Below are 55354 nucleotides of genomic sequence, written 5' to 3' on the forward strand. Positions count from 1 at the left end.
CCTCCGGCACCAACGACAAGGCCGGCTCCGCCCAGAACCTCCTGCGCTGGACCTCCACCCGCGCCATCAAGGAAACCTTCACCCCCCACACCGACCACCGCTACCCCCACATGGACTGACCGGCCATCCTGCTGCCCACTCCCCGCACTTGTAGGGAGTGGGCAGCGCAGTGCGGGGGCGGCGTGGGCGATTCGCCGTCGGTGCCGGGCATCGAACCGAGGGCTCCCGTCACCCCACACCCGTCGCCGCACACCCGTCGCCGCACACCCGTCGCCGCACACCCGTCGCCGCACACCGGGCGGTGCGCGGCCGACCGGACGAGGCCGCTGCCGACAGAGCACCGGCCTGGGCACCGAGGACGACGGCGATCAGGAGCGGGGCGACGCCGACGAGGACTTATTTTCCCTACGCTGCGTGACGGCGCTGCGTACGGTGGTGCGCATGGCTGACGAGCTGTTCGAGCACCCGCGGCTGGCCGCGCTCTACGACGCGCTCGACCCCGACCGGGGCGACCTCGCCGTCTACGCCGCCATTGCCGGGGAGCTCGGTGCGCGTCGGGTGCTGGATGTCGGCTGTGGGACAGGCACGTTCGCGCTGCTGCTGGCCGATCGCGGCGTCGAGGTCACCGGTGTCGATCCGGCCGGCGGCTCGCTTGAGGTCGCACGGGCCAAGCCCGGCGCCGAGCGGGTGCGGTGGATCCGCGGTGCTGCGACAGCGCTGCCCCCGATGCAGGTCGACCTCGCCACGATGACCGCCAATGTCGCTCAGGCGATCCTCCGCCCGGCGGATTGGGCGGCCACGCTGCGCGGGGTCCATGACGCGCTGCGGCCGGGCGGGCATCTGGTCTTCGAGACCCGCGATCCGGCGCAGCGTGCCTGGCAGGAGTGGAACCGCGCCGCGTCGTACCAGGTCACGCGGGTTCCGGGTGTCGGCGCGGTCGAGAGCTGGGTGTCGGTGACCGATGTCGCCGGGCCGCTGGTGACGTTCCGTTGGACGTATGTCTTCGCCTCGGACGGGAAGGTGCTGACGTCGGATTCGACGCTGCGTTTCCGGGAGCGGGACGAGGTCGAGGCGGCGCTGGCCGCGCAGGGCTTCGCCGTGCGCGAGGTCCGTGGCGCGCCCGATCGGCCCGGTCGGGAGTTCGTGTTCTTCGCGCTGCGCCCGGAGTGAGCGGGGGACGCCGCGCCGGGTCTGCTGGGGGCGGCGGATCGGTGACCGAGCGTAGCAATCTTCGTGAGCAGGCGGGCCGGGGCCTGCCGTGCGCCGGGCGGTACCGGCACCGGGGGCGCGCCGTGTCGAAGGCCGCCGCAGAGGTCTCGTCCGGGTAACGAAGTTTCACTCCAGCTTTACCTATTGACTATGGACATCGCTGTACATACGCTCCCAGTTGTTCATAGTTGTCCCCATACAAAGTGCGGTGCATCGGTGAAGATCGCTGTTGTCGGAAGTTACGGGGCTGGCCTCACCATGCGAGTGCCCAAGTCACCTGCGGCAGGAGAGACCGTCTCGGGCGGCGTGTTCGACCCCGGCCCCGGCGGCAAGGGAAGCAACCAGGCCATCGGCGCGGCCAGGCTGGGCGCGGAAGTCTCGCTGCTGACCGCCGTGGGCGACGATGACTTCGGCCGCTCCGCCCGCGCGCTGTGGCGGGAGGAGGGGGTGGGCGCCGAACATGTGCTGACGACCCGGAGCCCCACCATGGTCGGCTTCATCCTGGTCGAGCCGTCCGGCGAGAACCGCATCGCCATCGCCCCGGGTGCCCTGGACGAGCTGGACGCCGCCGCCGTCGAGCTGTTCCACGCGGAGATCGCCTCGGCCGACGTCCTGGTGGTCTCGATGGAGATCCCGGAGGAGGCCGTGGCCGCCGCACTGCGCGCGGGCCGCCAGGCCGGGACCAGGACCCTGCTCAACCCCGCGCCCGCCCGCCCGCTCCCCGCCGACCTCTGGCCACTCATCGATGTGATCACGCCGAACCAGACCGAGGCCCCCGTCCTGCTCGGCCTCGGCAGCGGACACGGGCTCGGGGACGAGGAGCTGGTCCAGGCGCTGCGGGAGCGCACCGGGGGCGCCGCCGTCCTCACCCGGGGCGGCGAGGGAGCGCTGGTCGCCCAGGCGACCGGGGTGACGACGGTACCGCCGTACCCGGCCGGGACCGTCGTCGACACCACCGGCGCCGGCGACTCGTTCACCGCCGCGCTCGCCGTCGCCCTCGCCGAAGGGCGCGACCTGGACCAGGCGGTGCGGTTCGCCGCCGCAGCGGGCGCCCACACCGTGACCATCGCCGGGGTCGTCCCCGCCCTGCCCACCAGAGACCAGCTGAACGCCTGGATTGGAACCGCCCCATGACCTCGACCACCGCACCGGCGAAGGAGTTCTCCCTCCCGTTCCGCAGGCTGCTCCACGCCCGCGAGTCCGGTGTCTTCGCCGCCCTCGTGCTGCTCTTCCTGCTGGGTGTCTTCCTCTCGCCGAGCTTCGCCCAGTCCGACAACCTGCTCTCGGTCGGCCAGCAGGTCGCCCAGATCGGCATCATGGCCGTCGGCGTGACGTTCGTGATCCTCAACGGTGAGATCGACCTGTCGGTGGGCTCCACCTACGCGCTGTCCGCGATCTCGACCGGGATGCTGATCTCGCACGGCTGGAGCTGGCCGCTGGCGATGCTGATCGGCCTCGCCGTGGGAGCGGTGGCCGGGCTGCTCAACGGGTTGGCCGTCGTCGTCCTCGGAGTGCCGTCGTTCATCGTCACCCTGGGTACGCTCAGCGTCTTCCGAGGTATCGCGCTGCTCATCTCCGACGGCGCCCCCATCTCCCTCAGCTCCTCCCAGGCCGGCGTGGCGGACTTCAACCTGCTGGGCCAGGGCAGGCTGTTCGGGCTGATCCCGATGCAGTTCGTCATCTTCGCCGTCGTCGCCGTGATCGGCGTGGTGCTGCTGTCCCGCTCCCGCTTCGGCTTCAACACCTACGCCGTCGGCGGCAACCAGGAGGCCGCCCGCCTGGTCGGCGTCAACGTCAAGCGGGTCAAGCTGGCCGCGTTCGTGCTCTCCGGCTTCACCGCGGCCCTCGCGGGCGTCCTCGGTCTCTCCTTCCTCTCCTACGTCCAGGGCGTCACCGGGCAGGGCATGGAGCTCACGGTGATCTCCGCCGTGATCATCGGCGGCGCGGCCCTGTTCGGCGGCTCCGGGACCATGTGGGGCACCGTGATCGGTGTCGCCTTCATCGGCCTGCTGCAGAACATCCTCAACATCAAGGGGATCTCGTCCTTCTGGCAGACCGTCGTCACCGGCCTGGTGATCGTCGCCGCCGTCGCGGCCGACACCTGGCAGCGCCGACGCAAGACCCGGGCCTGACACCGCCGGCCGGCCCTCCCGGCCGCAGCCGGGCCCCGGACGGCCCCCCGCACCGGACACCACCGCACCGGACGGCCACCGCACCGGACACCACCGCACCGGGCCCCGACGCACCCTCGCTGCCCGCCCCCTTCCGGGCGACCTCCACGACAAGGGAGTCACGATGTCCCCCCGCACCATCCTCAGAAGCCTCATCGCCGCCACCAGCGCCGTCGCCGTCCTCGGACTGAGCGCGTGCGGCGCCATCACCCCCGCGAACGGCGGCGGCTCCTCCGACGACTCCTTCAAGCTCGCCTCGTACATCCAGCAGCGGATCGACGACGGCAAGCCGATGCGCATCAAGCTCAGCTACCACGACCCGTCCCTGGCCTTCGCCACGCCGATCAGCGCGGGCATGAAGCAGGCCGGGAAGGAACTCGGGGCCGAGACCGCCCTGATCGGGCCGACCGGCGGTGACGCCGCCAAGCAGGTCTCGGAGATCCAGACGCTCATCCAGCAGAAGGCCGTGGACGGCCTCGCCGTCTCCTCCGCGTCCAGCGACGCGCTGAAGCCGGTCATCGCCCAGGCCTACGACGCGGGCATCCCCATCATCTCCTTCAACACCGACAACCCCGACTCCAAGCAGATGGGCTTCGTCGGCCAGGACCTCAAGAGCTCGGGTGAGGCGCAGGCCAAGGAGCTGCTGAAGGGGCTGGACGGTGCCAAGCAGGGCAAGGTCGTCGTCTTCTCGGTGGACACCGGCGCCGGCTGGTCCCACGACCGGTTCAGCGGCTTCAAGGAGGGCCTGGCCGGCAGCGGCCTGCAGATCGTCGGCCCGGTGAACGTCGGCAACGAGCCCAGCGCCGCCTACAACACGGTCGAGTCCACGATGTCCGGGCAGTCCGGTGTCGTGGCCGTCGCCGGGCTCGACTGCTGCTCCACGACCGCCGCCGCCAAGTGGGTGTCGCGGTCCGGTGACAAGAAGGCCATCGCCGTGGGCGGCTTCGACCTGCTGCCGCAGACCGCCGACTACCTCCGCAGCGGAGTCATCGACTTCACGATCAGCCAGAACCCCTCCCAGCAGGGCTACCAGGCGGTCAAGGTGCTGTACGACTTCCTCACCAAGGGCACCGAGATCACCGGCGTGAACACCGGCGCCCAGTTCGTCACCCGCGACAACCTCGACGAAGCAACGGTGGAGAAGTGACAGCCACCGCACCCCGCGACAGCGCGGCCTCCCCCGACACCGCCGCACCCGCCATCAGCGTCCGTGGCCTGTCCCGCAACTTCGGCCCGGTGCGCGCCCTGACCGATGTCTCCTTCGACGTCACCGCCGGAGAGGTCACCGCGCTGCTCGGCGAGAACGGCGCCGGCAAGTCGACCCTGCTGAAGATCCTGGCCGGCCTCCAGCCACCCAGCGCGGGCAGCGTCAGCGTCTTCGGCGAGCAGGTCACCTCCTTCGACCCCAGCACCATGCTCGACCGGCACGGCGTGGCGATCGTCCCGCAGGAGCTGTCGCTGCTGCCGGACCGCAGCGTGGCGGAGAACGTCCTCAGCGGCGTGGAACCCGGGCACCGCTGGTTCCCCTCCCGGCGGCTGATGCTGGAGCGGACCGGCGAACTCCTCGCCCGGCTGGACCTCCGGCTCGACCCGGCGGCCCCCGTACGGTCGCTGGACCTCGCCACCCAGCAGCTCGTCGTGGTGGCCAGGTCCGTCGCCCGGGGCTGCCGGGTGCTGATCCTGGACGAGCCGACGGCGATGCTCACCCCGGCCGAGGCCGAGCGCCTGTTCACCCTGATGGACGGCCTCAAGGCCGCCGGGACGACCATGCTCTACGTCTCGCACCGCATGCCGGAGGTCTTCCGGCTGGCCGACCGGCTGGAGATCCTGCGCGACGGCGCCCATGTCGCCTCCTGGCGGAACACCGAGACGACCCCCGACCAGGCGGTCGCCGCCATGGTCGGCCGCGAGCTGGGGCAGTTCAGCCGCCGCGCGGAGCGCCACGCCGACCCGGCGGCCCGGCCGGCCCTACGGGTCAGCGAGCTGAGCGGGCGGCGGCACCGCGACGTCTCCTTCGAGGTGCGGCCCGGGGAGATCCTCGGGGTGGCCGGGCTGCCGGACTCCGGGCGCGTCGAGATGCTGCACAACATCTTCGGCGGCGACCGGGGCACCGGCGGCACGGTGGAGCTGGCGGGCGAGCCGTACGAGCGGCGCGACCCCATCGCCAGCGTCGAGCGCCGCCTCGCCTTCGTCCCCGGCGAGCGCCGCGCCCAGGGGCTGCTGACGACCATGAGCGTCGGTGAGAACGTCGGCGTGCTGACCACCAAGGCGCTCAGCCGGTTCGGCCTGGTCCGCCGGGGCGCCTTCGACCGGCAGGCCGCCGAGCAGGCGCAGCGGATGCGGGTCAAGACCGCCACCATGAGCCAGCCCATCACCAGCCTGTCCGGCGGCAACCAGCAGAAGGCCGTACTGGGCCGCTGGCTGGCGATCAACCCCGAGGTGCTGATCCTCGACGAGCCCACCCGGGGCGTGGACGTCGGCGCGAAGGCGGAGATCTACGAGCAGCTGTTCGCGCTGGCGGAGAAGGGCCTGGCGATCCTCTGCTCCTCCTCCGACCTGCCCGAACTCCTCACCCTGACCGACCGGATCGCGGTGATGAGCGAAGGCCGCCTGGTCAGCGTCGTCGAGACCGCGGGGGCGACCGAGGAATCCATCATGACCCTGGCCACCGGGGCGGCACCGGCCGCCTGACCCGGCCGCACCCGCCCCCGCCCCACCTCTCCGAAAGGACCCACCATGAAGCGAACCGGCATCCTCAACGCCGAACTGAGCGGAGCCCTGGCCACGCTCGGCCACACCGACCTGCTGCTGGTCGTGGACGCCGGCTTCCCCGTCCCCCGTGACGCGCACCGCATCGACCTGGCCCTCGCCGAGAACCTCCCCGACCTGCGCACCGTGCTCGGCCTGATCGCCGACGAACTGGTGGTCGAGGGAGTGGTCCGGGCCGAGGAGGTCCCGTCCCACCACCCCCGGCTGGACGCCTGGCTGCACGGCCGCTTCCCCGACGCCGAGTTCACCACCCGCCCGCACAGCGAGGTGCTCGGTGAGCTGGCCCGCCAGGCCAAGGTCGTCGTCCGCACCGGCGCCTTCGAGCCCTGGGGCAACATCGGGCTGTTCTGCGGAGTGGACGCCCCCCGGTGGTTCGGCGGGGAGGGCGTCATCGTCCCCGAGTCGTACGCGTCCAAGCTCTGACCCCTACCGGCGGCGGGCCCCCGCCGCGCCAACCCACCGCTTCCCGTACAGGAGAGACCCCCGTGTCGGACACCATTGCCACCACCGGCGGACCCACGCTCAGCCCGGCCGAACTGGCCCCGTACATCCAGCACACCAGGATCGACCCGGACGCGACCCTCGACGACATGGTCGCCCACGCCCGGGAGGCGATCAGCTACGGCTTCAACGCCGCCATGGTCCCCGCCTCCTGGCTGCCCGTCGTGGTCTCCGAGCTCAGCGGGACCGGCATCGGCGTGGCGTCGGCGCTGGACTTCCCCACCGTCGGCGTCATGACCAGCGCCGGCAAGGCGGCCGAGGCCGCCGAGATCGCCCGGCTCGGCGCGACCCAGCTCGACATCGGGGTGCAGGTCGGCTGGCTCAAGAGCGGCCGGTACGACGACTTCCGGGAGGACATCGCGGGCGTGGTCCGCGCCTCGGGCCTGCCCGTCAAGGTCATGCTGGAGCTGCCGCTGCTCACCGAGGCGGAGAAGGAGGCGGCCGTCGAACTGGCGATGGAGGCCGGTGCCGCTTATCTGAAGAACGCCAGCAGTGGGCAGATTGAGACGGCGAACCCGACGAGTGTTCGCTACCTTGTTGACCGGGCCCGGGACGGCGTCCAGGTCAAGGCGTCCGGGTCCATCAAGAGCTACCGGCAGTCCCTGGAGCTCCTGGCCGCCGGTGCCGCACTGCTCGGTACCAGCGCCGGGATAGCGATCGTCACCGACACCGGTGACGCTTCCACCGTCAGCTACTGACCACCGGACCGCGCCGTGCCCCGGGCGACCCCGCCCGGGGCACGGCACATCCACTGCGGGAGAGGAGACGCGTGACCGTGACGGCCGGCGAAGGAGGCCTCCCGGACATCAGGCGTGACGTCCCCACGGCGATCCACGTCCAGATCTCGGAGCACATCCGGCTGCGCATCGCGGGCGGTGAGTGGCCGGCGCACTACCGGCTCAAGAGCGAACCCGAACTCGCCCACGAGTTCGGCGTCAGCCGCGGCACCGTACGGCGGGCCCTGGCGACCCTCATCGAGGAGGGGCTGCTGCGCCAGGTGCGGGGGCGCGGTACGTTCGTCACCTCGACGGTGATCGAGCCGGCCATCGCCCAGAAGCTGAGCACCCTGTCCGAGGACTTCGCCAGCCAGGGCGTCGTCACCTCCACCACGGTGCGGGAATGCGCCCTGATCACCCCGCCCCGACCGGTGGCCGCCCTGCTCGACCTGGACCCCGGGGCCACCCGGGTACTGCGCCTGGTGCGGGTGCGCAGCACCCAGGACGGGCCGGTCGCCCTGCTGTTCAACTTCGTGCGGGCGGATCTCGCGCCCGGCATCGAGCGGGCGGACTTCAGCAGTTCCAGCCTGTTCGGGATGCTGGAGGGCTCCTACGGCCTGAAGATCGCCACGGCGCGCCGTACCTTCAGCGCGGAGGCCGCCTCCCCGGAGGTCGCGGAGGCCCTGGCCCTGCCGACGGGCAGCCCCGTGCAGTACCTCCAGCAGGTCACCTATCTTGCCGACGGCCGGCCGGTGGAGTACTCCGACGTGTGGATCCACAGCGGCCGACTGCGCGTCACCTCGCTGCTGCTGCGTCGCTAGCCCGCAGGCCGGGGCGCCCGGCCGGGGCGGCCGGCTCGGGCGCCGGGCCCTGGTCCGGCGGGGCGGGGTGGGTCGCGGTCTCGGTGCGGTAGCGGCCGGGGGTGCGGCCGAAGGTGCGCTTGAAGGCGTGCGAGAAGGCGAACGCGGAGCTGTAGCCGACCTCGCGGGCCACCCGGTCCAGCGAGCTGCCGGGGTCGCGCAGCAGCACGGCCGCCCGGGTCATCCGCCACCACGTCAGATACGCCATCGGCGGGCGGCCGAGCAGCGCGGTGAACCGGCGGGCCAGGGTGGCGCGCGAGACGCCCGCCGCGGCGCTGAGCGAGCTGGTGGTCCACGGCCGGGACGGGTCGTCGTGCAGGGCGCGCAGGGCCACGGCCACCACCGGATCGGAGAGCGCGACCGACCAGCCGGCCGTCCGGCCGGTGCGGTCCTCCTCCAGCCAGGCCCGCACCAGGTAGACCAGCAGCAGGTCCAGCAGGCCCGGCAGCGCGATGCCGGCGCCGAGCCGGGCGGGGTCGGTCTCGCGGCCGAGCAGGTCGATCGCCGCCCGGATCTCCGGGTGGCGGCCGACCCGGGCCGGGAAGTGCACGACATCGGGCAGGTCGGCCAGCAGCGGGTGCGTACGGGTCCGGTCGAGCCGGTACTTGCCGCAGAGCAGCTCCGCCACCTCCGGCGCACCCGCCGCCGGCGCGGCGGCGCCGACCGGGCCCGCCGGGCCGCCCCCGCCGTCCCGCCGGGGCTCGAACAGCACCGCCCGCTGGGCCGCGCGGCGGTCCAGCGGGGCGTCGGCCAGCACATGGGCGCTGCCGCGCGGCAGCAGCACCACATCCCCCGCGACCATGGTGATCGGGGGGCCGCTGTCGGGCAGCAACCAGCAGCCGCCTTCGAGTACGACATGGAATCCGGCCCCGCCGTAGGCGGCGAACCGCCGGGACCACGCGCCGTGCACCCGGACCCGGGACGCCAGGGGCCGCCCCACCCGCAGCGCCGTGATCGCGTCACTCACCACATCCATTGCGCCAGCGTAGTGAGACACACGCGCATCATCCAGAGCGGATCAGGCATGGAGACGCTCACCGGCTGCTTCCTAGGCTGCTGTCAAAGCCCCGGCAGCAAGGGAGAGACCGCCATGCAGCACATCAGGTTCGGAGACGTCGAGGTCATCAGGGTGCTGGAGGGGCAGTCGCCCTTCGCCCCGGCCGGCCGGGTCTTCCCGGACATCGCGCCGGAGACCTGGCGGGACCAGGAGTCCTGGCTGACCCCCGACTTCTGGGACCCGGCCGAGGAGATGTTCGTCGCCGCGCTCCAGACCTGGGTACTGCGCAGCGAGGGCAGGACCATCCTGGTCGACACCGGCATCGGCCGGTACCGCCCGGCGGGGACGCCCTTCGGCCGGCTGCGCAGCCCGCTGGTCGACCGCCTGGCGGCCGTCGGCGTCGAGCCGGGCGAGGTGGACATCGTGGTCAACACCCATCTGCACTCCGACCACGTCGGGTGGAACACCTCCGAGCGTGACGGCGCCCTGGTGCCGACGTTCCCCCATGCCCGCTATCTCATCCCGGCCCCGGACAACGCCGCCGTCGACCCGAGCGGCCCGCACCGCGACCGGCACACCGGCGACCAGGCCCGGCAGCAGGTCTTCACCGAGAGCGTCCTCCCGCTGCACGAGGCGGGGCAGGCCGTGCTCTGGGAGGGCAGCCACCGCCTGGACGCCAACCTCACCCTGGAGGCGGCGCCCGGCCACACGCCCGGCTCCTCGCTGCTGCGCCTGCACTCCGCCGGGGACAGGGCCGTGTTCGTCGGCGACATCCTGCACAGCCCCGTGCAGATCCCCGACCCGGACTGCAACAGCTGCTTCTGCGAGGACCCCGCCCAGGCCCGAGCCACCCGCCGCCGCGTCCTCGAACACGCCGCCGACAACCGGGAACTGCTCATCCCGGCCCACTTCGGCGGCCACGGCGCCCTGGAGGTCGCCCGCGAGGGCTCCCGTTTCGCCGTCACCCGCTGGGCGGCCTTCTCCTGAGGGCCCGGTCCGCCGGCCCTCGGCCGCCCGGTGCGGCCCGTGGCAGGCGTGCCGGGAGGCGTCGAGGTGGTCCGGGCGCCACCGCCGGGCGCCGGTCCCGACGGTGTCCGACTCGATCCGCCGGGTGAGGGTGTCGCGCTCGGCGTGCGGCGCGAAGTGGACGAGTTCCCGCGCGGTGGTCCCCATGCCCGCGCCGGAGGTCCCGTGCAACCGGATCGCCATGGGCCGGGCCTGGTCAGCCCGGGGAGCGCGGGCCCGGCGGGCCTTCCTGACGGGCCGTCAGCCCGGTGCGGACGGTGGCGGCGCAGGCGAGGAGGGAGAGGAGGGTTGCGGCCAGCAGCCAGCCGCCGAGGACGTCCGAGGGCCAGTGCACGCCCAGGTAGATCCGGCTGAGGGCGACTCCGGCGGCCCAGAGCGCCAGCAGGGAGCCGGTGGCGCGAGTGGCCCGGCGGCCGCCGGTGCCGATGTGCAGGGCCAGGGTCGCGAGGCCGGCGGCCAGCGCGCTGGTGGTGGTGTGACCGGAGGGGAAGGAGGAGCCGGTGGCGGGCACCGCCCAGTCCGCGAGCGGTGGGCGCGGCCGGGCCATGGCCGCCATCACCGCCGTACGTACCAGCTGCCCGAGGAGCAGCAGGCCCGCCGCCCCCAGCGCCCCGGCCGTCCGCCGCCTCACACCGTCGAAGGCGTACGCGCCGGCGGCCGACACCACCAGGTAGGGGACGGCGCCGTTCCCGGTCGCCGTCCACACCCTGGCCACCGCGACGCCGGGGGCGGGCCGGTGGGTGGCGCACCAGGCGTGGGCGAGGGCGTCGCCGGGCAGCGGGGCACCCCGGTGGACCGCGACCAGTACGGCCAGCGCGGTGAACGCCGCCGCGCAGAGCGCGCCGGCCACCGCGGGGCGCAGCGCCGGGCTCACCGCAGCCCACCCGCCGCCGACGTCCGGCCGGCTCCCGCCGCCCGTGCGCCGACCACCGGTGCCGTCCCCCGAGCACTCCACGGGTGCCGAGCGCTCAACGGGTGCCGAGCAGCGGGGCCAGCGCGCCCCGCCGGCCACGCTCGACCAGCGGGGCGGCCCGCCCGGCGGCCAGGGTGAGCAGGACTCCCACCAGCGCGCCGACCACCGCGCCCGCCAGCACATCGTGTGGGTAGTGGGCGCCGACCCAGACCCGGGAGGCGCCCATGGCGAGGGCTGCGACGGCGGCGACCGCACCGATCCGGCGGTCCACCAGCAGCAGGGCGCCGGCGGCGGCGAAGGCCACGACGGTGTGGTTGCTGGGGAAGGACCAGTCGTCGGCCGCCGGGCAGGCCTCCAGCGGCAGCGCGTGCAGCACCGAGCGGCAGGGCCGGACCTCGGAGACCAGCGACTTGAGCACCAGGTTCACCGCGTACGCGACGACCACCACGGCGGGCAGCGCCAGCACCCGGGCCGTCGGGACGGCGCCGCTGCGGCGGGCCGTCCACCAGGCGGCGACGGCGAGGACGGCGAAGACCGCGATGCCGTACGCGGACCAGTCGAGCACCGCCCGGTCGAGCCAGTGCGGGGCGCGGGCGGCGGCGTCGGTGGCGTCGCTGTAGAGGCCGCCGTCGATGCGGCTGCCGTCGAAGGCGAGCGGGGTGCCGGTCATGAAGCTTCACCTCGGGCGGTACGGCGGCGGGAGCGGATCAGTTCGAGGGCGAGCGGGGAGAGCGGGACCGCGACGACCGGCGGCAGCGGGTAGCGGTCGCCGTCCGGCACCGAGGAGGCGTCGAGGAGGTCGACTGCCGGGGCAGCCGGGGGTGCGGGCACGGTGGGCGGGTCTCCGATACTGGTCGGGGGCGGCACTCCACGCCGCCTGCGTCTACAATAATGTAGACGGTCAAGGCGGACGACCACCGCCGGGAGGGAACGCCGAGATGCCCGAGCCGCCCGAGCTGCCCGCCCAGCGCCGTCCGCACGGCGAGCTGGAGGCCGAGGTGCTGGCCGCGCTGTGGGCCGCCGGCACGCCGCTGACCCCGCAGGACGTACAGCAGGCGCTCGGCGGCACCCTGGCCCGCACCACGGTCGCCACGATCCTCGCCCGCCTGTACGACAAGCGCACGGTGCTGCGTAGCCGGGCGGGCCGCTCCTACGCATACATCCCGGCGGTCCAGGACACCGCAGCGCTCACCGCGCGGCGGATGCGTTCCGAGCTGGAGCGCGGGCCGGACCGCTCCACCGTGCTGGCCCGCTTCGTCTCCGACCTCTCCGCGCAGGACGAGCAGCTGCTGCGCGACCTGCTCGGCGCAGCCGGTCCGCAGTCGGCGGCCGCCGACCCCGACCGCCCGGCCGGGGCGGGACGGGGTGACGGGGCGTGAGGTTCGCGATCTGGCTCCCGCTGCTGCTGCCGCTGCTCGCCGCGCCGGCCGCCCGCCGCCTCGCGGACCGGCTGCCGCCGCGCGCCGCCGCCTGGACGCTCACCGGCACCGCCGCCCTGCTGGGCTGCACCAGCACCGCCGCGCCGGCCCTGCTCGCGCTGGCCGGACTGCTGCGCCTCCCGCCGGTGGCCGCGCTCGGCCGTCTGTCGCTGCCCTGGCTGGACCGGGTCTCCCCCGCCGCCGTCCCGATGGCCGTGGTCGCGGCGGCGGCCCTGCTGCTCTCCGGCGGGCTGCTGCTGCGGGCCGCCCTGCGGCACCGCCGGGACCTCGCCACGGCCCGCGCCCTGGTCGGCGCCGCCGGGTCCCGGGACGCGGCGGCGCCGGAGCTGTCCGTACTGCCCGATGAGCGGGCCACCGCGTACGCGCTGCCCGGCCGCCCCGGGCGGATCGTGGTCACCACCGGGATGCTGCGCACGCTGACCGCGCAGGAGCGCTCTGCGCTGCTGGCCCATGAGCGGGCCCATCTGACCGGCCGTCACCACCGCCATCTGGCGGCCGCCGAGTACGCCGCCGTGCTGCACCCGGCGCTGTGGCTGCTCCGCGCCCCGCTGGCCTACCACCTCGAACGGTGGGCCGACGAGTCCGCAGCCGCCGTGGTCGGCAGCCGGGCCGTGACCGCTCGGGCCATCGGCCGGGCCGCCCTGGCGGCCGCCGCCCACCCGGCGGCACCCCGCCCCGGCCTGGCGCCCGCCGCCGGTGCCGGGCCGGTCCCCCGCCGGGTCTCCGCGCTGCTCGCCCCACCCGCGCCGCAGCCCCCGGCCCGGTATCGCACGGCCGCCGCCGCGCTGCTCGCCGCCTGTCTGCTGGCCTCGGCGGGCGCGGCCCTCGACGCCGGCCAGGACCTGCACCGCACCGTCGAGGACGCCCAGGCCGCGCCCGCGCGCTGACCTTGAGCCAGATCCGGCGGACGGCCCCGGCGACCCGGTGTCGCCGGGGCCGTCCGCGTTGCGCGCTGCCCTCCGGCCGGACGCGGTGGGTCGACCTTTTTACGGGGCGGGGCTCTGCGCACCCGTCACATCGTGCAGGAAATGAACTGAGGGCCACGGCCGAGATCGATTGTCGAAGGGTACGGGTCGGGACAGCTCCCCACCAACAGGCCATTCCGAAACAATGGCGAAAGGCAATCGGATCGCCCCCGTTCGCCTTTCGAATGTTTCGAGCATGACACCGCTGACCTCCGCAGTTTGCCGAACGAGACCAGCTGCGTAACCTGTCCATGCGACGTCAGCTCCACGTCGGAGCCGGATGGTTGCGATTCCATGACGGTCGCCTCAGGACTTGACCTCTTCATGGCCGCGCCCTACGGTACCCGGCAACATTCGCCGAGCTGGCGAAACTTTCGAAAGGCGCAACCATGGGGTCGGGCATTGTCGGCGGCAGCAGTTCGCGCGGTGGCAGAACGCGCGGTGGCAGAGCCATCGCGGCGGCCGCCGCACTCGCGATGACAGCGGCCCTGGCCGGCTGCGGATCGGGAGGCAGCAGCGCCGCCGAGAGCGGCACCATCGTCATCTGGATGTACAACGACGACTCCGTGAAGATCCAGCAGGCGGCGGTCGACCGGTTCAACGAGACCTCGACGGTCAAGGCCGAGCTGGTCTCCATACCCGCCGCGGACTACAGCAACAAGCTGCCCACCGTCATGAAGTCCGCCAACGCCCCGGACGTCTTCTTCAACTGGGGCGGCGGCTCCATCAGGCCGTACGTCGACAAGAAGCAGCTGGTCGACCTCACCGATGTGATCGCCGGCGACTTCGACCTGCGCAACGCCTTCCTGCCGTCGGTGCTGGCCGCCGGCGGCGTGAACGGCAAGATCTACGGCATTCCGATGCGCGGTATGCAGCCGGTGGTCCTCTTCTACAACAAGGCCGTCTTCGCCGCGAACGGCCTGCAGCCGCCCAAGAGCTGGTCGGACCTCCAGACGGTGATGACCGCCCTGCGGGGGAAGGGCATCGCCCCGTTCGCGCTCGGCGGCAAGGACGTCTGGCCCGAGCTGATGTGGCTGGAGTACCTGGTGGACCGGGTCGGCGGCGCCAAGGTCTTCCAGAAGATCCAGAACGGCGACTCCTCCGGCTGGGAGGACCCGGCCGTCCTCAAGGCCGCGCAGACCGTCCAGCAGCTGGCCAACGAGGGTGACTTCGGCACCAAGTTCACCACGCTCTCCTACACCAACGGCGACGCGCCCGCGCTCTTCGCCGAGGGCAAGGCCGCGATGCACCTGATGGGCTCCTGGGAGTACTCCACCCAGCTCGGCAAGCACCCCAACTTCGCCAAGAAGGACCTGGGCTGGACCACCTTCCCGACCGTGGCCGGCGGCACCGGCAATGTGGCGGACATGGTCGGCAACCCCAGCAACTTCTGGTCGATCAGCGCCAAGACCAAGCACAAGGACGCCGCCATCGCCTTCGTCAAGACCATGGCGTCCGAGGAGTACGCCCAGTCCCTGGCCGACAACGGCGACGTGCCCACCACCACCAACGCCGGTCTGATGCTCACCTCGGCGCCGAACCGCGACTTCTCCACCTTCCAGTACGTGAAGGTGCAGACGGCGCCCAACTTCACGCTCTCCTGGGACCAGGCGCTGCCCTCCGAGCAGGCCACGCCGATGCTGAACCAGGTCGGCAAGCTGTTCGCCGGGAAGATCACGCCCAAGCAGTTCGTCGCCGCCATGCGGGCGCTCGGCGACGAATAGCCCCGAATAGCCCCGAATAGCCCCGAACCGCCGCGCCGCCGACCAGGGCGCGGCCGTGAACGGCCTCCAAGCAGTCACCGGCGCCGCCTTCGAGCGGGGCGGCGCCGGTGAGCCGTGGGCGCCGCCTCCCCGACCTGAACCGGGGAGGCGGCGCCCACTGGCGTTCGCGGTTCCTCAGGCGGCGCCGCGCCGGGAGAACGCGCAGTTCCCCGCGCCGGTGGAGCCGGGGCGCGGGGAACTGCGGGTGGGGCGGTCAGCCGAGGGAGGCGATGGCGTCGTTGAAGGTCTTCGACGGACGCATCACGGCCGATGCCTTGGCGGCGTCGGGCTGGTAGTAGCCGCCGATGTCGGCCGGCGAGCCCTGGACCGCGATCAGCTCCTCGACGATGGTCTGCTCCTGGTCGGCCAGCGTCTTGGCCAGACCCGCGAACGCCTCGGCCAGCTGCGCGTCGGCGGTCTGGTTGGCCAGCTCCTGCGCCCAGTACAGCGCCAGGTAGAAGTGGCTGCCCCGGTTGTCGATCCCGCCCAGCCGGCGGCTCGGCGACTTGTCCTCGTTGAGGAAGCTGCCGGTCGCCCGGTCGAGGGTGTCGGCCAGGACCTGGGCCCGCGCGTTGCCCGTGCTCTGCGCCAGGTGCTCGAAGCTCACCGCGAGCGCCAGGAACTCGCCCAGGCTGTCCCAGCGCAGGTAGTTCTCCTTGAGCAGCTGCTGGACGTGCTTGGGCGCCGAGCCGCCGGCGCCGGTCTCGAACAGACCGCCGCCGCTGATCAGCGGGACGACGGAGAGCATCTTGGCACTCGTACCGAGCTCCAGGATCGGGAACAGGTCGGTCAGGTAGTCGCGCAGCACATTGCCGGTGACCGAGATGGTGTCCTCGCCACGGCGGATGCGCTCCAGGGAGAACGCGGTCGCCTGCTCCGGCGACAGGATCTCGATCTGGAGCCCCTCGGTGTCGTGCTCGGGCAGGTACGCCTTGACCTTGGCGATCAGGTTGGCGTCGTGGGCGCGGCCCTCGTCCAGCCAGAACACCGCCGGGACGCCGGTCGCCCGCGCGCGGTTGACCGCGAGCTTGACCCAGTCGCGGATCGGCAGGTCCTTGGTCTGGCACATGCGGAACACGTCGCCGGCGCTCACCGGCTGCTCCAGGACGACGTTGCCGGCGTTGTCGACGACCTTGACCGTGCCGTCGGCGGGCAGCTCGAAGGTCTTGTCGTGGCTGCCGTACTCCTCGGCCGCCTGCGCCATCAGGCCGACGTTGGACACCGAGCCCATGGTCGCCGGGTCGAAGGCGCCGTGCGCGCGGCAGTCGTCGATGACGACCTGGTAGACACCGGCGTAGCTGCTGTCCGGGATGACGGCGAGGGTGTCGGCCTCCTTGCCGTCCGGGCCCCACATGTGGCCGGAGGTGCGGATCATGGCCGGCATGGAGGCGTCCACGATGACGTCGCTGGGGACGTGCAGATTGGTGATGCCCCGGTCGGAGTCGACCATCGCCAGGGCCGGTCCTTCGGCCAGCTCGGCGTCGAAGGACGCCTTGATCTCGGCGCCCTCGGGCAGCGACTCCAGGCCCCCCAGGATGGCGCCGAGTCCGTCGTTGGGGCTCAGGCCGGCCGCGGCGAGCACCGCGCCGTACGCGGCGAAGGTCTTCGGGAAGAAGGCCCGCACCACATGGCCGAAGATGATCGGGTCGGAGACCTTCATCATGGTGGCCTTGAGGTGCACCGAGAACAGCACACCCTCGGCCTTGGCCCGGACGACCTGGGCCGCGAAGAACTCGCGCAGCGCCGCCACATGCATGACGGACGCGTCCACGACCTCACCGGCGAGCACCGGGACCGACTCGCGCAGGACCGTGGTGCTGCCGTCGGCGCCCGCCAGCTCGATACGCAGCGAGCCGTCCGCCGCGATGACGGCGGACCGCTCGGTGGAGCGGAAGTCGTCGGCGTCCATGTGGGCGACATTGGTCTTGGAGTCCGCCGTCCAGGCGCCCATCCGGTGCGGGTGCGTCCTGGCGTAGTTCTTCACCGAGGCGGGGGCGCGCCGGTCGGAGTTGCCCTCGCGCAGCACCGGGTTGACGGCGCTGCCCTTGACCTTGTCGTAGCGCGCCCGGACGTCCCGCTCCTCGTCGGTCTTGGGGTCGTCGGGGTAGTCCGGCAGCGCGTAGCCCTGCTGCTGGAGCTCCGCGATCGCCGCCTTGAGCTGCGGAATGGAGGCCGAGACGTTCGGCAGCTTGATGATGTTGGCCTCGGGCGTCTTGGCGAGCTTGCCGAGCTCGGCCAGGGCGTCGTCGATCCGCCGGCTCTCCTCCAGACGCTCCGGGAAGCTGGCGATGATCCGCCCGGCCAGCGAGATGTCGCGCGTCTCCACCCTGACGCCCGCCGTCGAGGCGTACGCCTGGACCACGGGCAGGAACGAATACGTCGCCAGGGCCGGGGCCTCGTCGGTGTGCGTATAGATGATGGTCGAGTCAGTCACCGGTACTCCGCTTCACGTCTACAACGTCTTGATATCAAGGTATCTCGTGACCGCCCCCCGCCGACACCCAACCCCGCCGGGGAGCGGCGGCGCCGTCCTCGGCCGCACCGCCGCCGCGCCCGCGCCGCAGCCCGGCGAGCAGGCCGTGCCGGGGTGCGCACAGCCAGCAGACCAGGAAGACGGCCGTCACCACCAGGACGATCAGCCCTCCGGCGGCCAGGTTCCAGCGGTACGAGAGGTAGAGCCCGGCCAGGGAGGACACCCCGCCGATCACCGGGGCCAGCACCATCATCGTCCCGATCCGGTCGGTGAGCAGCCGGGCGCAGGAGGCGGGGGTGATCAGCAGGGCCAGCACCAGGATGTTGCCGACCGCCTGGAGCGAGATGACCACGGTGACGGTGACCAGGGCATACAGCGCGATGTCGAGCGCGAAGACGGGCAGGCCGACCGCGCGGGCCGTCTCGCGGTCCAGGCTGACGGTGACCAGTTCCTTGTGCAGGGCGAGCGCGACCAGCACCAGGACGGCCCCGGTGACGGCCACCGTGGCCACGTCCCGGTCGCTGATGCCCAGGATCTGCCCGAAGAGGAAGGACTCCAGCGATCCGCTGTAGCCGGGGGCGGTGCTGAGCACCACGATGCCCAGTCCGAAGGCGGCGGCGAAGAAGACGCCGATGACGCTGTCCTCCTTGAGCCTGCGGTTCTGCGAGAAGACGGCTGCGGCCAGGGCGGTGGCCAGTCCGGCCACCGCGCCGCCCAGCACCAGGCTGGTGTGCAGGACGAAGGCGATGGCGACGCCGGGGAAGACGGCGTGCGAGACCGCGTCGCCGATGAAGGCCATGCCGCGCAGCACCACATGGGTGCCGATCACCCCGGAGACGACACCGGACATGGCGGCGACCAGGAAGGCCCGCTGCATGAAGACGTGCTGCCAGGGGTCGGTCAGGAAGTCCAGGAAGGCGCTCATCGGGTGACTCCCAGGGAGTGGAGCAGCTGGTCGGAACGGGTGACGCCGAAGGCGCGCAGCCAGACGGCCGGGTCGCGCAGCTCCCCCGGCGGGCCGTCCGCGACCACCGTGCGGTTGAGCAGGCAGAGCCGGGTGCAGAGCGCGGCGGCGGCGGGCAGGTCGTGGGTGGTCATCAGCAGGGCGTTGCCCTCCTCGCGCAGCTGTCCGAAGAGGGCGGTGAGCAGTTCCTGGGTCGGTACGTCGAGGCCGGTGAACGGCTCGTCCAGCAGCAGCAGCCGGGGCCGCAGGGCCAGCGCACGGGCGACCAGGACCCGCTGCCGCTGGCCGCCGGAGAGTTCGCCGACCGGGCGGCGGCGCAGGTCGGCCATGCCGACCCGCTCCAGCGCCTGGTGGACGGCCTCCCGGTCGGTGCGGCCGGGCGGGCGCAGCCAGCCGATGCGGTGCACCCGCCCGGTCATGACCGCCTGCTCCACCGAGGTCGGGAAGTCCCAGGCGAACTCGTGCCGCTGCGGGACGTAGCCGACCGTGCCGCGCCGCTGCGCGGGGCGGCCACCCTCCAGGGTGACGTCGCCGCTGTGCGGCGGGACCAGGGCCAGTACCGACCGGAGCACGGTGGTCTTGCCGGCGCCGTTGGGGCCGATCAGGCCGACGAGTTCGCCGGTGCGCACCGTCAGGTCCACGTCGTGCAGCACGGGGCGGCCGCCGAGCCGGACCGCCAGGGAGCGTACGGACAGGATGGGCTCGCCGGGGTCGTCACTCACTGTGCTGCTCCGCTGCTTCGGGGGTGGTCCGCCGGGTGCGGGCCAGGATCGTCCAGGCCGCCGCGGCCAGGGCGGCGGCGGCCGCTGCGGCGCCCGCGACCAGTACCGGGCCGGGGCCGCCGTGGCCCCCGGCGGTGTGGCTCCCGGCGGCTTGGCTTTCGGGGGCTTGGCTTTCGGGGGCTTGGCTCCCGGCGGCTTGGCTTTCGGGGGCTTGGCTCCCGGCGGCTTGGCTTTCGGGGGCGGCCGGGGCCGGTGGTGCCTGCGCTGCGGGTGTGGCGGCGGGGGCGAAGGCCCGCTGCGGGTCCTGGGAGCCGACGGAGAGGCGCAGCACGGCGCGGCCGTCGTAGTGGGCGCCGGCGGTGGAGCGGGCGGTCATCCGGATGCCGAGCTGGTAGCTGCCGGGCCGGGTGAAGGCCCAGTTGCCGTGGACGTGGCTGTCGACCTCGATGCCGGTCTCCTGCGGCAGCGGCTCGGCGCTGTCGAAGAGGATCTGCGGAGTGCCGAAGCTCCCGTTGAGGAAGAGCACGAACCGGCCGGGCCCGCGCACGCTCTCCAGCTGCCAGGTGACCTCCCGGTCGACCAGGTGCAGGATGCTGGGGTCCTGGCTGTTCCAGCCGGGCCACAGCACGCCGTCCTGCTGCACCTGGGGCAGCAGCCAGACCCGGGCGCCGGGGCGGCCCAGGAAGGAGAAGCGCTGGTCGGCGGGCACGGTGACGGCGGCCGCCTGCACCGCTTGCAGGACGACGTCGGCCGGGTCGCGCCACACCGGCGCCGCCCCGCTGTCGTCCCGGATGCCGATGGTCCAGTGGCCGTGGTCCAGCCTCGGTCCGAGGTCGAGGTGGCCTTCGGCGAGCACGGTGCGGCCGGTGGCCGGCGGCGGGGTCGGCTCGGCGGCCGACGCGGCGGTGGGGCCGACGGTCAGGACGCAGCCGGTCAGCAGCAGGACGGCGGTGAGCGCACGGGCGCGGCGGAGGGTCACGGCTTCACCCCGCCGAGGCAGGAGAGCAGTTCGTCGGCGTTGTGCCGCATCATGTCGACGTAGTGGCGGACCCGGGAGTCGAAGGCGTCCCCGTACAGGGTGCAGACCCTGACGTGCTGGTCGTGGGCGACCTGGGTGAGGACGGTGGCCCGCTGGGCGAGGTTGGGTTCCATGAAGACGGCGGGGACCTTGAGGTTGCGGATGGTCTCGGTGAGCTTCTGCACGTCGTCGGCGCTGGGCTCCTGGGCGGGGTTGGGGACGACGAAGCCGGCCACGGTCATGCCGTAGGCGTCCGCCAGGTAGCCGAAGGCGTCATGGGTGGTGATCAGCTGCCTGCGGTCGGCGGGGATGCGGCCGATCTGGCGGGTGAGGTAGCCGTCCAGGTCGTCCAGGGTCGCTTCGTAGCGCCGGGCGTTGCGGTCGTAGTCGGCGGCGCCCGCCGGGTCCTGCTTCTTCAGGGTGTCCCGGATCAGCTGGACGTAGGACTTGGCGTTCTCGGCGTCCTGCCACAGGTGGGGGTCGATCTCGCCGTGGACGTGCTTGCCGAGGACGGCCTGCGGCAGTTGGTGGATGGTGGCGCCCGGGGCGCCGAGGAAGCGGTACGCCCGGTCGCCGGGGACCTTCTCCAGCGCTCGGTTGGGGACGTCCACCACGACCTGGCCGGGGGGGATCTCCTCCTGGCGGGCGCCCTTGGTGCGCAGATCGGTGAAGGCGGAGAGGGCGCCGGTGTCGAGGTTCACCGTCAGGTCGGTGTGGCCGTTGTCGACGACGGTGACGCCCTGGCCGGCCACGGTGTGCGGGTCGACGCCGACGGTGAAGGTGAAGGTGCCCTTGCCGAGGGGCTTGAGGTCGGCGCTGCCCGGGTTGCGCAGCCTGGCCTCCAGGGTGAGCCGGTACACGCCGGGCTTGGTGAACGCCCAGTTGAGGTGGGTGTGGGCGGCCGGGGGCAGGGTGGTGGTGTCCTTGGCGTCCAGGCCGTCGGCGGAGTCGAAGTAGACGACGGGCTGCCCGAGGGATTCGGTGAGGTAGGCGATCAGGTCGCCGGGTCCCCGGACGTCGGTGGCGGAGAGCAGCACGTCCGAGGAGCGGGTGGCGCCCCGGGCCGCGCCCTCACCGCGTACCCGCAGTCCCAGCCAGGGCACGTCCAGGCCGATGTTCTCCACCAGCGGGATGACATGGGCGCCGTAGGTCTCGGACGCCTCGGCGAGCGAGACATTGGGGGTGCCCGGTCGGGCGTTGGCGTCGATGGTCTTGATCAGGGCGTGCTCCTCCAGGAGCAGGTGGTTGGTGAAGGTCACGTCGGCCTCCGCCACCTTGGCCGCGTCCCGGGGCGTCGGCTCGTAGGAGTGCGGGTCGCCGCCCGGCGGGACGATCGAGGCCACCGAGACCCGGTCCCCGCCCACCTGGCTGACCAGGTCGGCCAGGATCTCGGTGGTGGTGACCACCTTGAGGGCGGTGCCGTCGGTACGGCCGCCGGGTGCGGTGGCGGCCGAGCAGCCGGACAGGGTGAGGGCGGCGGCAGCGGTCAGGGCGGCGGCGGCCCGGATCACCGGGCGGGGCGGGCGCATGGGGGTCTCCAGCGGGTGCGGCTTCATGGGGGCTCGGGGTGGGCGGCGTCAGCCGGTGGCGCGGCGGCCGCGCCGGGCGAGGGCCGCTACCGCCGTACCGCCCGCGACCAGCGCCGCGGCGGCCGCGCCCAGCGGGAGGACGCCGCTGCCGGTCTGCGCCAGGGTGCCGCCGGGCGGGGTCGCGGAGCCGCCATCGGTGCCGGTGGCGCCGGTGGTGGCGGCGGCCGGGGGTGTGCTGCCGGTCGGCCCGCTGCCCGGGATCGGTGCGGCGGTGGTCGGTGCGGCGGTGGTCGGCGTGCCGGTGGTCGACGTGCCGGGGGCGGGGGGTACGGCGCCGGGGGTGCCCGACGGCGCGGCGGTGGGCCGGGTCGGGCCGCCGGTGTCCCCGTCACCCACCGTGAAGGTGTAGGTCCGGGTGTCCGAGGCGTCCTGACCGGACGCCAGGGTGCCGGACAGCCGGAAGGTGAGCCGGTAGGTGCCCGGGGCGCTGAAGCCCCAGTTGGCGTGCGCGTGCACCCCGAGGTTGACCCGCTGGCTGTCCGGCAGCCCGTCCCGGCTGTTGTAGACGATCTGGGCGCCGCCCAGTCCCGCGGTCTCCCAGACCGCCACCGAACCGGGCCCGGCGACGCCGGTGAGCTTGACGTCCACCGGCCCCTTGAGGTCGCTGTCGCGCAGCGCCTCGGTGTTCCAGCCGGCCCAGACCACGCCTGCCTGCTGCACCTGCGGGATCAGCCAGAAGGTACTGCCCGCCGGGCCGAGGAAGGCATAGGTGCTGTTGGACGGCACCCGCTGCCGGGCCTTGTCGTTGACGTGGACGACGACCGAGGACGGCTCGCGCCAGACGACGGCGTCCGGGCGGCGGCTGTCCTTGAACAGCAGCCTGAGCCTGCCGTCGACCAGACGCCCCGCCAGGGCGTCCACATGGCCGTCGTCGATGGTCACCGGGCTGGTCGCGGGGGCGTCGTCGGCCGCCTTGAGCAGCCGGGGGGCGAGGGCCGGCCGTGCGCCGGCCGAGGTGGCCGACGGCGTGGGGGCGGGCTGCGGGTCGGCGACGCGGGCGGTCCAGTGCACGGTGGTGGCGGTCCGCTCGCCGGAGGCCAGTACGGCGGTGGCGGTCGCGGTGATGGCGTAGTCGCCGGGCCGGGTGAAGGCCCAGACGAGCCGTCCGGCGGCGGTCGGCGGCAGGGCGCTGCGGTCGGGCAGCCCGTCCCGGCTGTCGAAGACGGGCTGCGGGACGGGCGCCGCCAGGGCGTCCCCGGCGTCGGCGGCATCGGCATCGGCATCGGCATCGGCGTCGGCGGGCTCGTACACCACCAGCGCGCCCGGCCCCTGGACCGCGTCCAGCGACCACTGGAGGCCGTCCGGCCCCAGGGCGTCGGCGCCGACGGCGGCGGTGTCCCAGCGCGGATCGCTCTCCCCCACCCCGTCGCCCCACTGCCAGACGGTGTCACCGGGCCGTCCGAGGAACGCATGGGCGGCGTCGTCCGGGACGGTGGTGCGGTTGCGCTCGTCCAGCAGCAGCTCCGGGCCGCCGAGGGTCAGGTCGAGCGTGCCGTCGTGCAGGGCCAGCGCCACGTCCGCGCCGGTCGGCACGCCGGTCGTCGCGCCGGGCTGCGGATCGGGCTGCGAGTCGGCGGCGGTGCTCGGACCGGCCGCCGCCGTCCAGATCAGCACCGCCACGGACCCGGTGGCGGCCAGGCGGGCGGCCGTTGAACTGTTCACGGTGGTCGGTTCTCCTCATACAGGCGATGTCGTACGGGTGCGGGGGCGGCCGGAGCCGGGCGCGGCGCCCCCGGGAGGCGCCGCGCCCGGTGCGGTGGTCAGCTGTCGAGCACGGTGAAGGTGTACTGCTGCGGGCCGGTGCCGACGGTCTGCCCGGTGGCGCTGAGCACCCCGCTGACCTGGAAGGTCACCCGGTAGGTGCCGGCGGCGTCGAAGCCCCAGTTGGCGTGGGTGTGCGCGCCGGCGGCGACGGAGATGCTGTCGGGCAGCCCGTCCCCGCTGTCGAACAGCTTGGTCGGGGTGCTGCCGGCGGCGGTGTAGACGCTGAAGCCGGCGGGCCCGCTGACGTCGGTCAGGGTGAAGGTGAGCGTGTTGTCCCGGAAGACCCCGGTGGGCACGTCGGTGGCGTTCCAGCCCGCCCAGAGCAGTCCGGCGGTCTGGCTCTGCGGCAGGATCCAGGCCGTCCCCCCCGTGCCGAGGAAGGACCAGGCGCTGCTGGTGGGCACATCGGTGTGCTTGGCGGCGACCGGGACGCTGAGCACCACGTCCGCCGGGTCGCGGTCGACGCTGGTCCCGCCGGTGGCGTCGAGCAGGTCGAGGGTGAGCGCCCCGCCCGCGTAGTCGACGTCGAGGACGTCCACATGGCCGCTGGAGAGGGTCACCGGGGCGGCCTGGGCCGGGGCGGAGACGCCCGCGACCAGCGCGGCGGCGAGGGCGAGCGGTGCGATGAACCTGGTACGGCTGCGCATGGCGGCCCCCTTCACTTCTTGACCCGGACGGTGTAAGTGACGGTCCGCGAGTTCACGGTGTGGCCGTCGGCGGCCAGCTTGGCGGCGGCCCGGACGCGCAGCTTGTACGTACCGGCCTTGGAGAAGGCCCAGTTGGCGTGGGTGTGGTCGCCGGCGTGCAGGGCGACCCGGTCCGGCAGGCCGTCAGCGCTGTTCACCAGGACGGTCTCCGGCTCGCCGAAGACGTCGTCGGTGTAGACGGCCACCGTGCCGGGGCCCTGGACGGAGAGGAAGGACACCGTGACGGCGTCGTCCTGGAAGACCCCGGAGTCCAGCTCCTCGGCGCCGAAGCCCGCCCACAGCAGGTCGGGGTTCTGCACCTCGGGCAGCACCCACAGCGGGCTGCCCGCGGTCCCGAGGAAGGCGTAGCGGGCGCCGGCGGGGACGGTGGTCCTGGCGGCGGGCAGGGCCGTCAGCCGGACGTCCTCCGGTGCGTACTCGACCTCCTCGGCGCCGCTCTCGTCATGGACGGCGATCTCCAACTCACCGTCTTCGTAGGCCAGTCCGACCACGTCGACATGGCCGTGGTCGAGCACGGTCACGCAGGACGCCTGGGCTGGTCCGGCGGCTATCAGGGTGGCGGTCATGACGCCTGCCACGGTGAGCAGGCGCAGGGGACGGCGCATGGATGGCTCCCTTCCGAGGCCCCGAGCGGGCCTCGATGGCGAGACGATAACCATTTTCATCTGACTGTCGCAAGGTCCTACTGAAGATGCATCAGATCCACAGCCCTCCAGGCGCAGGTCAGACCCCATAAACTTGATAATCATTTTCATCATGGCTAGGTTGGCCTCCTCCCCCTGCCACACCTCCGGAAGGAACGCCCCGATGAGGGTTGTCACAAGGCGCCTGGCGGCGACCGGTTCGATCGGCCTCCTGGTCGTCACCGGCGCGCTCGGCGGCGCCGCCACCGCCACGGCCGGCCCGGTCGCCCCCGCCATGAGCCAGGCCGTCCCGTACCTGCACGACGTGGGCGACCCGGTGCTGAGCGAACGGACCGTCATCGACGTCGGCCATGTCGACGCGATATCGCCGCGCCTGGTCGGGACCGACTTCCGCAGCCTGCTGCTGGACGACCGCGACCCGCTGGCGCCGGTCTGGCGTACGCCGGAGTCGGTGATCCTGCACGTACGGCCGGCCGCCGCCCTGGATGTCGCCGACGACCCCGACGGCTTCGCCTTCCTGGGGCAGCCGGGCGATGTCCTCTATGTCATCCCGCAGACCCAGGACCCCGGGCTGATCTGGGCCGGGTGGAGCACCCAGTCCTTCGGCCCCGAGGACGTCAGGGGCGATCTGACGCTCACGCTCGACCGGGTCGACGGGCCGGGTCAGGTGGTGCTCTGGGAGTGGTCGCCCTTCGGCGCGCCGGAGCCGGTCATCGACGGCCGGGCCGGGCTCCCCGCCTCGTACCCCGTCCCGGCCAACACCCACCAGCACGCCAACTGGGCCTTCACCCGACCCGGCGTCTACCGGCTGACGTTCACCTGGTCCGCCGACCTGGTCGACGGCGGCCGGGTCAGCGACAGCTCCGTCTACACCTTCGCGGTCGGGGACGTGGACACCGCCACCGTCACCCTGCCGCCCGCCGACCAGCCGGACCCCGATCCCAGCACGTCCGCTCCTTCGACGCCCGACCCCGCAGAACCCGACCCCGCAGAGCCCACTCCCTCAGGGCCCGACCCGAGCCCGTCCGGCACCACCGCCGCGCCGAGCAGCAGCCCCACCGCGCTCCCCGGCACCCCCGGCGGCGACCGCCCCTCGCCCACGCCGAGCCGGAGCAGCGCGGCGCCCAGCACCTCGGCCCCCAGCACCTCGGCCCCCACCACCTCGACAGCGGCCACTCCCCCGCCGGCCACCCCGGCCCCCGGCACCCCCGACCCCGCACTGACCGATGACGCCCCGGGCGCCGTCACCATCGGCGGCGGCAGCGGCGCCCCGGGCGGCTCCGGCAGCCTCGCCGCCACCGGTTCCTCGCCGGTGCTCCCGCTGGGCGTGGCCGGTGGCGTGGCCATCGTCCTCGGCGCGGGCGTCGTCGCCGTACAGCGGCGGCGGGCCCGGCGGCCCGCAGCGCCGACCGCGACCGACTGACGGCCGACCCCAGAGCCCAGAGCCCAGAGCCCAGACCGCAGACCGCAGACCGCAGACCGCAGACCGCACGGCAGCAGCCGGGCCGGGCCGATCATCGGATCGGCCCGGCCCGGTTGTGTGCTGCGCTACGCGGAGCGGCCGCAGTCGGCGCAGGTCCCGACCAGCTCCACGGTGTGCTCGACCCGGGAGAACCCGGTGGTCAGCGAGATCCGCTCGGCCCAGGCCTCCACCAGGGCCGCGTCCACCGGCTGGCTGGTCCCGCAGTCCCGGCAGAGCAGATAGTGCTGGTGCTCCTCCCGCGCCCGGTAGCGGAACAGCCGTTCGCCGCTCCCCTCCCGGACCAGGTCCACCCGCCCCGCCTCGATCAGCGCGGCCAGCGTGCGGTACACCGTGCTGAGGCCCACCCGGAGGCCCTGGGCGAGGAGGCGCGCGTGCAGCGCCTGCGCGCTGACGAAGCCCCCGTACCCGGCCAGCGCCCGCAGCACCTGCTCCCGCTGCGCGGTCCGGCGCCCGATCAGCTCCACCTCCGGCTGCGGCACCCCGGCAGCCGTCCGGTCCTGCGACACACGTGCTCCCCGTTGTCGATGACAGAGATGACAGAGTCGATGACGCAATCCTTCAGACCGCGACGGGCGCGGCACCCCGGCGTATCCGCCGCAGCGGACCCACCGCGACGGCCGCCCCGTGCAGGGCGGCGGCCACCGCCACGATGGCGAAGCTCGGCGGCAGCACCGGCACCGCGTAGCTCAGCGCCAGCCCGCCCCACATCGCCGCGACGGCCAGCCCGGCCGACAGCGCGAGGCCCCGGTAGGGGTGGTCGGTGAGGCGCTGGGCGGCGCCCGCCGGGGCCGCGAGCAGGCCGAGCAGCAGCAGCGATCCGACCGCCTGGGTCGCCTCGCCGGCCGCCGCGCCGACCAGCGCCAGGAAGACGAAGCCGAGCAGCCGGACCGGCACTCCGCGCGCGGCGGCCACGGCCTCGTCCACCGAGGCGAACAGCAGCGGCCGGGCGATGGCCAGCAGCACGACGCAGACCCCGCCCGCGACCAGCACCGCAGTGCGGGCCTGGCCTGCGGAGATGCCGAAGATCGAGCCGAAGAGCACCCTGGTCCCGGCGCCGCCGTTCGCCCCGCCGTGCGCGCCGGTGTACAGGGTCAGGAAGAAGACCCCGAGGCCCAGCACCCAGGAGAAGACACTGCCGATGGCGACGTCCTCCGTCCGGGCGCGGTTGCCCAGCAGGCCGAGCAGCAGCGCGACGGCGATGGTGGCGGCGAACAGCCCGACCCGCATGTCGACGCCGAGCAGCAGCGCGGCGAAGGCACCGGTGAACGCGACATGGCTGAGCGCGTCGCCGGTGAACACCTGGGCGCGCAGCACCAGGAAGTAGCCGACCAGCCCGGCGGCCGCCGCCACGGCGGTCCCGGCCAGCAGCGCGTGGACGAAGAACGGGTGATCCAGCGGACCCGCCGCCACGGTCATCTCGTACTCCTCTGTCGGGGACCGCCGGCCCGGTCCGCGAGCAGCCGGTACCCCCGGCAGAGCAGGCAGAGCGCGAAGGCGAAGCCGGTCACGTAGAAGCCCAGCGGATAGGGCGAGTAGTAGGCGGCGACCAGGCCCGCCCAGGTCACACCGAGCGCGATCAGCACCGAGAGCGCGATGCCCGCGCCGGGCCGGGCGGTGATCGCACGGGCGGCGGCCGGGGGCATCACCAGCAGCGCGAAGACCAGCAGGGTGCCGGTGATCTGGCTGGTTCCGGCGGTCGCCGCCCCGAGCAGCACCAGGAACCCGGTCGACAGGGCCCGTACCGGCACACCGCGTGCGGCGGCCACGTCCGGATCGACCGAGGCGAACAGCAGCGGCCGCCCGATGCAGCCGAGCACCGCGAGCACGGCGACCGCGACCACCGCCAGCACCAGGACCTGGTCCGAGGTGATCCCCATGAAGCTGCCGAACAGTAGTGCGTTCACCCCGCCGAGGAACCCCCGGTACAGCGCGACGAACAGGAACCCGGCGGCGAGCAGCAGCGCCTGCACCGTCCCGGTGAGCGCCGCCGCCTCCCCGGTGCCGCCGCGCCCGGTGCGGGAGGAGGCGGCGATGACCAGGGCGGCGGCGACGCAGAAGGCGAAGTAGCCGTACAGCGCGCCGATGCCGAGCAGGGTGGCCCCGGCGGCGCCGGGGAAGGCCACCGAGGCGAGGGTGTGCCCGGCGAAGCTCTCGCCGCGCAGCACCATGAACCAGCCGATCGCGCCGGCCAGCACCGCGACCACCGTGCCGGCCCGGAAGGCGTTCACCATGAAGGGGAAGGCCCACATCTCCTGAAGGTCCGTCAGCGGATTCCAGGAGAAGGCCGGTGCCAGGTCAGCGAGCAGCATCGCCGCCGCCCCTCCCCGGTGCCGCATGCCGGTCGGAGTGCAGCGACGGCGCCTCCGGCTGCCCGACGACGACCAGCCGGCCGTCGGCCGCGCGCAGCACCTCCACGGGCGTGCCGTACAGCCGGGACAGCGTCTCGGAGGTGATCACCTCACGGGGCGGGCCGCAGACCGCGCCGCCGCCGGCCAGGTACACCACCCGGTCCAGATGGGCCAGGATCGGGTTGACGTCATGGGCCACCATCAGCACGCTCACTCCCTCCTCACGGCAGATCCTGCTGGTCAGCGCAGCCATCGCCGCTTGGTTGGGCAGGTCCAGGCTGTCCAGCGGCTCATCCAGCAGCAGCAGGGCGGGCCGCCGGACCAGGGCCTGGGCGATCAGCAGTCGCTGCTGCTCACCGCCGGAGCACTGGCCGACCGGCCGGTCCGCGTACGCTCCCGCGCCGACCAGGTCGATCACCTCGGCGACCCGGGCGCGGGCCTCGCGCGCCCGGGTGCCGAACCGCCCGGCGCCGGGCAGCGGCAGGCCCCAGCGGTCGCCGTCCCAGCCAAGCCGGACGATGTCGGTGCCCCGGATGCGCAGCCCCGGGTCGAAGCTGCGCCGCTGCGGCAGGTAGCCCACCCGCCGGGCGGCCGCGCCGGGCGCGGCCCCCAGCACCCGGACCTGGCCGGCGGCGGGCGGCAGCAGGCCCAGCAGTACTTTGACCAGGGTCGACTTGCCGACGCCATTGGGCCCCAGCACGGCGACGAACTCGCCCGCCGCGATGTCGAGGTCGACTCCGGTCCACAGGGTGCGGCCACCCACCCGGGCGGCCGCACCGCGCAGTGCGGCCACCGGGGTCGGTCCGGGTGCGGGCTGCGGCGGCGGTTCGGTGGCGCGCCGACGCTGGAGCGGCAGGGTGTGCCGGACCCGGGATATCGGGTGCACGTTACTTGCCGCTCGCCTGGGCGAGGGCCTGCTCGATGCCCTTGAGCTGGGCGACCTGCCACTGCTGGAAGGAGGCGCCGGCCGGGGTGAGGGTCTCGGTGACGGTGGCGACCGGGATGCCCTCGGCCTTGGCCGCCTTGACCTGGGCCTGCACATCGGGGGTGGCGTTCTGGCTGTTGTAGACGTAGATCTTGATCTGCTTGTGGGCTATCTGGGCGTCGATCGCGGCCTTGTCCTTGGCGGTGGGGTCGGCGCCCTCGCTGATCGCGTCGAGGAACGACTCCGGGGTCAGCATCTTCAGGCCCAGGCCCTCGGCCAGCGGGGTCACGATCGACTCCGAGGCGCCGATCGGGGTGCCGGCGTAGGTCGCCTTGATGTCGCTGATCAGCCGGTCGTACTCACCGAGGGTCTGGTTCTCGAAGGCGGTCTTGCGGGCGGCGAAGTCGGCGGCGTCGGCCGGGTCGAGCTTCTGGTAGTCCGCCGTGATCCGGTCGATCACGGTGTGCACGTCGGCGGGCGAGTACCAGCGGTGCGGGTTGCCGCCGTCCTTCACCCCGACCAGGTCGCCCACGGTCAGCTCGGTGCGGCCGGGGTCGGGGTTGGCGGCCAGCAGCTTGGGCGCCCAGGCGTCGTAGCCGATGCCGTTGACGATGGCGTACTGGGCGGTGGCGACCGTGCGCGAGTCGGCCGCGGTGGGCTCGTAGTCGTGCGGGTCGGCGTCCGGGTTGTCGATGATGCTGGTGACCTTGACATGGCTGCCGCCCAGCTGTTCCGCGATGCTGCCCCAGAAGTTCTCGGCGGCCACCACCTGGATGGTCCGGCTCGGCTGCCCGGCCGTGGCGGAGTCCGGGGCGGCCTTCGGGGCGGCGCTGGTGGACCCGGTGGAGCAGGCGCTGGTGGCGACCAGGGCGGCCGCCACGCCGCCGAGGGCGGCGAGGCGGAGCGGGCGGCGGCCGGTGAGGGCGGTACGCATGAGGGATCTCCTTCAAGAGCAGGGGAGATCCCACCATAATTGAAAATGACTATCACTTTGACCAGAGAGCTAACGATGATGGGAATCATTACCATCTCGTAACCTGTCACCACGTCACGCTTCTGCGTCGGGGTGGGTTCGCCGTGGGTCGAGGCCCCTGATGAGCCGCGCTTGTCGGTCAGGAGCGGCCACGGCCCGGGGCGGTTTCTCCGCTAGCCTGGCCCGGTCGCCTCCTGGGTCTGCCGAGAGAAGAGAGTCCTCGTGTCCGTCCTCATCGCCGGTGGAGCCGGTTACATCGGAAGCACCGTCGCCTCGGCCTGCCTGGACGCGGGCGTCACTCCGGTGATCGTCGACAACCTCGTCCGGGGCCGCGCCGAATTCACCGCCGGGCGGATCTTCTACGAGGGCGACATCTCGGACGGGGCCCTGATCGACCGGATCTTCTCGGAGCACCCGGACATCTCCGCGGTGGTGCACTGCGCGGCGCTGATCGTGGTGCCGGAGTCCGTGGCGGACCCGATCGGCTACTACGAGGCGAACGTCACCAAGAGCCTGGACTTCGTCCGCCACCTGCACCGCAACGACTGCGACCGCCTCATCTTCAGCAGCTCGGCCTCCATCTACCAGGCCGAGGACGGCTCCCCCGTCACCGAGGACTCGCCGCTGGCACCGCAGAGCCCCTACGCGCGGACCAAGGCGGTGTGCGAGCACATGTTCGCCGACATCGCCGCGGCCGGGAAGATCCGGGTGCTGTCCCTGCGGTACTTCAACCCGGTCGGCTCGGACCCCCTGCTGCGGACCGGGCTCCAGCTCAAGCGGCCCAGCCACGCGCTGGGGAAGCTGATCGAGGCCCACCAGGAGGGCACGCCGTTCCCGGTCACCGGCGTGACCTACCCGACCCGCGACGGAACGGGCATCCGTGACTACGTGCATGTCTGGGACCTCGCCGCGGCCCACATCGCGGCGATCGACCGGTTCGACTCCATCCTCACCCACGCCCAGCCGTCGATCGCGATCAACCTGGGCACCGGCTCCGGCACCACCGTCCGCGAGCTGTGCACCGCGTTCAACAACGTCGTAAGCCCGCCCCTGGCCACGGCCGACACCGATCCGCGCCCCGGTGACGTCGCCGGCGGGTACACCATGAGCGACCGGGCCGCGAAGCTGCTGGGATGGACGCCGAAGCTGTCCCTGGAGGAGGCCATCCGGTCCGCCCTGGACTGGATCCCCGTGCGCGACGCGATGCTCAAGGACTGAACCTCTCCGGCCCTCACTCTTCCGGGCGGCCTTGGCCTGGCTGGAGGCGGGCTTCGAGAGCCGGCAGGTGTCGATGACCGGGACCGCCCCACCGGTGCTCCGCCGCGGCGTCCCGGTAGACGTGGCGGGGGATCGAGCGCTTCGCGGAGCCGACGGCCTGCGGTCCAGTCGGCCTCCGGCGTGCCGACGCCCCCGAGCGCGTCGAGGCTGTGGCCGTGCCTACGGTCACTTGGGCCCGGCTGCTGACGCCCGCTCAGGGCGGGGGTGCGTTGCCGAGCAGCCGGTCGCGTTGGGAGAGCAGCCGCTCGACGTCGGCGATCTCCCGGCGGGCGTGGTCGGGCAGCTGCTCGGCGGGGACGCGTCCGTACCAGTCGGACGCGTCCTGGGCCGCCGCGTACGCCTTGGGGCCGTTGCCCTGGTCGAGCAGCCGGGAGGCCAGCAGCAGATGGGACTGCCCCAGGCCGACCAGGTGGTCGGGGTTGCCGGGGTCGGCGGTGTGCAGCCGGCGCCAGATGCGGACGGCCTTGACCACCGGGCGGACGCCGCCGCGCCCGGCGCGGGCCTCCCACAGCCCCAGGTCGCCGTAGCCCCGGGCGAGCCGGACGGCGGCCGGCGGGTTGCGGGCCGGATCGCGCGGGGTCAGCCGTTTGAGCAGGTCCACGGCGGACCGGCTGAGGCTGACCGCCTCGGCGTACCGCCGCTGCTCCCCCGCGTGGGCGCCCAGCACAAGACGCGCTTCGGCGCAGAGCAGGAGCCCCCGGGGGTCCTGGCGTGCGGCCCGTCCGAGCACCGGCAGCGCGTCCCGCAGCGCCTGGAGGTCACCGGCACCGGCCCCCGGCGCCTGGGCCGCCCGCAGCGCCGCCTCGGCCCGCCGCACCTCGGCGGTCGGCGGGCCGTCCGACCGTCCTGCCACCCCCATGGCGCCCTCCCCGGCTCAGCCTTCTCCAGTCTGCGGCGCTGCTGAGGGACCGTCAACGCCGCCCTGGCCGGCCTGGTGGGCGGCAAGCTCGGCCTGGAGGCGGGCGGCGTCGATGAAGGAGGTGTGGGTGCCGGCGGTGGTGCAGGCATGGGCGCCGGAGACCGCGCCGGCCAGCATGCACTCCTCGACCGGCCGCCGGGCCGACCAGCGGCTGAGGAAGCCGGTGACGAACGCGTCGCCCGCGCCGTTGCTGTCCACGATCGGCGCCCCCGGGTCGACGGCCGGGAAGTGGCGCGGTGCGGCGTCGTCCCGGGTGAGCAGATAGCTGCCGTGCTCACCCGCCGTGGCGGCGACCAGGACGGCCCGGCCGCCCGCCAGGATCGAGCGCATCACCGCCTCGTGGCCGCCCCGGCAGCCGGCGACCGACATGAAGACCAGGTCGGACTGGAACGCGTACTGCCGGTGGTGCTCCTGCCTGCCGTCCCAGGCGTGCAGATCGGTGGAGCAGCTGACGCCCAGCCGGTGGATGTCCGGGTAGAGGTCGCGGTTGACGTTGCTGATGGACAGGTGGACGTGGGCGGACCGCTCCAGGAAGGGCAGGGCGAAGGCGCGGGGCAGCCGCAGATCGGCCGGGTGGCGGCCGTCGTAGAAGGAGAAGCGCCGCCCGGCCGCGTCCACCAGGTTGACCGCGCGCGGGGTGCCGGCCGGGGAGACGAGATGGCTGAAGTCCAGGCCGTGGCGGCGGTACGCGTCCAGGATCAGGGCGCCCTGCGGGTCCGCGCCGAGGAAGTCGATGAACTTGGTACGCAGCCCCAGCGCCAGGCTGCCCAGCGCCACGCCGTTCCCGGTGTGCGCCACATGGTCGACCACCGGCGGCACGCCCACCGAGTCGCCCTCGGGGATCTCCAGCTGCTCCACCCGCACGATGGTGTCCACGCCGGCGCCGCCGACCACCAGGATGTCGTACATGTCCCCCCTCGGCCAGGTCCCCCCTCGGCCGCCCGCCGCGGCTCCGCTGGACGCCGATGCTGCCACGCGCCACCCAGCGCCGCAACGGATTTCCGAAACTTTCCGAGAGGCCTTGCAGGGGCGGCGAGGCGGGGGTGACCGCGGGCACCCGTCCCGTTCCGGCTGGCGCGTCGGCACGTACGCTGCTGGTCGTCACCCGCCCCCGGTCCCGGCGGGGGACGTTCCCGCGCGACGAGAGGCTCAGCCATGCACCGCACCGCCCACCCGGTGCCCACCCACCCGGCGTCCCCGATCCGCCTGGTGGCCACCGACCTGGACGGCACACTGCTGGGCGCCGACTCCACCGTCTCGCCCCGCACCCGGGCGACGCTGCGCCGCCTCGCGGAGCGAGGCATCGAGCATGTCATCGCCACCGGCCGACCGGCCTCCGGCTGCGCGCCCTTCTTCGACGCCCTCGGCTACCGGGGGCTGGCCGTGTGCGGGCAGGGCGCGCAGGTCTACGACGCCGGACGCGGCCGGCTGCTGACCGGCGCCGAGCTGGACCGGGACGCGGCCCGGGACGCGCTGGCGCGCCTCGCCGCGCTGGTCGGGCCGGTGGAGCTGGCCGTCGTCACCTCGGGGCTGCACGGCGAGTTCCTGGTCACCGAGGGATTCGGCCGGGGCGACGAACGCGCGCTGGCCCCCTTCCGGCCGGCCTCGGTCGCGCAGTTGTGGGAGCAGCCCGTCGACAAGGTGCTGATCCGGCACCGCGACCTGTCGGACGGCGACCTGGTGGCCGCCGCCGCCCGGTGCTGCGGCCCGGGGCTGACGGTCGTCCACGCCGGTCCCCGGATGGTGGATCTGCTGCCCACCGGCTTCGACAAGGCGACCGGCCTGGCCCGGGTCGCGGACTCCCTCGGCGTGGGCAGCCACGAGGTCATCGCCTTCGGGGACATGCCCAACGACATCCCGATGCTCACCTGGGCCGGGTACGCGGTGGCGATGGGCAACGCCCACCCCGAGCTCAAGGCCGTGGCCGACGAGATAGCGCCGGACCACGACGAGGACGGCGTCGCCGTGGTCCTGGACCGGCTGCTGGCCTGCTGAGCGGTACGGCGGGTCAGTCCCGGTCCCGCAGCAGCCGGGGCAGCAGGCGTTCGGCGTTGCGGGTGGTCAGGGCGCGCCAGCTGTCCCCGGCGGGCTGTTCGGCGCCGTCCACGGTGGCGACCTGCGCGGTGACGCCGGGCGCGGGCGTCCAGCAGGAGTCGCTGCCGTAGAGCAGCCGGTCGCTGCCGAACGCCCTGACCAGGGCGGGCACCTGGTGGGGGAAGGGCGTACCGGCCATGTCGAACCAGAGGCCGGCGAGCTGCTGCGGCACGCTCGGCCCACCTGGCCCGCCTGGGCCGCCGCCGAAGAAGACGCTGCGGAACAGCTCCATCCGGTCGGCCAGCAGCGGGAGGGCGCCGCCGCCGTGGGTGATGATCCACTGGATGCCGGGGTAGCGGGTGAGGACCCCGGAGAAGACCAGGTCGCTCACGGTACGGGCGGAGTCGAAGCTGAACTCCAGCATGGGCCGGGGGCGGCCCAGCGACAGCTGTTCGAAGCAGGGCGGCGAGGTGGGGTGGACGAACACCACGGCGGCGCGGGCGTCGAGTTCCGCGTACAGCGGGTCATAGCGCCGGTCACCGAGGTAGACCCCGCCCGCGTTGGTCTCGACCGTGACGCCGTCGCTGCCCGACTCGTCCAGGGCGTGGGCCAGTTCGCGCCGGGCGCCCTCGACGTCCGGCAGCGGCAGCGAGGCGAAGTGGCCGAAGCGGCCGGGGTGGGCCCGCGCGATGCCCCGCCCGTACTCGTTGACCTGCCGGGTCAGGCTGCGGGCGGCCCGGTCGTCGCCGAAGTGGGTGCCCGGTGAGGAGACCGAGAGCACGGCGGTGCCCACGCCCCAGCCGTCCATCAGCGCCACCTGCTCCTCCGCCCGCCAGCCGGGCCAGCCGGGCATGCCGTCGGGCCGCAGGTGTCCGGCGGCCTTGGCGGCGGCGATGTACTCCTCAGTCACAAAGTGCGTGTGGACGTCCACCAGGGGCGTTCCGGTGCTGCTCATCGGGGTCTCTCCTGCGGTGAGGGGGCGTCAGGAGACGGGTGCGGGCCCGGCGGTTCGGCCCGGACGGGTCCCGTCCGGGCCGAGTGGTCCCACCGACGACGCGTCAGGGACCGACCGGACCGCCGCCCCGCCCGGTGCCCTCCACGATCACGGTGTCACCGACCTGGCTGAAGTCGTAGAACCACTTGGCGTCCGCCGGGTTCAGGTGGATGCAGCCGTGCGAGGTGTCGACCGAGCCGACGCTGTGGTCCCAGGGCGCGGCGTGCACGAACAGCCCGCCCGAGGTGAGCCGCACCGCGTCGGGGACCTGGAGGTCGTAGTAGTCGGGGCTGCCGGAGTCGCAGGTGATCCGCGCGCTGCACGAGGTCATCTCGACCATCGGGTCCTTGCCCAGCACGTGGTACGTACCGGACCGGGTGGGGAACCTGGCCATGCCGAAGCCGGCCGGGAAGACCGCCACCGTCTTGCCGTCGACGGTGGCGCGCAGCTGGTGCGTGCTCTGGTCGATGGTCGTGACATGGCCCGTGGCGGCGGGCTCGGTGTCGCGGGCGGGCTGGAGCGCGTCCGGCGCCGCGACGCCCGCGGCACCGCCGTTTCCGGGAGCGGCGGCGGCGGAACCCGCCTGGAGGCCGGTCGTCCCGGCGCACACTGCCGCCATGAGCAGCGTCGCGAGTCCGCTGGACAGCGCGGCGCGGCGCGGACTGCTGAGTCGGTTTCTGGTCACCCTCATCACCACCGTGGTGTCGGCGAGCACCTGTGGCCCGCCCGGGGGGCGTACGCACAGGTAGGGGTCACTGGCAGGAGGCGGCGATGGCGGTCCCTCCGGCTCGGGACGCTAGCCCTGCGGGGCGCTGCGCCGACCGCAGAATGCCGGTATCCGGTGCTCCATCGCCTGACCGGTACTTTTACCGGCCGGTGTAGCGGGCCTTCTACCCCCGCCCAGCCTCCTCACACCGACCCGCGACCTCACACCGACCGGCGGCGCTGCGGCGAGCGGCCGGGCTCAGTCGCGGGCCGCCAGCTGCCGCAGGGTGTAGCCGCTGCCCGCCGGGTCCAGCACCTTGGTGGCCTGCTTGAACAGGTACTCCGCCCGCTCGTACGAAAGCCGGCTGCGGCCGGTGTCCGGGCAGAGATCGGCCGCCCCGGCGTACGGGCCGGGCCGGGCCGCCGGTCGGCGAGGAACAGCGGGCCCCGGGTCCGGCCGCCCAGCAGCTCGGGGAGCAGCGTCCAGCACGGGGACGATGACAGCAGCCGCCCCGGCCCGCGCGCAAGCCGGGGCGGCTGCCGGGAGCCGGGGTCAGGGGCCGAAGACCTGCTGGACCACGCTCTCGCCGTCCCCGACGATCCGGCGGAAGCGGCGGGCCAGTTCGACGGCCTCCTCCCGGGAGCGGACCTCGATCAGCGCGAAGCCGGCCACGGCCTCCTTGGCCTCCGCGAACGGCCTGTCCGTCACCGTGAGCTCCCCGCCGGCGGAGATCAGCCGGATACCGCCCGGCTCCAGGCCACCGGTGGCCAGCAGCGCCCCGCTCGCGGTCAGCTCCTCGATGAACCGGCCCATCTCGTCGTAGAAGTTCTCGTCGGGTTCGGCGCCGCCGGCCTTGTTCGTCATCAGGAACCGCATGGGTGTCGCTCCTTCTCATCCGTTGCTTCACCCACCCGTCGAACGGGGCGATGCGACAGGGAATGGCGGCGCTCCCTGTCACAGCACCCGGCCGACGTCGATACGAGGACCGAACAGCCGAATCCCAGAGCAGAGGACGATCGACATGCCCGAGTTCGCCACCGTGCAGGACTACTGCGCCGCGCTCCCCGCCGCCCAGCGCGAGCTCACCGACCGGCTGCTGCCGCTCATCGAGGCGGCGCTGCCCGGCGCGGGCGCGGTCTGGCACGGGCACCCGGTGTGGAGCCTGGGCGCCGCCCCGGGCAAGTCCCCGGTCTGCTATCTCAAGGCGTACGCCGGCCATGTGACCTTCGGATTCTGGCGGGGCCAGGAGTTCACCGACCCGTCCGGCCGCCTCACGGCCAACGCGCGGGAGATGGCCTCCGTCAAGCTCCGCACCCCGGCCGACCTGGACGCCGAGCTGTTCAGCGGCTGGCTGCGCCTGGCCCGTTCCCTGGAGGAGCCGGTGGGGGCCGGCCGCTGAGCCACCGGACGACGAAGGCCCCGCCACCCGTGGCCGAAGGTGGCGGGGCCGGGGGTCAGCCCGGCGGGAGCAGCAGCCCCAGCAGGGTGCCCAGGCAGGCCCAGGCCGCCAACGAGAGGGCCAGCAGCCGCAGCCGCAGCGCGCGGTAGCGGGCCGCGTACTGGCGCTGGAGCTGCCGGGTGCGGTCGGCGATGCGGACGATGGTGGCCCGGGAGGTCTCCAGCCGCTCGGCGGTGTACACCCGGACGACCTCCTCGCGCTGCGGGCCGAGCAGCCAGGGCAGCCGGTCCGCGAACGCCTCGGCCTGCTCGCGGGCCCGAGCGGTCTCGCCGTGCCAGAGCAGATAGCCGTCCAGCTGCCGCAGCCCGGCGGCGCACTCCCGCCCCGGGTCACCGGCGTCCCGGCGGCGGCTCACCGCCCCGGACCCGGTTCGATGCCCCCCGCCCCCGCGCGGACGCCCGCGGTGCCGCCCACCAGCTGGTCGTCATCGGGGATGTCGGGGTGGTGCAGGTCGAACGCCGGGGATTCGGAGCGGATGCGCGGCAGGGTGACGAAGTTGTGCCGGGGTGGCGGACAGGCGGTGGCCCACTCCAGCGAGCGGCCGTAGCCCCACGGGTCGTCCACCGTGACCCTCTCGCCGTATTTGGCGGTCTTCCAGACGTTGTAGAGGAACGGCAGGACCGACAGGCCCAGCAGGAAGGAGCCGATGGTGGAGACGGTGTTGAGCGTGGTGAAGCCGTCGGACGCCAGATAGTCGGCGTACCGGCGGGGCATGCCCTCGGCGCCCAGCCAGTGCTGGACCAGGAAGGTGGTGTGGAAGCCGACGAAGAGCGTCCAGAAGTGGATCTTCCCCAGCCGCTCGTCCAGCATCCGGCCGTTGAACTTGGGCCACCAGAAGTAGAAGCCGGCGAACATCGCGAAGACCACCGTGCCGAACACCACGTAGTGGAAGTGCGCCACCACGAAGTACGAGTCGGACACCTGGAAGTCGACCGGCGGCGAGGCCAGCAGCACCCCGGTGAGCCCGCCGAAGAGGAAGGTCACCAGGAAGCCCACCACCCAGAGCATCGGCGTCTCGAAGCTCAGCGAGCCCTTCCACGCCGTGCCGATCCAGTTGAAGAACTTCACCCCGGTCGGCACCGCGATCAGGAACGACATCAGGGAGAAGAACGGCAGCAGCACCTGCCCGGTGACGTACATGTGGTGCGCCCACACCGTGACCGACAGCGCGGCGATGGCGATGGTGGCGGCGATCAGACCGGCGTAGCCGAACATCGGCTTGCGGCTGAAGACCGGGATGATCTCCGAGATGATGCCGAAGAACGGCAGCGCGATGATGTACACCTCCGGATGGCCGAAGAACCAGAAGAGGTGCTGCCAGAGCAGGGCGCCGCCGTTGGACGGGTCGAAGACGTGTGCGCCGAACTTGCGGTCCGCCTCCAGCGCCAGCAGCGCGGCGGCCAGCACGGGGAAGGCGAGCAGCACCAGCACACCGGTGAGCAGCACGTTCCAGGTGAAGATCGGCATCCGGAACATCGTCATGCCGGGGGCGCGCATGCAGATGATCGTGGCCATCAGGTTGACCGAGCCGAGGATGGTGCCGAAGCCGGAGAAGGCCAGGCCCATGATCCACATATCGCCGCCGACGCTCGGCGAGTGGATGATGTCGGAGAGCGGCGAGTAGGCGAACCAGCCGAAGGACGCGGCGCCGTCCGGAGTGAGGAAGCCGGCCACCGCGATCAGCGAGCCAAACAGGTACAGCCAGTAGGCGAACATGTTCAGCCGGGGGAACGCCACATCGGGGGCACCGATCTGCAACGGCATGATCCAGTTGGCGAAGCCGGTGAACAGCGGCGTCGCGAACATCAGCAGCATGATGGTGCCGTGCATGGTGAACGCCTGGTTGAACTGCTCGTTCGACACGATCTGGGTGCCGGGCCGGGCCAGCTCGGCACGCATCACCAGCGCGAGGATGCCGCCGATCAGGAAGAAGGCGAACGTGGTGCACATGTACAGCGTGCCGATCGCCTTGTGATCGGTGGTGGTCAGCCAGTTGACGACCGCCCTGCCGCCGCGCGCCCGCCCCTCCGGCGGAGGGGCCGCTGCTGCGGCCTGCCCCACCCTGTCCGTCGTGGTCACCGCAGTGCTCCTTCGCGATCGACAACCGCCTCGACGCGATCACGTTGACATAGGCCGCCAGTCACGTCGAGTAATCACCCGGTTACCTAGCCCGATCGGGGGAGCGTCGCAGCGGCAGCCGGGGGCCGCCGCCGACTGCGGTTGACGGGCGGACGCGGGCGGTGGAAGGCTCCCTTCTGGGAGCGCTCCCAAGCCGACGGCGGCCCAAGGGCCCCGGCTCGGCGGTCCGCCGCGTACGCCGAGGCGCCCCGCCGCCCGGTCGGGGCCGCCCCAGCCGCCGTTCGGATCGAGGGAGCACCATGAGCAGCATCTTCATCACGGGGTCGACCCAGGGCATCGGCCTGGAGACCGCCTCGACGCTGGTCGCCGCCGGGCACCGCGTGGTCGTGCACGCCCGGGACGCCGCCCGAGCGGACGACGTACGGGCGGCGCTGCCCGGCGCGGCCGGGGTGGTCGTCGGCGACCTGGCCTCACTGGCCCAGACCCGGGCCGTGGCGGAGGCCGCCGCCGCGGCGGGGCCGTTCGACGCCGTGATCCACAACGCCGGTCTCGGCGGCGGCGCGCCGGAGCGCACGGTGACCGAGGACGGCCTCGAACTGCTCTTCCAGGTCAATGTGGTGGCGCCGTACCTGCTGACCGCGCTGATGCCCCGGCCCGGCCGGCTGGTGTACCTGACCTCGGGGCTGGAGGCCGACGGCGACCCGCAGTGGGACGACCTGCAGTACGAGCGGCGGCCCTGGCACGGGATGCAGGCGTACTCGGACTCCAAGCTGTTCGATGTGCTGCTCGCCTTCGCCGTGGCCCGGCACTGGCCCGGCGTCCCCACCAACGCGGTCGACCCCGGCTGGGTGAAGACCCGGATGGGCGGCCCGGAGGCCACCGACGAGCTGCCGCAGGGCGCGGACACCCAGATCTGGCTCACCACCGGCGACGACGCCGAGGCCGTGCTGAGCGGCAGGTACCTCAAGCACCGGCAGTCGCTCAAGGCCAACCCCGCCGCGTACGACCAGGAGCAGCAGGAGCGCCTGCTGTCCGTGCTGGCCGGGATCACCGGTACGGAGCTGCCCGCGCTCTGACGGGTGGTCGGGCCCCGGGTCGGCCGGTGGCGGCGGCCACCGGCCGACCCGGCCCCGCGGCCCCGGCGGGGGTCAGGGCCGGTCCGCCGTGCCGGGGGCGGCGGTCGGCGCCGGCCCGGCGCCGGGCCGGGGCACGGTGGCGACGACCACCCCGGCGGTGAGCAGCACCAGGTTCTTCACCACGAACTCGCCGTCCATGGTGAGCAGCACCGGGTTGCCGTGCTGGAAGGACTCATGGGGCATCATCACCAGCACGCCGAAGGTGCCGACCAGGTGTGCGCAGAAGATCGGCAGCGCCCAGCCCAGGGCCCGGCCGGAGGCGAACCAGATCCCCAGCACCACCTCGAAGCAGCCGAGGGCGGTGACCGCCCAGTTCCCGGTGTGGAAGGGGATGACGCCGGTCACCAGCTCGGCCGCCGGGCTGCGTTGGATGACCTTGAGGACGCCGAACCAGATGTAGACCAGCCCCAGCACCACCCGCAGCAGGGCCAGCCCGTGCCGGTGCAGCTGGGGCGCCCAGCCGGCGAGGCGGTCGGTCAGACCGGGGGCGGCGGTGACCTGGGGCCTGGCGCGGTGGGTCTCGGGTGTCACGGTCACGGTGTCGCCTCCGGGCTGGGACGGCCGACCGCTCGTCGGCCGGCTGGGGATGGACCTGCGGCGCCCGAGCCCGGTGGACGTGGGCGCGGGTGCCGGTACGGGAGCCGGGGTGGGTGCTGGGTGGGCGCCGTGGCCCATGGGAGCGCTCCCACCGGGTGCCACCGCAGCGATCCGCTGCCGTCGCCAGTGGCGGACGGCTCGCGCTGCCTGCCGAGTCCGCCGCCTGAGCGAGCCGGGGGCGCCGCGCGGAGCGAGGCGGTACCGCCCGCCCTCGATCCCGCCCACCGCGTCCGTCCTGCTGTGGAGGGCGGCGGCCCATCGGTTCGTTCCCCCGCACGTTAGCCAGCGCGCGGCGGCCGGCGGGAGGGCCCATCAGCTCCTTCGATGCCCGCCATGACGGTTACCGATCGGGCCCCGACCAGTGGTTTCACCAGCCGGAGCGGTGGTGACGCCGCAGCCCGGCTCCGCGTCAGGCCACCTCGCCCCGGGGCCCGGCACCCCCGGCGACGCCGATCGCGGACAGGCCGCCGGAGCGCGGCGCGGGACCGCCCCGGGGCGGCGGTACGGGACCGGGCAGCGCGCCGCCGTGGGCCGGGGCGGACAGCTCGTCCGACGACGGGCGCGGCGACCCGCCGAGCACCTGGCGCAGCAGCTCCGCCAGCGCCTTGCGGTGCACGGCGGGCAACCCGCCGTCGGGGCTGGTGACCAGCGAAGCCGTCCAGTGCATGGCCGGCACCTCGGGCAGCGGCAGCAGCCCCTTGCCCTGCCGGGCCGCCGTCAGGGCCGTCGGCAGCATGGCGCAGCCCAGCCCGGAGAGCACCAGGATATGGACGCCGTCCGCCGAACCGATCTCCACGATCTCGGGGGCCCGGCCCTCGCGCAGCCGCAGCAGTTCGGGAAGCCAGCGCTGGGAGGGGCAGTCCGGGTCGGTGATCACCACCGGCGGGGGGCCGGCCACCGGCCGCGCCGGCTCGGGCCGGGCGGCGGAAGCGGCGCCGACGACCGGTGAGAACTCCACCGTGAGCAGCGGGACCGTGGCCGACCCGCCCTCCTGGTCGTCCCCCTCCCCCGGCGGCGCGGGGACATCCGCCGCCGTGGCGCGGGCCGGCCCGGTCAGCAGCACGGCGCCGTCGACCTCCGCCTCCCGCAGGGCGGTGCGCAGCTGCTCGGTGCCCAGCACCCGGACGGCGAGCTGGACGCCGGGCAGTAAGCGGCGGCCGAGGTGGGCGAGCCGGGTCAGCTGCTGGCCGTACGCGAGGGAGTGCGGCAGCCCGAGCACCACCCGGGGCGTCCTGGCGGCCGGGCCGCGCAGTGCCTCCTCCATCTCGCCCACCAGCTCCAGCATCTGGCGGGCGTAGGCGTGCAGGGTGTGGCCGGCCGGGGTCAGCCGGACGCCGGTGGGGAGCCGTTCGAAGACGGGCTCCCCCACCTGGTCCTCCAGCGCGCGGACCTGGGCGGTGACGCTGGACTGGGAGTAGCCGAGTCTGCGGGCGGCCCGGGTGAAGGACCCGGCGTGGATGACCTCGCAGAATGTGCGGAGCGTTCGAATGCCGAGGTCCATGCCGCGTTCCCCCTCCTGGGTCGGCCGGTGTGACAGCCGGTCACCGGGTGCAGGCAGGAGCACCCGTGACGTTGGTTCCGCCCGGGTGTGACGGGGCACCCTGGCGTCGTTCCGCGCCGGGCGCCCTCGCCCGTCCGGCGCGACTCTACTCGGCGGGGTGGGCCTCGACCAGCGGAGAGCCGAGGTCCGGTTCGCCCGGCGGGGGCCGTGTGGGCCCTGCGGTCAGCGGCTGATCGGCTCGGCGGCCGGTTCGGGTGCGGGTGCCTGCTGCCGGGTCGGCGGGGGCGGTGCCAGTCGTCCGGTGCGCAGCAGCCGGCCGTTGACGGCCGCCGGGGGGCGAGGGCGGGCAGGGCGGCCAGTGAGTCGGTGAGCTGGGCGCCGTCCTGGAGGGCCAGGGTGATCAGCAGGGAGGACACCATGGTGTTCCCGGCGTGCGCCGGGCTCGCCGTCCAGATGGTGCCGCTGCGCAGCCGGAGCCAGGCGAGGACGGCTTCCTGGAGCAGGAGACCCACCGTCCGGAGCAGCGTGTCGACCGCGACACTGCGGTGGTCGACATGTCCGAGAAACGGCAGCGGACAATGCCGGCCTGCCCAGATCAGCCCGGTGACGGCAATCGACCGATAGGGCCGTCCGGTGGATACGCGCGGCCGCAGATATCCGGTCCAGCCGCACTCCTCACCCAGTAGAGCGGCATCCCCAGCGCCGGCGCCTGTCACCCGGGCAGCCCCGGGACCAGGCCGTCGAGCGGCGCCGCCCCCAGCCGGTAGCGCCCCAGCGCCCAGGCGAGCCCGACCGCCGGCGGGCCGGCGCCGGCGGGCCGGCCGGGCCGGCAGGTGGTAGCCCCGTCCGCGCCGCAGCCGGAGCGCGAGACCGGCGTCGCCGCAGCCCTCCCCGGTCACCCAGCGGCGTACCACGATCGCCGCCACGGCCGGTCCGACGGCGCCCGGAAGCTGCGCCACCGGATTGTCGAGCGGGACGTGGCACAGATAGCGGGCGGCCGACCACGACCCCCAGGAAATCCCGAAGGCGAGGTGCTGCGTCTGATGGCCGCCGGGCTGTCCGACCAGGACATCGCCGGGCGGCTGGGTGGTCGGCCTGGAGACGGTGAAGACGCCTGTCGGCAATGGGCTCACCAAGCTCGGCGCCGCCAACCGCACCCAGGCGGTGATCACGGCCCATGAGTCCGGCTTCGCCATCCCCGGCGGCTGACCGGGACTGCTGTCGCGTCAGCCGCCGGCGCCGTGCCGCAGGCCGTCCATCAGCAGGTCGAGCAGCCGCCCGGCCTGCTCGCGGCGGTCCGGCTCACCGGCGGCGAGGCAGACGCCGGACAGGCCGGTGAGCACGTCCTCGGGGCCGATGTCGGACCGTACGGTCCCGGCGGCGGCCCCGGCGTGCAGCAGGGTGGTGATCGCGGCGATCAGGCTGTCACGGCTCTGGGCGTAGGGGTTGCCGCCGGAGGCGATGACGGTGCGCAGCGCGCCGGCCAGCCCGCGCTTGGTGGACATGTAGTCGACATAGCGGTCCATCCAGCTGCGGAGTGCCCGGTCCGGCGGCAGCGACCGCAGCAGGTCCGCCGCCGCGTCGTGCAGCTTCGCCAGCTCGCTGCGGTAGGCCGCCTCGATGAGCGCCTCGCGGGTGGGGAAGTTGCGGTAGAGGGTGCCGATGCCGACGCCCGCGCCCCGGGCTATCGCGTCGAGGGTCGCCTCCGGGCCGCCCTGGGAGAAGGCGCGCAGCGCGGCGGCGAGCAGCCGGTCGCGGTTGCGCTGCGCGTCGGCCCGCAGCGGTCGGGGGCCGGTGGCCGGCATGGCGCCTCCTCGTCGACGGCACGGTTTTGCCGCTTGCTAACCGGAGGAGCCTCCACTTACTGTGGAAGTGAAAGCGGAGGGTCCTCCGCTTCCGCATTCTACCGGCCTGCCCGCACGGGCCACCCCCATCGAGTACGACGGGAACCACCATGACCGAGCCCACCCGCCTCACCACACCGTTCACCGCTGAATCCACCGCCGCCGAGGTCGTGGCGGGGATCGACCTCACCGGCCGCCGGGCCGTCGTGACGGGCGGCTCGTCCGGCATCGGCGTCGAGACCGCCAGGGCACTCGCCGGCGCGGGCGCCGAGGTCACCCTGGCGGTCCGCAACCCCGACGCCGGGCGGCGCGCCGCCGAGGAGATCACCGCGAGCACCGGCAACGCGCGGCTGCGGGTGGCGCCCCTGGACCTCGCGGACCGGGCTTCGGCGGCCTCGTTCGCCGCCGCCTGGGACGGCCCGCTGCACATCCTGGTGGACAACGCCGGCATCATGGCCTGCCCCGAGCTGCGCACGCCGGAGGGGTGGGAGCTCCAGTTCGCCACCAACCACCTCGGGCACTTCGCACTGGCCACCGGCCTGCACCGGGCACTCGCGGCGGCCGGCGGCGCCCGCGTCGTGTCGGTCAGCTCCAGCGCCCATCTGCGCTCGCCGGTCGTCTTCGAGGACATCCACTTCCGCGAGCGCGCCTATGAGCCGTGGGCGGCCTATGGGCAGTCCAAGACGGCCAATGTGCTCTTCGCCGTGGAGGCGACCAGGCGCTGGGCGGACGACGGCATCACCGTCAACGCGCTGATGCCGGGCGCGATCCGGACCAACCTCCAGCGCTATGTCAGCACCGAGGAACTGGACCGGATGCGGGCGCTGAGCGGCGGCCCGGCGGCCCCGGCCTGGAAGACGCCCGAGCAGGGCGCGGCCACATCCGTGCTGGTGGCGGCCTCGCCGCTGCCGGCGGGCATCGGCGGCCGGTACTTCGAGGACTGCAACCAGGCGCAGGCCCACCAGCCGGGCACCCGCAGCGGGGTTGCCGGGTACGCGCTCGACCCCGAGGCGGCCGCCCGGCTCTGGGAGGTCTCCGTCCGGACGCCGGCCGGCTGACCGCAGGGCCGGTCCCCCGCCCCGGTGGTACGGGGGCGGGGGAGCGGCGAGCTCGTCAGCCGTAGGCGTTGAACTCCGCGATGGACCACCAGGAGGTCGAGGTGCCGGTCTGGGTGACGCGGATGTACCGGGCGCTCTGCGCCGGGAACGTGACGCTCACCAGCGCCCCCGTACCCGTACCGGTCGCCACCGGGGCACCCCAGCCAGTCCCGTCCGCCGACAGCGACACCTGGTAACCCCGGGCGTAGTCACTCGCACTGCCACCCGAATCCATGGTGATCCGGCTGACCGAGTGCGCCGCGCCCATGTCCACCGTCACCGTCTGCCCGGCCGCCATCGGCACCCCGCTGGACCACCGGGTCGCCGCACTGCCGTCCAGCATGTTCGCCGGCACGTCACCGCCGCCGGTGGCCGAGGCCGACGCCGACCAGCCGGTGCGCGGCAGCAGGCTCGATCCGCCGCTCGCGGTGTAGGCGTTGAACTCCGCGATGGACCACCAGGAGGTCGAGGTGCCGGTCTGGGTGACGCGGATGTACCGGGCGCTCTGCGCCGGGAACGTGACGCTCACCAGCGCCCCCGTACCCGTACCGGTCGCCACCGGGGCACCCCAGTTGGACCCGTCCGTCGACAGCGACACCTGGTAACCCCGGGCGTAGTCACTCGCACTGCCACCCGAATCCATGGTGATCCGGTCGATGGAGTGGGCCGCGCCCATGTCCACCGTCACCGTCTGCCCGGCCGCCATCGGCACCCCGCTGGACCACCGGGTCGCCGCACTGCCGTCCAGCATGTTCGCCGGCACGTCACCGCCGCCGGTGGCCGAGGCCGACGCCGTCCAGCCGGTGCGGGAGAGCGCGGTCTGGGTGCCGCCGCCACCCTGGTCACCGCCGCCCTGGTCACCGCCGCCCTGGTCACCGCCGCCGGTGCTGCCGCCTGCCGGGATGGTGGTCTGGCCGGTGAGGCGGATGTCCCGGGAGGACGAGCCGACGTAGACGGCGTTGCTGCCTGCGGCGTTGGTCCAGCCGCTGGTCCAGTACTGGAAGCTGCGGGCGTCCAGGGTGACGCTCACATGCTTGGTCTGGCCGGGGTCCAGCGCGACCCGCTGGAAGCCGCGCAGGTTCTTGGGCGGCTCACCGGTGGCCGACGGCTGCCCGACGTAGACCTGGGCGACCTCGGCTCCGGCGCGGCTGCCGGTGTTGGTGACGTCGAAGCCGACCGCGACGCTGCCCGCGCTGTCCGGCGCGCCCACCGAGAGGTTGGCGTACCCGAAGGTGGTGTACGACAGGCCGTACCCGAAGGGGAACAGCGGCGCCTTGTTCTGCGCGTCGTACCAGCGGTAGCCGACCTTGACGCCCTCGGAGTACTGCACGGTGCCGTTCTGGCCCGGCCACTGGGCCGCGCTGGTGGTGGGGCCGTCCGCCAGGGACTTGGGGAAGGTGACCGGGAGCTTCCCGGAGAAGTTGCTGTCCCCGAAGAGCAGCGCCGCGATGGCGGTGCCGTCCTCCTGGCCGGGGTACCAGTTCTCGACGATGCCCCGGACGGAGTCGGCCCACGGCATGGTGACCGCCGAGCCGCTGTTGACGACCACCACGGTGTTGGGGTTGGCCGCCGCCACATCGCTGACCAGCTGGTTCTGTGCGGCCGACAGGTCAATGTTCGCCAGGTCGCTGCCCTCGGACTCGAAGTCGCTCACGAACACCACCGCCAGGTCGGAGCCGCGAGCGTTCGCCACCGCCTGGTCGTGCAGCGACTGGCCGGGGATCTGCCAGCCCAGGCTGGCGTTGCTGCCGCCGCCGGCCTGGTAGTAGTCCACCTCGATGCTCACCGGCTGGTTCGCGGTGAGGGTGATGTTGCCGGTCCGGGTGGTCGGGCCCTGGTCGTACCAGTTGTTGATCACCTGCTGACCGTTGATGATCAGTCGGCTGCCGTCGTCGCTGTTGAGCGAGAACTGGTAGCTGCCGCTGGCGGGCGGGGTCAGCGTGCCGGTCCACTTGGCCGACCAGTTGGTGCCCGCGACGCCGGGGGCCGGGGACTGGCCGCCCCAGACGGCGTCGATGTCGGAGTCGACCCGGCTGGTGACGGCCGTACCGGAGAGGTTGGTGTTGTTGTAGTACTGCCCGTACAGGCCGTTGCCGCTGCCCGAGGACGGCTTCAGGTACGAGCTGCCGACCGGTGTCAGCGTCCCACTGGCGGACGGCGTGCCCTGCGAGAAGGTGACCGAGGTGCCGGAGCCGGCCCGTGCCTTGATGCCCTGGTACGGAGTGACCACATGCGGCGCGTTCACGCCGGCGCTGCCGCCGCCCTGGGTCATCGCGTCGGTACCGGCGTCGTCCCCGATCACCGCCACCGAGTGCACCGCCGAGCCGATCGGCAGCACCGACGAGCCGTTCTTCAGCAGGACGCTGCCCTCCTCCGCGACCTGCTGGGCGACCGCCGCGTGGGCGGTGGAGGTGACCACCGCGTCCGCCGAACCGGACTGCGCCCTGTCGAAGAGGCCCTGCCGGAACATCGACAGCAGGATGCGCCGGGTGTGGTCGTCCACGGTGGCCTGCGAGACCTGCCCGCTCGCGACGGCGTTGGTCAGCGCGGTGCCGTAGTAGTCGCTGCCCGGCATCTCCATGTCGAGGCCGTTGTTCGCGGAGGCGACGGTGGAGTGGGTGCCGCCCCAGTCGGAGGTGATGAAGCCGGTGAAGCCGAAGTCGTTCTTGAGGACGCCGTTCTGCAGCGGCCCGTTCTCGCAGGCCATCGGCCCGTTTACCGCCGAGTACGAGCACATCACCGAGCCGACCTGGCCCTGTTGGACGGCGGTCTCGAAGGCGGGCAGGTAGATCTCCCGCTCGGCCCGGTCCGAGACGATCGCGTTGTCGGCGCTGCTGTTGCGGTTGGTCTCCTGGTTGTAGACCGCGTAGTGCTTGACCTGGGCCATCGGGCCCTGGCTCTGGATGCCCCGGATGTCGGCGGCGCCGAGCTGCCCGGCCAGGTACGGGTCCTCACCGAGCGATTCGAAGGCCCGGCCCCAGCGCGGATCACGCACGATGTTGATGGTGGGGGCCAGCACCACATTGGTGCCCTTGCCCCACTGCTCGGCGCCCAGCACCTCGCCGTACTGCTGCATCAGCGCGGTGTCCCAGCTGGCCGCACCGGCCACCGGCGCCGCCAGCTGGGTCACCCCCGACATGCCGTCACCGACCCCGACCGGGCCGTCCTGGAGGTGCAGCGCCGGGATGCCCAGCCGGGTGTTGGCGTTGACGCAGCCCGCGTACCCGCAGGACGCACCGCCGTGCAGCATCGTCAGCTTCTCGGCCTGCGTCATCGCGGCGAGCAGTTCATCGGCCCGCTGCGCGGGCGGCTGCGCGGTGTTCATCCAGGGCTGCGTCGCGGCCTGGGCCTGGCCCTCGGCGGCCGAGACGGCTCCGGCCACCAGCAGCAGGGCAACGGCGGCGGGCAGCGCGGACCGCCTTCTCCAATGGCGCACCGGTACTCCAAACGACGGGATCGCCGCAGCGGGCGGCGACCGGTGGGACGGGCGGACGGAGTGGAACTGGGCCTCGAAACCCGCCCTGACCAGGGACGGCACCAGGCCGGCGCGCGACGGCGCCGCGAACAGCGGCAGTGCGCCGGGCGCAGGGGTGCGCAGCCGTGGCGGACCGCCGACTGCGATCCTCGCCAGCAAGTGAGGGGGTGTCAATACATCCGGTGAGAGCGCTCTCCAAAAACCGCAGACCCGTCCATCGATACGGCTCATGCGTCGGCCTCCTCGACGTGGACGGCACGGGCGCGGGTCACAAACGGCCGGGAGAGGACGGTGACGGCCACGGAGACTGCGGCAGCGGTCGTGATCGCGGTGCCGGGGGTGACGTACTGGGCGAGGCCGCCGGCGGCAGCGGCGCCGATGCCCTGCCAGGTCATCCGGCCCGCCGACTCGACGCCCTGGACCTGGCCGCGCACCGGCTCGGGGGTCAGCGCGAGCAACTGCTCCTGCAAGGGCAGCGTGGCGGCGAACCCCGTGCCGGCGACGAACACCGCAGCGGTCACCACCGGCATGGGCAGGTGCAGCGCGAACGGCAGGTAGGGCGCGGCGAGCAGCAGCCGCAGCGCGAACGCGAAGCGGCGCCGCTGCTCGGCGGTGAGCAGCCGCCCGACCGTCAGGTCCCCGAGGAGCATGCCTGCCGATCCGGCGGCCAGCAGGGCACCGGCGTGCTCCGGGGCGTAGGAGATGAACAGCGCCTCGCACCCGACGACAAGGCCGTTGGGGACCCAGAGGTTCAGCAGCAGCGCCCGGCGTCCGGGGTGCGAGAAGAGTGCGGTGTTCGTCGTCCAGGTCTGCCGCAGCCCCGGGCGGCGGGTCAGCCGGAACGAGTGCTCCCGTACGGTCCCCGCCACCGCGAGCAGCCCGAGTCCGGTCAGGACCGCGGCGACGGTGCAGACCTCCTGCGGGCTCAGATACCGCAGCAGGGCGGCGCCGATCGCATAGCCGAGGATCGCCATGCCACCCGAGGTGATGTTCAGCAGCGAACGGGCCGACGCATAGCCGGCGGTCGGTACGACCTCGGCGAGCAGGCCCAGCCGCGTGCCGGTTCCCAGCGACTGGAAGAACCCCAGCACCAGGAGCAGGCCGAACCGGACCGTCAACGCAAGCCCCGGGACCGCCTGCCCGGCCACGCCCAGCAGCGAGACGCACTGGAGCGCGACGAGGACCCGGCGGGGACGGCTCCCGTCCGCGACCGACATCAGCGTCAAGGCACCGAGCACCGCCGCGAACGTGGCGGCGTACATGCTCATGGCCGTCAGGAACGGGGACCGGGTCTGCCGGTCGACCAGGTTGGCGAGCGCGAAGCCGGACAAGGTGCTCGCGGCGACCGTCAGTGTGAAACCGGCGTACAGGCCGACGAACTCGCCGTTGCGCAGCAGAGCGCGGTAGCCGGTGGGGGCAGGGGTGCGGGGCGCGGAGGTGTCAGGAAGCATGAAAAAAGCCTCCGGACACCCATATTCGGGAACGCCGAAGGCCAGCGCGTTCATTGTAGCAGTCGACTCGGTCCCGTGTCACGGCACTCTGCCGCCAGGCGGCCCGCCGAATTGCGGGAGATCCGGCGGCCGTGATCGGTACTGATTTTCCGTCCGGGGTGACGGAATTTTTCTTGTCCGCCGTTTCTGCGGGGTTCCGCTCGGTATTTTCTGGCTTTTTCCGGTGCTGCGGGACGGCTGCCACCCGCACGGCGCAGCGCGGGTCTGCCCGGGGTGCCACCGGGGCCGACAGCGGCTCAGGATGGGTCCATGACCAGCGACGACATCATTCCCGCGCCGCCGTGCGCTGCGGACATCGACGCCCTGGTGGCCTTTGTGGAGGCACGCTTGGACGACTTGCGCGGCAACTGCCTGCGGCTCGACACCCCGGTCTCGGGGGTCGAGCGCCGCCGGGAGCATGTGCGCAGCCTCGCCCGCCGGGCACAGGAGGCCCTCCGCTACTCGGGTTATCCGCTGCTCTACTGGAATCTGCTGGTGGACGAGGCGGCCACCTGGGACGGCCACCCGGGGCACCGGGCGGACTGGTGCCACCGTCCGCTGTGCGAGACCGGCACCCGGGCACTCCTGATCCTCTCGGGCTGACCCGCCGCCGGCGCCCGGGTGGAGGTTGCCGCGACTTCCGGTTCGACCTGGCAGCGGTCCCGGCCGCCCCGGCGACGCCGCGCGGGCCCGCCCGTATCCTGGGCGCGGTCGCGGCGGGCAGCCGGGCCCGCCGGAACCGGGCAGCACGGAGGGGGCGGACATGAGGCGCCGCAGGATCGCGGGGACCGCGCTGGAGCTGACCGAGGTCTGCTTCGGTGGGGCGGTGATCGGCAATCTGTACCGGGCGACGACGACCGAGACGGCGGTGGCCGCCGTCGACGCGGCCTGGGACGCGGGCGTCCGGTACTTCGACACCGCGCCGCACTACGGGCTGGGGCTCTCCGAGCAGCGGCTCGGGCTGGCGCTCGCCGGGCGGCCGCGCCGGGAGTTCACGGTCTCCTCCAAGGTCGGCCGGCTGCTGGTGCGCAACGAGCACCCGGGCGGCCGGGACACCCAGGGGTTCGACGTACCCGATGACCTGCGCCGGCAGTGGGACTGGAGCCGGGAGGGGGTGCGCCGGTCCGTCGAGGAGACGCTGCGGCGGACCGGGCTCGACCGGCTGGACGTCGTCTATGTGCACGACCCCGACGCGCACTGGCGGCAGGCGGCGGACGAGGCGATGCCCGAGCTGGCCCGGATGCGCGACGAGGGGCTGGTCGGCGCGATCGGCGCCGGGATGAACCAGTCGGCCATGCTGACCCGCTTTCTGCGCGAGACGGCGGCGGACCTGGTGATGCTGGCCGGCCGCTACACCCTGCTCGAACAGGACGCGCTGGACGATGTGCTGCCCGCCGCCCGGGAGTCGGGCAAGAGCGTGGTGGCCGCCGGGGTGTTCAACTCCGGCCTGCTCGCCCGCAACCGGCCGTCCGCCGAGCTGACGTACAACTACGCGACCGCGCCACCCGAGCTGGTGGCCCGCGCCCGGACGATCGCGGAGGTCTGCGAGCGGCACGGGACCAGCCTCCCGGCGGCGGCGATCGTCTTCCCGCTCGCCCACCCCGCCGTCGTCTCGGTCGCGCTGGGCATGGGGACGCCGGAGCAGGTCACCCGCAACACGGCGCTGTACCGGCAGGGGGTGCCGGACTCGCTCTGGGCGGAGCTGCGCGAGCGGGGTCTGCTGCGGGCCGACGCACCCGTACCGGCTGCGGCGCCGGCTGATGCCGTGTCGGCCGGTCGGCTGGGCGGTGGACGGCCGGCCGTGTGACCTGCGGCGCGGCGCGCCCGGACTCCGCGATCCCGGCCCCCTACCGTCGGGACTGCGTGGCCTGCGACGGCTGCCGACGGTATGCCAGGAGCTCGGGTAGGGCTGACCGGGGGAAGTTCTGGCGGCCTTCCGGGTGGTCGGGGCCCGGCGGTCATTTCCTCGGAGCGGATCTTTCGTTTCCCTGGTCGCACCATCCCTTCATCTGAGGAGTTCCTCAATGAACACGATCAAGAAGGCTGCCGTCCTGGTCGCCGCCTCCGGCTGCCTGGTCGCGGCCGGCGCGGGCACCGCCAGCGCCGGCGGCGCCGAAGGCGCTGCGGTCGGTTCTCCCGGCGTGCTGTCCGGCAATGTCGTCCAGGTCCCGATCACCATCCCGATCAACCTCTGTGGCAACGGCATCAACATCCTCGCGCTGCTGAACCCGGTCGGTGGCAACACCTGCATCAACGCCGAAGGGGGCCGTGACCGCGGCCACCGCGAGTTCGGTGGTGAGCTCATCCGGGGGCGCGAGGGCGGCCGTAAGGAGCGGGACCGCGAGGACCGGGGCCACGACAAGGGCCGCGGCGGCTGGGGCGAGGGCGGCCACGACCGTGGGCGTGGCGGCGACCGCGGCGGTGACTGGGGCGGTCGCTGACCCCAGCCCGCTGCCGGGTGATCCCCTGCCCGGCTGAGTGCACAGGCCGGTGGTCCCTGGACAGGCAGTCGCCCGTCCAGGGACCACCGCCGCGTCCGGGGCCGGACCGGACGCCGAGGCAGCGGCCGGGCCCGAGGCGGCCGGTCACCCGAGGGGCGGTGCCACGCCGCCGAACGGCCCAATCCGCCCGCCGGGCGCCCCGGGTGCGGTGGACTTCCCCCGCCTGTGCACCCGCCCGGCGCCCGACACCCCCGGAGGTCACCCCGATGAAGAAGCTCGGCACGCTGGCAGCCGCCGCAGCCCTGGCCTGCCTGGCCGCCGCACCCGCCCCGGCCCGCCCCGCGCTGCCCGACACGACCACCAAGAGCTTCCTGGACGAGGCGCTGAAGGAGGCCAACGCCGTCCGCGCCAAGCACCACGCCCCGCCGCTGGTGCTGGACAAGCAGCTGAACACGGAGGCCGCCGCCCGCGCCCAGGACATCTCCCGCTGGGAGGCGCTCTCCGGCACCGGCACCTCCGGCCCGCGCCCCGGCACCGCCGAGAACTTCTACTGGGGCGGCAGCTCCACCCCCGCCGTACGCGGCGCGGCGGACGCCGTGGCCTCCTGGGCGGCCGAGGGCAAGAGCTACGACTTCAAGCACCCCGGTGCCACCGCCGGGACCGGCCGCTTCACCCAGCTGGTCTGGAAGGCGACCACCCGGGTCGGCGCCGCCCGGACCTCCGGCAAGGGTGCGCAGTGGTACGAGACGTATGTCGTCTTCGTCTTCCGCTCCCCCGGCAATGTCGCCGGGCAGTACGCGCAGAACGTGCTGCCCGCCTCGGGCTGACCCGGGCCCGGCCGCCCGCCGCCGGTTTGGCATGCTGGCGGGTATGCGCGTGCTGGTGGTGGAGGACGAACGGAGCCTGGCCCGCTCGCTGCGGCGGGGCCTGGAGGCCGAGGGCTGGACGGTGGACCTGGCGCACGACGGGCGCACCGGGCTGCGGCTCGCCCGCGAACTCCCCTACCGGGTCGTGGTGCTGGATGTGATGCTGCCGGAGCTGAGCGGTCTGCGGGTCTGCGCCGAGCTGCGCCGGTCCGGGGTGACCACCCCCATCCTGCTGCTCACCGCGCGGGACGGCGAGTGGGACCAGGCGGAGGGGCTGGACGCGGGCGCCGACGACTACCTCACCAAGCCGTTCTCGTACGTGGTGCTCACCGCCCGGCTGCGCGCCCTGGCCCGCCGGGGCGCCCTGCACCGGCCCGCCGTGCACCAGATCGCCGACCTACGGGTGGACCCGGCGGCCCGGCGCTGCCACCGGGGCGGGCAGGAGGTGGCGCTGACCGCCCGGGAATTCGCCGTGCTGGAGTGCCTGGCGCGGCGGCCG

The 55354-nt window shown here is 73.4% G+C and carries 52 protein-coding genes and 3 pseudogenes (1 of these 55 cut by a window edge); 24 read left to right on the plus strand and 31 right to left on the minus strand.

The genetic code is table 11. The annotated features are described in order from the left end of the window. Window positions 1-441: 441 nt before the first annotated feature. From ACIQGZ_RS26460 to ACIQGZ_RS26495, 8 genes are all read left to right on the plus strand, one after another. Entirely contained in the window at window positions 442-1170 is a 729-nt protein-coding gene (locus ACIQGZ_RS26460) for a class I SAM-dependent methyltransferase (RefSeq protein ID WP_402606375.1), read from the plus strand. Window positions 1171-1467: 297 nt separating this feature from the next. Further along, window positions 1468-2343 carry a ribokinase gene (locus ACIQGZ_RS26465; protein ID WP_402606377.1) on the plus strand — a complete coding sequence of 292 codons (876 nt, stop codon included), beginning with the start codon at window positions 1468-1470 and terminating at the stop codon, window positions 2341-2343. After that, window positions 2340-3341 carry an ABC transporter permease gene (locus tag ACIQGZ_RS26470; RefSeq protein ID WP_402606379.1) on the plus strand — a complete coding sequence of 334 codons (1002 nt, stop codon included), beginning with the start codon at window positions 2340-2342 and terminating at the stop codon, window positions 3339-3341. The genes ACIQGZ_RS26465 and ACIQGZ_RS26470 overlap by 4 nt, the downstream gene beginning before the upstream one ends. A 163-nt stretch (window positions 3342-3504) precedes the next feature. Further along, window positions 3505-4527, plus strand: a complete 1023-nt coding sequence (locus ACIQGZ_RS26475) for a sugar ABC transporter substrate-binding protein (protein ID WP_402606381.1) — start codon at window positions 3505-3507, stop codon at window positions 4525-4527. Beyond that, on the plus strand, window positions 4524-6071 hold the full coding sequence (locus ACIQGZ_RS26480; RefSeq protein ID WP_402606383.1) for a sugar ABC transporter ATP-binding protein: 1548 nt from the start codon (window positions 4524-4526) through the stop codon (window positions 6069-6071). Before ACIQGZ_RS26475 ends, ACIQGZ_RS26480 begins: the two co-directional genes overlap by 4 nt. A 45-nt stretch (window positions 6072-6116) precedes the next feature. Beyond that, window positions 6117-6572, plus strand: coding sequence for a D-ribose pyranase (rbsD, locus tag ACIQGZ_RS26485; protein WP_402606385.1), 456 nt, complete (start codon window positions 6117-6119; stop codon window positions 6570-6572). Window positions 6573-6634: 62 nt separating this feature from the next. Then, window positions 6635-7348 carry a deoxyribose-phosphate aldolase gene (gene deoC, locus ACIQGZ_RS26490; RefSeq protein ID WP_402606388.1) on the plus strand — a complete coding sequence of 238 codons (714 nt, stop codon included), beginning with the start codon at window positions 6635-6637 and terminating at the stop codon, window positions 7346-7348. 77 nt (window positions 7349-7425) lie between these two features. After that, window positions 7426-8187 carry a GntR family transcriptional regulator gene (locus ACIQGZ_RS26495; protein WP_402606607.1) on the plus strand — a complete coding sequence of 254 codons (762 nt, stop codon included), beginning with the start codon at window positions 7426-7428 and terminating at the stop codon, window positions 8185-8187. Here the strand turns inward: ACIQGZ_RS26495 and ACIQGZ_RS26500 are convergent. Next, window positions 8162-9202, minus strand: a complete 1041-nt coding sequence (locus ACIQGZ_RS26500) for an AraC family transcriptional regulator (RefSeq protein ID WP_402606391.1) — start codon at window positions 9200-9202, stop codon at window positions 8162-8164. The genes ACIQGZ_RS26495 and ACIQGZ_RS26500 overlap by 26 nt on opposite strands. Window positions 9203-9316: 114 nt before the next feature. Here ACIQGZ_RS26500 and ACIQGZ_RS26505 point away from each other — a divergent pair, with 114 nt between their 5' ends. Continuing rightward, window positions 9317-10210 (plus strand): MBL fold metallo-hydrolase, encoded by an 894-nt coding sequence (locus ACIQGZ_RS26505; protein ID WP_402606393.1) that lies wholly within the window; start codon window positions 9317-9319, stop codon window positions 10208-10210. A 235-nt stretch (window positions 10211-10445) separates the two neighbouring features. Here ACIQGZ_RS26505 and ACIQGZ_RS26510 read toward each other — a convergent pair whose 3' ends face one another. The 3 genes from ACIQGZ_RS26510 to ACIQGZ_RS26520 all read right to left on the minus strand — a co-directional run bounded on the left by ACIQGZ_RS26510 (window position 10446) and on the right by ACIQGZ_RS26520 (window position 11993). Next, on the minus strand, window positions 10446-11123 hold the full coding sequence (locus ACIQGZ_RS26510) for a phosphatase PAP2 family protein (protein WP_402606396.1): 678 nt from the start codon (window positions 11121-11123) through the stop codon (window positions 10446-10448). Between the two features lie 94 nt (window positions 11124-11217). Next, complete coding sequence (locus ACIQGZ_RS26515) at window positions 11218-11832, minus strand: phosphatase PAP2 family protein (protein WP_402606398.1); 615 nt, start codon at window positions 11830-11832, stop codon at window positions 11218-11220. Beyond that, window positions 11829-11993: a hypothetical protein gene (locus ACIQGZ_RS26520; RefSeq protein ID WP_402606400.1), complete on the minus strand. Its 165-nt coding sequence runs from the start codon at window positions 11991-11993 to the stop codon at window positions 11829-11831. Before ACIQGZ_RS26520 ends, ACIQGZ_RS26515 begins: the two co-directional genes overlap by 4 nt. Before the next feature lie 107 nt (window positions 11994-12100). On the opposite strand from ACIQGZ_RS26520, the gene ACIQGZ_RS26525 reads away from it, so the two are divergent. The 3 genes from ACIQGZ_RS26525 (at window position 12101) to ACIQGZ_RS26535 (ending at window position 15290) form a co-directional block, all read left to right on the plus strand. Next, window positions 12101-12541, plus strand: a complete 441-nt coding sequence (locus ACIQGZ_RS26525; RefSeq protein WP_402606403.1) for a BlaI/MecI/CopY family transcriptional regulator — start codon at window positions 12101-12103, stop codon at window positions 12539-12541. Next, entirely contained in the window at window positions 12538-13488 is a 951-nt protein-coding gene (locus tag ACIQGZ_RS26530) for a M56 family metallopeptidase (protein WP_402606405.1), read from the plus strand. Before ACIQGZ_RS26525 ends, ACIQGZ_RS26530 begins: the two co-directional genes overlap by 4 nt. A 467-nt stretch (window positions 13489-13955) precedes the next feature. Further along, window positions 13956-15290 carry an ABC transporter substrate-binding protein gene (locus ACIQGZ_RS26535; RefSeq protein WP_402606407.1) on the plus strand — a complete coding sequence of 445 codons (1335 nt, stop codon included), beginning with the start codon at window positions 13956-13958 and terminating at the stop codon, window positions 15288-15290. Between the two features lie 253 nt (window positions 15291-15543). Here the strand turns inward: ACIQGZ_RS26535 and ACIQGZ_RS26540 are convergent, their stop codons facing one another. The 8 genes from ACIQGZ_RS26540 to ACIQGZ_RS26575 all read right to left on the minus strand — a co-directional run bounded on the left by ACIQGZ_RS26540 (window position 15544) and on the right by ACIQGZ_RS26575 (window position 25171). Next, on the minus strand, window positions 15544-17763 hold the full coding sequence (locus ACIQGZ_RS26540) for an NADP-dependent isocitrate dehydrogenase (protein WP_402606410.1): 2220 nt from the start codon (window positions 17761-17763) through the stop codon (window positions 15544-15546). Window positions 17764-17797: 34 nt separating this feature from the next. Then, the gene (locus tag ACIQGZ_RS26545) at window positions 17798-18727 is read right to left on the minus strand and encodes an anchored repeat-type ABC transporter permease subunit (RefSeq protein ID WP_402606412.1); all 930 of its coding nucleotides are present in this window, start codon (window positions 18725-18727) and stop codon (window positions 17798-17800) included. Continuing rightward, window positions 18724-19488 (minus strand): anchored repeat-type ABC transporter ATP-binding subunit, encoded by a 765-nt coding sequence (locus tag ACIQGZ_RS26550; RefSeq protein WP_402606414.1) that lies wholly within the window; start codon window positions 19486-19488, stop codon window positions 18724-18726. Before ACIQGZ_RS26550 ends, ACIQGZ_RS26545 begins: the two co-directional genes overlap by 4 nt. Then, entirely contained in the window at window positions 19481-20467 is a 987-nt protein-coding gene (locus ACIQGZ_RS26555) for a TIGR03773 family transporter-associated surface protein (RefSeq protein ID WP_402606416.1), read from the minus strand. The genes ACIQGZ_RS26550 and ACIQGZ_RS26555 overlap by 8 nt, the downstream gene beginning before the upstream one ends. Next, complete coding sequence (locus ACIQGZ_RS26560; RefSeq protein ID WP_402606419.1) at window positions 20464-22035, minus strand: anchored repeat ABC transporter, substrate-binding protein; 1572 nt, start codon at window positions 22033-22035, stop codon at window positions 20464-20466. The genes ACIQGZ_RS26555 and ACIQGZ_RS26560 overlap by 4 nt, the downstream gene beginning before the upstream one ends. A gap of 48 nt (window positions 22036-22083) precedes the next feature. Continuing rightward, window positions 22084-23757: a choice-of-anchor M domain-containing protein gene (locus tag ACIQGZ_RS26565; protein ID WP_402606421.1), complete on the minus strand. Its 1674-nt coding sequence runs from the start codon at window positions 23755-23757 to the stop codon at window positions 22084-22086. Window positions 23758-23855: 98 nt separating this feature from the next. Next, window positions 23856-24506, minus strand: coding sequence for a choice-of-anchor M domain-containing protein (locus ACIQGZ_RS26570; RefSeq protein ID WP_402606424.1), 651 nt, complete (start codon window positions 24504-24506; stop codon window positions 23856-23858). An 11-nt stretch (window positions 24507-24517) separates the two neighbouring features. Next, complete coding sequence (locus tag ACIQGZ_RS26575; RefSeq protein WP_402606427.1) at window positions 24518-25171, minus strand: choice-of-anchor M domain-containing protein; 654 nt, start codon at window positions 25169-25171, stop codon at window positions 24518-24520. 202 nt (window positions 25172-25373) lie between these two features. On the opposite strand from ACIQGZ_RS26575, the gene ACIQGZ_RS26580 reads away from it, so the two are divergent. Beyond that, window positions 25374-26633: a choice-of-anchor M domain-containing protein gene (locus tag ACIQGZ_RS26580; protein WP_402606429.1), complete on the plus strand. Its 1260-nt coding sequence runs from the start codon at window positions 25374-25376 to the stop codon at window positions 26631-26633. A 125-nt stretch (window positions 26634-26758) separates the two neighbouring features. On the opposite strand, the gene ACIQGZ_RS26585 is transcribed toward ACIQGZ_RS26580, so the two are convergent. Genes ACIQGZ_RS26585 through ACIQGZ_RS26605 form a run of 5 tightly spaced genes read right to left on the minus strand, consistent with a single transcriptional unit; the run spans window position 26759 to window position 30900 of the window. Further along, window positions 26759-27199, minus strand: coding sequence for a Fur family transcriptional regulator (locus ACIQGZ_RS26585; RefSeq protein WP_402606431.1), 441 nt, complete (start codon window positions 27197-27199; stop codon window positions 26759-26761). Window positions 27200-27251: 52 nt separating this feature from the next. After that, window positions 27252-28109 (minus strand): metal ABC transporter permease, encoded by an 858-nt coding sequence (locus ACIQGZ_RS26590; RefSeq protein WP_402606433.1) that lies wholly within the window; start codon window positions 28107-28109, stop codon window positions 27252-27254. Next, window positions 28106-29002: a metal ABC transporter permease gene (locus ACIQGZ_RS26595; protein ID WP_402606435.1), complete on the minus strand. Its 897-nt coding sequence runs from the start codon at window positions 29000-29002 to the stop codon at window positions 28106-28108. Before ACIQGZ_RS26595 ends, ACIQGZ_RS26590 begins: the two co-directional genes overlap by 4 nt. Next, entirely contained in the window at window positions 28989-29927 is a 939-nt protein-coding gene (locus ACIQGZ_RS26600; RefSeq protein ID WP_402606437.1) for a metal ABC transporter ATP-binding protein, read from the minus strand. Before ACIQGZ_RS26600 ends, ACIQGZ_RS26595 begins: the two co-directional genes overlap by 14 nt. Before the next feature lies 1 nt (window position 29928). Next, the gene (locus tag ACIQGZ_RS26605) at window positions 29929-30900 is read right to left on the minus strand and encodes a metal ABC transporter solute-binding protein, Zn/Mn family (RefSeq protein WP_402606439.1); all 972 of its coding nucleotides are present in this window, start codon (window positions 30898-30900) and stop codon (window positions 29929-29931) included. A 261-nt stretch (window positions 30901-31161) separates the two neighbouring features. Between ACIQGZ_RS26605 and galE the strand changes: the two genes are divergently transcribed. Next, complete coding sequence (galE, locus tag ACIQGZ_RS26610) at window positions 31162-32157, plus strand: UDP-glucose 4-epimerase GalE (protein ID WP_402606442.1); 996 nt, start codon at window positions 31162-31164, stop codon at window positions 32155-32157. Window positions 32158-32410: 253 nt separating this feature from the next. On the opposite strand, the gene ACIQGZ_RS26615 is transcribed toward galE, so the two are convergent. Beyond that, window positions 32411-33076, minus strand: a complete 666-nt coding sequence (locus ACIQGZ_RS26615) for a hypothetical protein (protein WP_402606444.1) — start codon at window positions 33074-33076, stop codon at window positions 32411-32413. A 15-nt stretch (window positions 33077-33091) separates the two neighbouring features. Continuing rightward, window positions 33092-34045 (minus strand): carbohydrate kinase family protein, encoded by a 954-nt coding sequence (locus ACIQGZ_RS26620; RefSeq protein ID WP_402606447.1) that lies wholly within the window; start codon window positions 34043-34045, stop codon window positions 33092-33094. Window positions 34046-34291: 246 nt separating this feature from the next. Between ACIQGZ_RS26620 and ACIQGZ_RS26625 the strand changes: the two genes are divergently transcribed. Next, a complete protein-coding gene (locus ACIQGZ_RS26625; protein ID WP_402606449.1) occupies window positions 34292-35131 on the plus strand; it encodes an HAD family hydrolase in 840 nt (279 codons plus the stop codon). Between the two features lie 13 nt (window positions 35132-35144). On the opposite strand, the gene ACIQGZ_RS26630 is transcribed toward ACIQGZ_RS26625, so the two are convergent. The 4 genes from ACIQGZ_RS26630 to ACIQGZ_RS26645 form a co-directional block, all read right to left on the minus strand. Then, window positions 35145-36125, minus strand: coding sequence for an amidohydrolase family protein (locus ACIQGZ_RS26630; RefSeq protein ID WP_402606451.1), 981 nt, complete (start codon window positions 36123-36125; stop codon window positions 35145-35147). Between the two features lie 103 nt (window positions 36126-36228). Continuing rightward, window positions 36229-36849 (minus strand): L,D-transpeptidase, encoded by a 621-nt coding sequence (locus tag ACIQGZ_RS26635; RefSeq protein ID WP_402606453.1) that lies wholly within the window; start codon window positions 36847-36849, stop codon window positions 36229-36231. 279 nt (window positions 36850-37128) lie between these two features. Then, window positions 37129-37359, minus strand: a complete 231-nt coding sequence (locus ACIQGZ_RS26640) for a hypothetical protein (protein WP_402606456.1) — start codon at window positions 37357-37359, stop codon at window positions 37129-37131. Between the two features lie 63 nt (window positions 37360-37422). After that, window positions 37423-37746, minus strand: a complete 324-nt coding sequence (locus ACIQGZ_RS26645) for a YciI family protein (protein WP_402606459.1) — start codon at window positions 37744-37746, stop codon at window positions 37423-37425. A 145-nt stretch (window positions 37747-37891) separates the two neighbouring features. Here ACIQGZ_RS26645 and ACIQGZ_RS26650 point away from each other — a divergent pair, with 145 nt between their 5' ends. Beyond that, on the plus strand, window positions 37892-38269 hold the full coding sequence (locus ACIQGZ_RS26650) for a DUF1801 domain-containing protein (RefSeq protein ID WP_402606461.1): 378 nt from the start codon (window positions 37892-37894) through the stop codon (window positions 38267-38269). A gap of 55 nt (window positions 38270-38324) precedes the next feature. Here the strand turns inward: ACIQGZ_RS26650 and ACIQGZ_RS26655 are convergent, their stop codons facing one another. After that, window positions 38325-38684, minus strand: a complete 360-nt coding sequence (locus ACIQGZ_RS26655) for a hypothetical protein (protein ID WP_402606464.1) — start codon at window positions 38682-38684, stop codon at window positions 38325-38327. Next, a pseudogene (gene ctaD, locus ACIQGZ_RS26660) lies at window positions 38681-40339 on the minus strand (cytochrome c oxidase subunit I); the annotation flags it as partial. The gene ACIQGZ_RS26655 and the pseudogene ctaD, both read right to left, overlap by 4 nt. Window positions 40340-40707: 368 nt before the next feature. Between ctaD and ACIQGZ_RS26665 the strand changes: the two are divergent. Further along, entirely contained in the window at window positions 40708-41484 is a 777-nt protein-coding gene (locus ACIQGZ_RS26665; protein WP_402606466.1) for an SDR family NAD(P)-dependent oxidoreductase, read from the plus strand. Between the two features lie 72 nt (window positions 41485-41556). Here the strand turns inward: ACIQGZ_RS26665 and ACIQGZ_RS26670 are convergent, their stop codons facing one another. The 3 genes and pseudogenes from ACIQGZ_RS26670 to ACIQGZ_RS26680 form a co-directional block, all read right to left on the minus strand. Continuing rightward, entirely contained in the window at window positions 41557-42081 is a 525-nt protein-coding gene (locus tag ACIQGZ_RS26670) for a hypothetical protein (protein WP_402606469.1), read from the minus strand. 469 nt (window positions 42082-42550) lie between these two features. After that, window positions 42551-43642 carry a LysR family transcriptional regulator gene (locus ACIQGZ_RS26675; RefSeq protein ID WP_402606471.1) on the minus strand — a complete coding sequence of 364 codons (1092 nt, stop codon included), beginning with the start codon at window positions 43640-43642 and terminating at the stop codon, window positions 42551-42553. A 431-nt stretch (window positions 43643-44073) separates the two neighbouring features. Beyond that, window positions 44074-44601 (minus strand): annotated as a pseudogene (locus ACIQGZ_RS26680) (type II CAAX prenyl endopeptidase Rce1 family protein); the annotation flags it as partial. A gap of 63 nt (window positions 44602-44664) precedes the next feature. Between ACIQGZ_RS26680 and ACIQGZ_RS26685 the strand changes: the two are divergent. Continuing rightward, window positions 44665-44851: pseudogene (locus ACIQGZ_RS26685) on the plus strand (response regulator transcription factor); the annotation flags it as partial. A 17-nt stretch (window positions 44852-44868) separates the two neighbouring features. On the opposite strand, the gene ACIQGZ_RS26690 reads toward ACIQGZ_RS26685, so the two are convergent. Then, entirely contained in the window at window positions 44869-45447 is a 579-nt protein-coding gene (locus ACIQGZ_RS26690) for a TetR/AcrR family transcriptional regulator (protein WP_402606473.1), read from the minus strand. Between the two features lie 149 nt (window positions 45448-45596). Here ACIQGZ_RS26690 and ACIQGZ_RS26695 point away from each other — a divergent pair, with 149 nt between their 5' ends. After that, window positions 45597-46544, plus strand: coding sequence for an SDR family NAD(P)-dependent oxidoreductase (locus tag ACIQGZ_RS26695; RefSeq protein ID WP_402606474.1), 948 nt, complete (start codon window positions 45597-45599; stop codon window positions 46542-46544). 55 nt (window positions 46545-46599) lie between these two features. Here the strand turns inward: ACIQGZ_RS26695 and ACIQGZ_RS26700 are convergent, their stop codons facing one another. Together ACIQGZ_RS26700 and ACIQGZ_RS26705 are read right to left on the minus strand one after the other, a co-directional pair. Beyond that, window positions 46600-50019: a glycoside hydrolase family 3 C-terminal domain-containing protein gene (locus ACIQGZ_RS26700; protein WP_402606476.1), complete on the minus strand. Its 3420-nt coding sequence runs from the start codon at window positions 50017-50019 to the stop codon at window positions 46600-46602. Between the two features lie 266 nt (window positions 50020-50285). Continuing rightward, on the minus strand, window positions 50286-51509 hold the full coding sequence (locus tag ACIQGZ_RS26705; protein WP_402606478.1) for a hypothetical protein: 1224 nt from the start codon (window positions 51507-51509) through the stop codon (window positions 50286-50288). Between the two features lie 309 nt (window positions 51510-51818). Here ACIQGZ_RS26705 and ACIQGZ_RS26710 point away from each other — a divergent pair, with 309 nt between their 5' ends. The 5 genes from ACIQGZ_RS26710 to ACIQGZ_RS26730 all read left to right on the plus strand — a co-directional run. After that, complete coding sequence (locus ACIQGZ_RS26710; RefSeq protein WP_402606481.1) at window positions 51819-52151, plus strand: hypothetical protein; 333 nt, start codon at window positions 51819-51821, stop codon at window positions 52149-52151. A gap of 160 nt (window positions 52152-52311) precedes the next feature. After that, entirely contained in the window at window positions 52312-53355 is a 1044-nt protein-coding gene (locus tag ACIQGZ_RS26715) for an aldo/keto reductase (protein ID WP_402606484.1), read from the plus strand. A 217-nt stretch (window positions 53356-53572) separates the two neighbouring features. Then, window positions 53573-53989 carry a chaplin gene (locus ACIQGZ_RS26720; RefSeq protein ID WP_402606486.1) on the plus strand — a complete coding sequence of 139 codons (417 nt, stop codon included), beginning with the start codon at window positions 53573-53575 and terminating at the stop codon, window positions 53987-53989. A 266-nt stretch (window positions 53990-54255) separates the two neighbouring features. Further along, window positions 54256-54816: a CAP domain-containing protein gene (locus ACIQGZ_RS26725; RefSeq protein WP_402606488.1), complete on the plus strand. Its 561-nt coding sequence runs from the start codon at window positions 54256-54258 to the stop codon at window positions 54814-54816. 43 nt (window positions 54817-54859) lie between these two features. After that, window positions 54860-55354, plus strand: the 5' portion of a protein-coding gene (locus ACIQGZ_RS26730) for a response regulator transcription factor (protein WP_402606489.1). 183 nt of this gene lie beyond the right edge of the window; 495 of the gene's 678 nt are visible here — the first part of the coding sequence; the start codon lies at window positions 54860-54862; its stop codon lies beyond the right edge, outside the window.

This window comes from Streptomyces sp. NPDC092296, from assembly GCF_044755465.1.
Taxonomy (GTDB): Bacteria; Actinomycetota; Actinomycetes; order Streptomycetales; family Streptomycetaceae; genus Peterkaempfera.

Coding starts and splice junctions, on each gene's coding strand:
- ACIQGZ_RS26570 (WP_402606424.1), bottom strand. CDS start 24,506: ATGCGCAGCCGTACCAGGTTCATCGCACCGCTCGCCCTCGCCGCCGCG.
- ACIQGZ_RS26465 (WP_402606377.1), top strand. CDS start 1,468: ATGCGAGTGCCCAAGTCACCTGCGGCAGGAGAGACCGTCTCGGGCGGC.
- ACIQGZ_RS26590 (WP_402606433.1), bottom strand. CDS start 28,109: ATGACCGTGGCGGCGGGTCCGCTGGATCACCCGTTCTTCGTCCACGCG.
- ACIQGZ_RS26720 (WP_402606486.1), top strand. CDS start 53,573: ATGAACACGATCAAGAAGGCTGCCGTCCTGGTCGCCGCCTCCGGCTGC.
- ACIQGZ_RS26560 (WP_402606419.1), bottom strand. CDS start 22,035: ATGCGCCCGCCCCGCCCGGTGATCCGGGCCGCCGCCGCCCTGACCGCT.
- ACIQGZ_RS26620 (WP_402606447.1), bottom strand. CDS start 34,045: ATGTACGACATCCTGGTGGTCGGCGGCGCCGGCGTGGACACCATCGTG.
- ACIQGZ_RS26710 (WP_402606481.1), top strand. CDS start 51,819: ATGACCAGCGACGACATCATTCCCGCGCCGCCGTGCGCTGCGGACATC.
- ACIQGZ_RS26525 (WP_402606403.1), top strand. CDS start 12,101: ATGCCCGAGCCGCCCGAGCTGCCCGCCCAGCGCCGTCCGCACGGCGAG.
- ACIQGZ_RS26690 (WP_402606473.1), bottom strand. CDS start 45,447: ATGCCGGCCACCGGCCCCCGACCGCTGCGGGCCGACGCGCAGCGCAAC.
- ACIQGZ_RS26675 (WP_402606471.1), bottom strand. CDS start 43,642: ATGGACCTCGGCATTCGAACGCTCCGCACATTCTGCGAGGTCATCCAC.
- ACIQGZ_RS26615 (WP_402606444.1), bottom strand. CDS start 33,076: ATGGGGGTGGCAGGACGGTCGGACGGCCCGCCGACCGCCGAGGTGCGG.
- ACIQGZ_RS26470 (WP_402606379.1), top strand. CDS start 2,340: ATGACCTCGACCACCGCACCGGCGAAGGAGTTCTCCCTCCCGTTCCGC.
- ACIQGZ_RS26505 (WP_402606393.1), top strand. CDS start 9,317: ATGCAGCACATCAGGTTCGGAGACGTCGAGGTCATCAGGGTGCTGGAG.
- ACIQGZ_RS26500 (WP_402606391.1), bottom strand. CDS start 9,202: ATGGATGTGGTGAGTGACGCGATCACGGCGCTGCGGGTGGGGCGGCCC.
- ACIQGZ_RS26545 (WP_402606412.1), bottom strand. CDS start 18,727: ATGAGCGCCTTCCTGGACTTCCTGACCGACCCCTGGCAGCACGTCTTC.
- ACIQGZ_RS26460 (WP_402606375.1), top strand. CDS start 442: ATGGCTGACGAGCTGTTCGAGCACCCGCGGCTGGCCGCGCTCTACGAC.
- ACIQGZ_RS26475 (WP_402606381.1), top strand. CDS start 3,505: ATGTCCCCCCGCACCATCCTCAGAAGCCTCATCGCCGCCACCAGCGCC.
- ACIQGZ_RS26605 (WP_402606439.1), bottom strand. CDS start 30,900: ATGCGTACCGCCCTCACCGGCCGCCGCCCGCTCCGCCTCGCCGCCCTC.
- ACIQGZ_RS26725 (WP_402606488.1), top strand. CDS start 54,256: ATGAAGAAGCTCGGCACGCTGGCAGCCGCCGCAGCCCTGGCCTGCCTG.
- ACIQGZ_RS26695 (WP_402606474.1), top strand. CDS start 45,597: ATGACCGAGCCCACCCGCCTCACCACACCGTTCACCGCTGAATCCACC.
- ACIQGZ_RS26575 (WP_402606427.1), bottom strand. CDS start 25,171: ATGCGCCGTCCCCTGCGCCTGCTCACCGTGGCAGGCGTCATGACCGCC.
- rbsD (WP_402606385.1), top strand. CDS start 6,117: ATGAAGCGAACCGGCATCCTCAACGCCGAACTGAGCGGAGCCCTGGCC.
- ACIQGZ_RS26595 (WP_402606435.1), bottom strand. CDS start 29,002: ATGCTGCTCGCTGACCTGGCACCGGCCTTCTCCTGGAATCCGCTGACG.
- ACIQGZ_RS26705 (WP_402606478.1), bottom strand. CDS start 51,509: ATGCTTCCTGACACCTCCGCGCCCCGCACCCCTGCCCCCACCGGCTAC.
- ACIQGZ_RS26645 (WP_402606459.1), bottom strand. CDS start 37,746: ATGCGGTTCCTGATGACGAACAAGGCCGGCGGCGCCGAACCCGACGAG.
- ACIQGZ_RS26650 (WP_402606461.1), top strand. CDS start 37,892: ATGCCCGAGTTCGCCACCGTGCAGGACTACTGCGCCGCGCTCCCCGCC.
- ACIQGZ_RS26535 (WP_402606407.1), top strand. CDS start 13,956: ATGGGGTCGGGCATTGTCGGCGGCAGCAGTTCGCGCGGTGGCAGAACG.
- ACIQGZ_RS26625 (WP_402606449.1), top strand. CDS start 34,292: ATGCACCGCACCGCCCACCCGGTGCCCACCCACCCGGCGTCCCCGATC.
- ACIQGZ_RS26515 (WP_402606398.1), bottom strand. CDS start 11,832: ATGACCGGCACCCCGCTCGCCTTCGACGGCAGCCGCATCGACGGCGGC.
- ACIQGZ_RS26665 (WP_402606466.1), top strand. CDS start 40,708: ATGAGCAGCATCTTCATCACGGGGTCGACCCAGGGCATCGGCCTGGAG.
- ACIQGZ_RS26630 (WP_402606451.1), bottom strand. CDS start 36,125: ATGAGCAGCACCGGAACGCCCCTGGTGGACGTCCACACGCACTTTGTG.
- ACIQGZ_RS26580 (WP_402606429.1), top strand. CDS start 25,374: ATGAGGGTTGTCACAAGGCGCCTGGCGGCGACCGGTTCGATCGGCCTC.
- ACIQGZ_RS26715 (WP_402606484.1), top strand. CDS start 52,312: ATGAGGCGCCGCAGGATCGCGGGGACCGCGCTGGAGCTGACCGAGGTC.